The following is a 54,788-nucleotide window of genomic DNA, read 5'->3' as shown; positions in this document are numbered from 1 at the left end:
GGCCAACGTACCGCCGCGGGTGTGGCTCACCGGAACCCCGCGCCCCGAGCACAGCCACCTCGACGGCGAGCCGTTGTGCGCAGTCATGACCGAAGAGGGCTACCGCCCGGCCAAGCCGATCAACTGCCGCCCCAACCTCGACTAGCCGCTACGGCGAGGCGGGGTTCGGCCCCGCGACGAAGACGGCCCGCGCCCCAATACCCGGCACGGATTGCGACCCCAGACCGGGATGGGCGCGGGCCCCACACCACCACTGCGAGTAGCAAGGAGTGTGCTGTGAGCACCAGTATGCCTTACGCCGGGCCGCTCAACATCTGGCCCAGTGACGTCACCCCGATCATGCAGCGCGACGTTGGGCACCTCCTGGTCTGGACCGAGGCGACCGAGAAGGTCGAGGCGGTCGAACCCGGTCACGTCCCGGGCGCGGAGGCGATGATTCTCGCCGGGGCCGACGACCTCGAGCGGATGGCCGAGCAGGCCGCCGAGGAAGGCGAGGGCTTCACCGATACCTACGCCGCCGCGACCCTGCGTGACATGGCAGAGGGGCTGCTGGCCGAGTGGCCTGCCGTCAAGGCGCTGACGGCGTGTGTCCTGGACCTTCGCACCGACATGGCGCGGCGGTTCTTCTACCTGGCAGGTGCCCCGTCCTACCGGGAGCACCCGCGTGAGCACTACCTCACGGACGTCTACCGGTGCAGCGACCGGCCTGACGTGACCGTCTCCGTGACGACCAGCGCGTTCATGCACTCCACGCCCGCGCGAATTCACCTCTCGCGCACCGACACGGGCCGTGAGCTGGCCAGGTTCGACATCCGACTCTCCGGCTCCCGTCCCGGCCTGGCCGCCTACGCCATTGCCGGAGCCGTCGAAGCCGCGGTCGCGGCCCTGCCTCAGCGCTGACCCGCGCCTCCCCCTGGGTGCCGCCGAGGAGGCGGCACCCAGGGCGAGGCCACCCGCATACCTCATTTCAGGAGACACCTATGTCTGAATTCCCGGAGAGCTATCTGTCCCGTGCGGCCGATGCGCGTCTGAAGACGGTCCATGTCGCCGCAGCGCACTTCAACGGGCCCGGGGCCGTCATCGTCTACGACAGCCTCCAGCGTCGCTACCGCACCATCTGCTCCGGTGACCGGTACCACATCAGCGAACCCGAGCAGGTCGTCGTCGCCGGTCACGGCGACATCCAGCAGGCCCTGGCCGACTATCCCGACGACCACCTGGTCGAGGACCTCACCAGCGATCTGGCAGCGCAGGCTCTGCGCCACCTGACGGCATGGGCGCAGACCGAGCGCCTGGCCGGGCTGGCGCCGATCACGGCCCTGCGCCGTGCCATGGCCCACCACGGCTTCTGCACCGATCGGCGCAGCGACCTGGGCCGAACCGAGGAGGGGGCGCTCACCACCACCGACCGCTTCATCCACAGCGAGGCCCACCACCTCACGGTGGTCATCGACCACCTGGCCACGGCGGGTGCGACCAGCACCCGAGTCACCCAGGTGCGGCTGCTCGACGGCGCCACCGAGATCGCCGCCTGGAACGGCACCACCCGTCCCGAAACGGCCTGCGCACGGGCGTGTGAGATCAGCACCGCCGCCCACCGCTACCTCGGCCACTGACACGGCGCCCGTGCGGGGCGCGCACGCTCCGCGCCCCGCACGGGCCACCTCCCAACAGAAAGCTCCAATACGCAAGGAGTACAGCTATGTCCAACGGCGAGACCGCCGCGTTCTTGACCCGCGCCTGCCAGGCGACTGTGACGCGGAGCATCGTCCACCGGTGCCTTACCAGTGGGCCGGGCAGCACCATCGTCTACTCCCGGCACGGACGCCCTGACTGCTACTTCCACGACCCCGATGAGACCTACCACTGCCGTGAAGAGGATGGGGTGCTCGTCTGGGGCCACGCCGACATCACCAACGCCATCAGGGACTACCGCAGTCTGGGGCTGAGCATGCCCCACCTGCTCGCCGCCCTGACGAAGAACGCCCATGAGCACCTGGGCCACTGGTTCGAGGTAGGCCGCGCCGTGCCCGGCGTCGAGCACGTCCGCGAGTTTTTGTACGCCGCCCAGTTCCGCCATGACCGGCGCGGCGAGTTCGTGACCACCGGCGAGGGCAAGCGCGTGATCCGCGACCACCTCGTCTACCGGACCCAGCCCCATATCACCGTCACGGCTGCCCACACCGTGGTCGAGGGGGACCTACGCAGCACACGGGTCCAGGTCTACGACCTCGGCGCCGAGATCGCCGCGCTGTCGTTCCGCGACGCCCCCGCCGAGCACCTGCGGCCGCTGGTCACGAAGGTACGGCGCTACTGCTACCTGACCTGAGCCCCGCTTCGGGCAGGCACCCACCTGCCCTCGGACCAGACCGTCTTGCGTTGAAGGGATAGTCCATGACCAGCACCGCAGTGCGCGCTGACATCACCACCCACCTGCGCGCACTCACCGCCCCGGCCAGCGCCGCCGAGATCGCCGCCGCCCTGGGTAGGGCACGCTCCACCGTCACCGCTGCCCTGCGCGACCTCGAGCAGGCCGGGCAGGCCGTGCGCACACCGGGAGGATACGACCACGGGCGCCGCCAGCCCGACCTGTGGGAGGCCGCCCGGTCTGATGACCCCGTCGAGGCGTCGAAGGCAGTGCTCGCCGATGACGCACCCGCCCCGGACAACGGCGTGGGGGTGGCCCCGACGCACGCTTCTGCGGCAGGGTCCGAGACGGACGCTGCGCGGGGGGCCGCCGTTGAAACCCCGACCACTCCGGAGCCGGGAGTCGCTCCCCAGACGCCGGTGGCGCTGAACCCGGTCACCAAGACCGCGCGGCTGGAGCCGGGCGCGCTGCGCGAGATGGTGCGAGCCATACTCCACGCCTCTCCCGGGAAGGAGTTCTCGCCCATCGAGATCAGCCATCTCCTGCGTGGGCGCAGCGTTGGCGCCATCCAAAACGCCCTGGCCCGCCTCGTGCGCGACGGGCAAGCCGTACTGACGTGCGAGGCGCCGCGCCGCTACAGCGCCGCCTAGCGCCTCGCGCCACCTGCCACCGCCTCTTGCGGCTGCGGCCGCCCCAGCCCCGAAGGGCCACCGCCCTTCGGGGCTGGCGCCGTCGCCACCGCGGAAACCGTGCCGACCGCGTCCAACCCGACCCGGTGACCGGCTCTATTAGGGGACGTCAGGGCGAAGGCGGGGCGGGCGGGCGCACCACATGGCGCCACACCACGACGGCACCACCACGGCAGCAGGGCAACGACAGCGGCCTCCGCTGGCGGTATGGCCCTGCGCGCAACATTCCGGCACTCCGCCGCAGGAGGAACTCACCCAGCGGCTGATCACCGACCTCAGCGCGCCCGGCGACACGGTGGTGGCCCTGTGCCACGGTGAGGGCACGGCGCTGGCCCAGGCGGCGGCCATGGGGCGAAGCGTTCACGGCATCGAGGTGCAACCGGAGCGGGTCCGTGCCGCGCAGCGGCGCCTGCGCGAACGCCTCCCGGCTGAGCGCCGCCGTGAGGTGGTGCACTGGCAGGCCGACGCACGCACCGCCGAGGTCCTGCTCGCCCCCGTCCGCGGCCGTACCCGCCTTGTCCTCCTTCGCCTGCCCCGCGCTGGACGGCACACCGACGCGCCGGAGGCAACGGTGCGCGGCGACCACTTCGGGCGGCTTACCGGCGCCGCATACGCGCGGGCGGTCCAGTCCTTGATCGCCGCCGCCGCTGGGCTGCTGCGGGCCGGCGGACACCTCGCCCTCATCTGCTCCGGCCACGGCCAGGTCGGCAGGGAGGCCGATCTGGTGACGGTGTGCGCCCACGCCGCCCATGCCGCCGGGCTGGCCTATGTCCAGCACATCATCGCCCTGACCACGCCTGTGAGCGTTGACGCCACCAAGCAGGCAGAGGAATGCGGCGGTGTGCCTGGAGGAAAGGAGCTTGGCGCCGCCCATGCCAAAGCCGTCACCACATTGATCACCCCATGCCACGACGACGTGATGCTCCTGCATAAGCCCGCCGCTGGGCCCGCAGGAGAGGCGGGGCGATGAGCACGCTGCGCACGGTGGCCTCGGTACGGGCGACCGGGCAAGAGCAGGCCCTGGCACAGCTCGGACGGTGGTGCTCGGGGCTGCCACTGGAACGCTCGGCCAAGATCATGAACGCCGTCCGTCTCGGACGCAGTGACTTTACGAGCAGAGTGATGGCCGCAGCCCGAAGTGTCGGCCTGGAGCCGGAGGGTCGGTTGGCCGCCCGCTGTGCGCCGGGCGAAGGCCGGGTGGCGCCGCGCAGCTCCTTCTTCGCCAGCCTCGAAACGGCGCGGCTGTACTGCACGGGGATCGCCGCGCACACCATCCAGCACGAAGACGTGCTGATCTTTGGCAACCCGACCGGGGAGGCGCCATGACCGCCGCGACGGCCCGCGCCCAAGGCAGGCGGCCTCCAGTTCCGGCATCCATCGTTGGAGCACCGCCGCCGGTCATCGGATCGCTGTGCACTGGCATCGCGGGCCTCGACCTCGGGCTGGCCGCCGCCTTGGGCGGCGCGCACGTGGCCTTCACCGCTGACACCGACCCCGACGCGGCCCGCTTCCTGGCCCACCGCTTCCCCAGCACACCCAACCTCGGCGATGTGGCCGACATCGAGTGGAGCCGCCTTCAGCCCGTCGACATCATCACCGCCGGGTTTCCCTGCGAGGACGTCAGCATCTCCGGCCGAGGAGCCGGCATCGCCGAAGGGACACGCAGTGGCACCTGGGCACACGTCATGGAAGGTGTTCGCCGTCTACGACCCCGCCTGCTCATCGTGGAGAACGTCGCCGCGCTGCGGTGGCGGTGGAGAGGCGCGGGCCTGGACCGCGTCCTCTCCGACCTGGCCGCCGCGGGGTATGACGCGCAGTGGTGCAGCCTACGCGCCCGCGACATCGGCGCGCCGCACAACCGCGAGCGGCTGTTCCTTGCTGCCTACCCCGGCCGCCCGCGATGCCGGACGCGGCCCCTGCCAAGTCGCCGAGCGAAAACGCCGGGGCAAGCAGATCGGGCTGCCCGATGCGATCCGCCACCTCGCCGAGACCAACCCGGCGGCCGCCTCCTGCACCCGGAGCTGCTCACCGACGCCCTGTGCACCGCGCCGGCGCAGGCGCCCGAAGTAGCCGACTGCCCGCTGGACGCGACCGGATCCTGGGGCGCGCAGGAAACGGCGATCCGCCGCTGGGAGAAGGCCACCAGCCACCCGGCCCCTTGCCCGCTCGAACCCGGCCAGCGCGGCGGGCGACGCCTCAACGCGTGCTTCACCGAATGGCTCATGGGCTTTGCGCCCGGCTGGATCACTGATCCCGCGCTGCGCCTGTCCCGTGACGCCCACCTGCGCCTGCTCGGCCGCGCTGTCATCCCGCACCAGGCCCACGCCGCCCTGCGGCTGCTCGTGACCGGATCCGACCACCCCGAGGGCCACCCGTGGAGGAGCCACCTGTGAACCGCTTCGCCGACGACCTCACCCGCCGCGCCGTCGTCGCCCATATACGCGCCTTGGCCGACTTCCTGGAGGCGCGCCCCGACCTGCCTCTCAGCCCGCACACCCGAGTAGAGGTCGTCTACTTCCCCCGCGGAAGCGACCAGGAACAGGACAAGGAGATCGACCGCATCGCCGCCTTGCTGGGTACCGAAGGCCATCGGGAGGGTCAGCACTACGCCTGCGAGCGCTCCTTCGGCCGCGCCGCATACCGCGCCGTCGCGATTCCCGCCCACGTCCGCGCCCGCCACCGCGCCCTGTTCTCCTACGCCGACTCCATCCGTCCTGACTGACGAGGCGGCACAAGGGACATGCCATCGGCCTCGGGAAAGGGGATAGCCATCACTGCACCTCTGGCCCTTGCGGCTGCGCGGACCTGGCATGAGCACGCTGCGTGCGGCAGTGGCAAACCGGACCTGTGGTTCCCGAGTCAGGGAGGAAGCGTCCGGGCAGCCAAGAAGGTATGCCGGCGCTGCCCCGTGTGGGTGGAGTGCCTGGACTACGCGATGCGCGCGGGCGAGCGGTGGGGAGTGTGGGGAGGCGCCTCGGAAGAGGAGCGCCTGCGCTTCCGCACCGCCACCGGGCGCAAGCAGTTCCAGGTGACAACAGAAGAGGAGGGTGAGTGCAGTCCACTCCGCTGATGACGATCCCGCAGGCGGCGCGCCGCCTCAACGTCCCGGAGTCCTGGCTGCGCGACAAGGTGACGGCGCGCAAGATTCCGCATCGCCGACTTGGCAAGCACGTGCGATTCTGCGAGGAAGACCTTGATCAGATCGCAGAACAGGCCCGGCAGGAGCCTGCGGCCACTCAGCAAGGCCGAAGAGGGGGGTATGTGCGTCGGTGGGCGCCAGGGGCGGCTGGCCCGAGGTGACCATGCTGTCGTTTTTCCGTGCAAGGGAAGATTTCTCCCCGCCTGAATCCAGCCAAGGGCTTCGACGTGGCTTGCTCGTTAGGGCGGTACGTGCTCGCGGGAGGCATCACTTAGCAGAGGGAACACCTTGGAGCGCGTCGGACCACTCGAGAATGGTGGCTAATGAGGGGAACATGAGGGGAACATGAGGGGCACATGAGGGGCCCTATGTGGGCTAATGTGGGATAATGAAGGGTCCATGAGGGCAACATGTGGCCTCATGCGCTCCTCCAAGGGATAACATGTATGCGAAATAAGAGCCCCTGGGGTGGTCCTGGCGGTCCATGGTCCCCAAGGGCTCGGGTTGGGAGACCAGGGGTCTTGGCTGCTAGCCAAGGCCCCCGGTTCTATAGGCGTCGAGTATCAGACGTACAAATGCCTCCAGGATTCTCAGGGCCTCTGGCCTTCTCCACCATGGGCCGCAGTCTTCTTTCTTGGCCATAACTTTCCCTCGCTTTCGGCACGGGCGGCTGGCTGCCGTCCGGGGTCGACTGGCTGCCGTCGACACCATGGCTACGACGGACGCCGCGAGGGCTGATCGTCATCTAACCTAATGCGCGGCCGCCCGTCCGAAAACGGCGTCGAAGGACCCTTAGTCGAATCAATGCTCGCGCACCGAGCAGGGGATACAGTTCGCCAGCTTTCGAAATCGACCGCACGCGAATCAAAGGTGAATTGGTCAAAATACGAGCATTTGAGTTTCGTATACCCAAAATAGGCGCCGATTTGCATGTACACCACGGGGATCGGTGTCCGGTTCGAAACCGTGTCGGCCAGCGGAGGTGGGGTGCTGGCGCGGATTAGCCGACCAGTTTTGGATACCCAAAATAGGTCATGTTTTGGGTACCTGTAACAGGCGCCCCGGGTGCCTGAACCGGGTGTTGGCTCGCTTGCGCGCGACCGGGTGATCGGCGAACTGGTTCGGACCCGCGCTCAAGGGTCAGAATCTGCCGCCGCGTGTCCGGGCGAGGTTGAAGTTCAGCCTGGGCAAGGAACCGGCGCCATGCCTGAAGGGGTGTTGGCAACTGGGTCGAGGGGCCGGGCGAGTTACGCCCGGCCCTTCACTCGGCTGTGTGGCTGTCAGGACACCGCAGCCAATTGCTGGGTGGTGGCGTTGGCGGGAAGGGCGTCTGTGGCGGGCGGTACGGGTATGCCGTCGATGGCGCTGAGCAGGTCGTCATCGAGGTCGGTGACGAGGTGGCCGTAGCGGTCCATGGTGGTGGTGATGGACTTGTGGCCCAGGCGGCGCTGGATCTTGAAGGCGTGGACGTTCTCCTCGATGAGCCAGGAGACGTGGGTGTGGCGCAGGTCGTGGATGCGGGGCTTCTTGGTCAGGCCGAGTGCCTGGGCGCGTTGGACGGCCTTGACCCAGCGGCGGTTGTAGAAGGAGGAGTGGCGCCACCACGCGCCTCGCTCGGTGGTGAAGACGAACTCCTCCGGTCCTTTGCCCGAGATGCGCTGCTGGAGCAGGGCGATGGTGCGCGGGGTCAGGGTGATGCGGCGCCGTGACTGCTTGGTCTTGGGCGGGCCGAGTTTGAAGGTGTTGTCGGGCTGGCGCTTCCAGGCGCGGCGGACCTCTAGGACGCCGACCGCTGTGCGGCCGCCGGTGGTGGTGGGTGCGGTGCGGATGGTGATGTCGCGGACTTGCAGGGCGGTCAGTTCGCTGTAGCGCAGTCCGGTCAGCACGAAGACCTCCAGCATGTCGCGCACGTCGGGGTGGGCGGCGTCGCGCAGGAGGCGGAACTCATCGCGGGTGAGGAAGCACATGTCGTCGGCGCCTTCGCCGTCGTCCAGGCGAGGCAGGCGGGTGTTGGCGGCGGGATTGGAGGGCCGCAGGGGCGGGTCCTCCTGGGTGGCGGCCTGGCAGATGATGAACAGCAGGCCGTGCAGGTTCTGGATGGTCTTGGGCCGGAGCGGCGGACGCAGCCAGCCGATGCGGCCCCCGCGCTTGGCGCCCTTCTTGCCCGCCCCGGTCCGGGGGTTGACGGGTGTGCGCGGGTCGGGGATCCCGGCCTGGAGTGCGTTGACCCATTCGCGGACCCGCTTGGGTGTGAGGTCGGTGGTGTCGCGCAGGTCGGCGTCGCCGAAGGCGGGAATGAGGTGCAGGCGCAGGTCGCGGAGGTACTCGAAGCGGGTGCGTTCCTCGATGCCCGACAGGGAGTTGATCAGATCGGTGGCGTAGTCGGCGAAGCGCACCGGTTCGGGCGCCTCCTCCGAAGCGAGCCGGGTCCAGCCGACTCCCGGCACCCATCCCGGTGCCCACCCCTGGCGGGGGATCCAGTTGTCGGGCCATTCGTGGTGGGCGGCCTCGACGTGGAGCTTGAAGGTGTGGGCGGCGGCTTGGGTGTCGAAGGGCTCGGACTGGGGCGCGCCCGTGCGGGTGCCGCCGAGGCGCCATTTGACCCAATAGCGTGTGTTTCCGCTGCTCAGGCGGCGTTTTTCGATGGTTGCCATGGGTCGACCATCGCTCGGTGCGGCCCTGACGCGGAGGGAATCGGGGGGAGAACCTCGGAGGTTCTCGGGCCGGCGGCGGGCCGTGCACCCTGGTGCACCCTGTGGCCCAACGGGTTCGACGTGCTGCACACGCTGGGCGCTGATCCGGCCGAGCACCAGATCGGCCACCCGGTCACCCGCGTCGTCACTGACGCATGACAGGGCTGCCGTCGTCGCCGGTGACGACCTCGGGCAATTCCACCGTTGCGGCGGCTTCGGTCGAAGCGGCGGTCAGCCGCACCTCCTGGCCGGCGTCGTTGACCAGCACCCCGAACTAAGCGGTCATGCCCTCCTCGGCGGTGGCCGCCTTGATCCAGGCGTCGTCGACGCTGACGGCGTCGGCCTGCGCCGCCGGGGTGGCCTCGGCCGACTGCTCCGCACCGGAGGCGGCGGATCCGGCGCCGCCACAGGCGGTCAGCAGCGCGCCGGCGGCCAGGTAGGCCGCGGCGAGGAGGAGTGCGGAGCGGGGACGGGCCATGGTGAGGGTGCCTTTCACGGTGGGCGGGGGAGAGGAGGGGGAGGCGGCCGAGGGGCGGCTGCCGGTCACTTCGACCGCCGGCGCAGGCGGAGCAGCAGCGTGTAGCCGAACACGCCCACCAGCGCTCCGGCGACGGCGAGCCAGGCGACGCGCACGGTGGCCGAGGACGCGGGCACCTGCCCCGAGGCGGCCTGGCCGGGAGTCGGCGCGGTCGTGGAGTCCGCGTCGGCCGCGTCGGCCGGTGCGCCGGACTCCAGGTCGGGCGGGGGCGGACCGCCGTCGCCGACGGTGAAGGTGAACGCGCCGCTGATCGGGTGCCCGTCACCGGAGACGACCTTCCAGCGCACGGCGTGGCCGCCGCCGTCGAGTTCGCCGGTGAGCGGCAGCACGGCCTCGTCACCGTCGACGGCGACCGTTCCGGCGGGCACGGCGGCGCCGTCGGTCCGAGGACGATGACCACCGCACCCAGGTCCAGCATGTCGCCGCTGAAGGTCAGTTCGACGCGCTCGGGGGACCGCTGCAGGTGCTGCCCGTCCTCGGGTGAGGAGGCGATGAGCGTCTCGTGGGCGGCAACGGGTGTCGCGGAGAGCCCACCAGCACCGACGTGCCGGCCACCGCTCCGACGACCGCACCTGCGAACCGGCGCACCGCCACCCCTGCCACCTCTTCCGGGAACATGCGTCCGCCCCTCGCGTGTCCGCCCCGGTGGCGGCGCACGGTCCGACGTCGCCCCACAGGTCGGACCGGCACCCGGAAAAGTTCCCACCGGTTCGCGGCTGTTCTCCGGATCGCGCGGTGCCGCGCCGGTCGCCGCCTCCGGTGCCTGCGGTCAGCCGGGTTCGGCGTTGAGGGTCAGGCCGGCCGGGACGCGGGCGTGGCGCCAGGCGGGCAGGGCGGTCAGCGCCGCGACGGCCAGCACGGTGCCGAGTCCGGCCGCGCCCAGCCACCACTGCGGCGGGACGACCCAGATGTGGCTGAAGGCCCGGTACAGGGCGATCCCGGCCGGGAGGCCCAGCAGCAGCGCGGGCACCGCCGGCACGAGCTGCGCCGTGCACAACGCGGCGACGACCTGCCCGGGTGTGGCGCCGAGGGTGCGGCTTATTCCCAGGGCGCGCCGGGCCTGGACCGCGCTGCTCCAGCCCAGGACGACCGTGTTGAGCGCCGACAGCGCCACCACCGCGACCGTGACGCCCAGCAGCACCTCGGCGGTGCGGTTGTTCACCGCCTCCATGGTGGCGGCGAGGTCCACGGCCGCCCAGGCGCTGCGGAAGGTGAGCAGCGCGCCGACCATGACGCCGGTGGCCGCCGTACCGACGCCGCTCAGCACGGCGCGGCCGGGCCGGCGGGCCATCAGCCGGACGCCGAGCATGAGCGCGGTGGGCAGGTAGGCCGTCAGGGCGGTCAGCCGGGAGCGTGGCCGCAGCAGGCGCGCGGGTTCGACCAGCCCGGCCACGGTGCTGGTGCGCGCGGCGTGCAGGACGGGGTCGATCGTGCTCAGCACGGTGACGACCCCGGCGAGGACGACCACGGCCACCACGATGCTCACCGACGGCGGGCTGAGGACCTTGAGCAGCCCGGGGCTGGGATGGGCCAGGGCCGGTGCGGCCAGGGTGCCGACGCCCAGGCCGAGGACGGCGGCCACGGCCGTCAGCAGCAGGTACTGCGTCAGCAGTACGGCGGTGACGGTACCCGGGCTCGCACCGGCGGCCTTGAGGCGCCCGGCCCGCCGGTGGTCGCGGGCGGCGCGGATGGCGGTGAGCGCGGCGAGCGTGACGCAGGTGGCGACCATCAGCAGCGAGCCGCCGACGACAAGGGCGGGCTGGGCGTCCTTGATCATGACCAGATCGGTACGCAGGACGGTCTCCCAGTTGTGGGTGTTGACCCAGTCGTCGCCCCGCGTGCCGGGGGCGAACGCGGTCTCGCGCCATTCGATGACGGCGTCGGGGTCGGTCAGTTCCACGTGGATCAGGTGGACGACGGGCGTCTGGCCCGCCGCCGCGCGGGCGTCGTCCTCGGTCAGCCAGATCCGGCCGCCCCAGTCCGATGGCCCTGGGCCCTGCGCCCAGTCGCTCCACGGGTAGACCGGGGTCGCCGCGCTGATCGCGATGCCGACCACCGGGTAGTCGCGCCCGGCGATGGTGACGGGGTCGCCGACCTCCACCCCGAGCACGTCGGCGAAGCTGCGCTCGACCACCGCGCCGCCCGGACGCACCCAGGTGCCCGACGTCACCAGCGGCCGGTCCACCGGGGACGGCGCGCGCTCGCGGCCCTCCACCGAGGACTGCCGGGTCTCGCCGTGCGCCGCGACCTCGGTGGAGAACGCGAGGACCGGATCGGTCTGCGCGCCCACGCCCGGTGCCGCCGCGATGCGCCCGGCGACGTCGGAGGGGTTCTCGGCCGTCGTGATTGCGGTCATATCGGGGCCCCGGGTGGCCTCGCGGGTGTTCATGTAGGCGATGGCGACGGCGTTGTCGACCATCAGGCCCAGGGTGAGCGACGCGGTCGCGGCCGCGACGGCGACCACGAACACCACGGCCTCGCCGGGGCGGCGGCGCATGTCGCGCACGACCAGGCGCCACATCAGCAGCAGGCGTCCCACGGCTCAGCCCTCCCAGCCAAGGAGTGCGCCGAGTTCGCTGGAGGCGCCGCTGCGGCGCGGGCCGCCGCCGCTGCCGCCGCTGCCGACGCCGTCGTCCAGGCGGGTGTCGTCGGCCAGCATGCCGTCGCGCATGGAGACGACGCGGTCGGCCGTCGCGGCGACGCGCTCGTCGTGGGTCACCATGACCAGGGTCTGGCCGCCGGCGCGCAGTTCGTCGAACAGGCGCAGGACCTCGTGGGTCGCGGCGCTGTCGAGGTTGCCGGTGGGCTCGTCGGCGAGGACCACCAGCGGCTCGTTGACCAGGGCGCGGGCGATGGCGACCCGCTGGCGCTGCCCACCGGACAGCTTCGCGGGCAGGTGGCGCGCCCGGTCGGTGAGGCCGACCCGGTCGAGGAGGTCGGCGGCACGGCGGCGCGCGGCGCGCGGGGAGGCGCCGGCGAGCAGGGCGGGAAGTTCGACGTTCTCCGCCGCCGTCAACTCGTCCATCAGGTGGAACGCCTGGAAGACGAAACCGACGGCGCGCCGCCGCAGCCGGGCCAGCGCCTGCTCGCCGAGGTGGTCGATCCGCCGTCCGCCGAGCCACACCTCGCCGTCGGTGGGCCGGTCCAGTCCGCCGAACAGTTGGAGCAAGGTCGACTTCCCGCAGCCGCTGGGCCCGGTGACGGCGAGCGTCTGCCCGGCGGGGACGTCGAGGTCGAGTGCGTCGACGGCCCACACCGTGCTCTCGCCCCGGCCGTAGGTCCGCGACAGCCCGACCGCCCGCAGCACGGGGTCGGCCGCCCTCCCGGAGCGGGTTCGGGGATCGCCACGGCGCACGGCCGGTTCCGTCCCCGCGCCGGGAGGCGCGCCTCTTCGCCGCGCCGGGCCGCTGCCGCCGCTGCCGACGCCGTCGTCGTCGGGACGAGTGTCGTCGTGCCTCATGCGTCTCCTCCGCCGTTTCCACGCGAGGCGCGTGCGGACCAGGTCCGGGCGCACGCCTCCAGCCAGCGCAGGTCGGCCTGCAACCGGAGGGCGATCCCCTCCAGGAGCAATCCGGCCTCCGAGTTCGCGTCGTGAGCGAGGGCGGCGCGCTGGGCCTCGGCGAGGCTGCGCATCAGCTCCTGGCGGCGCCTGCGCACGAGCGCCAGCGGATCGGCCAACCCGGATTCGGCGGCGGCCACCAGCTTCAGGTGGAACTCCGACACGTCGGCCCGGGGACCGACCCCCTCGGCCATCCACGCGGCCACCCGCTCCTGCCCGGCCGCGGTCAGCCCGTACACCTTCCGCCGCGGCCCGCGCACCGGCGCGTCCTCGCGCTCCTGCACGACCAGCCCGGCCTTCTCCAGCCGAGTGAGCGTGACATAGACCTGCCCCGCGTTCAGCGGCTCCCCCAACGGCCCGAGCGCCGCCGCAAGGCGTCTGCGCAAGTCGTAGCCGTGCGAGGGCTCCTTTGCCAGCAGCGCCAGCACCACGTCCTGCACCGACCGTCCTCCTCTTCGACGCCTCAATAGATAGCGGTTAACTATTCAGGCGTCAAACGTGCCCGAGGTGCCCGGCGCCGCCCCCAACGTCCGCGCGTGCGGCGGCAGACCTGCCGAAAGGCGCTCCGGCGCGGCTTTGCGCGCTCGTTCCGCGAGGCGGGACAGGGCGGGGCGCGGGAGGGTGGGCGGGTGCGCGCGAGTCAGGGCTGGGCGGAGGCCAGCCAGTGCCACCAGCGGGTGAAGTGGGGTGGGGCGTCGGGGCGGGTGGCGAAGTTGTGGAGGCTCTGGCGGATGGCGGGGTCCGCCGGCCAGTGCTGCCAGTTGGCGGTCGCGACTGTCGCGACCATCAGGGACGGGTCGTCGATCGCCGCGGCGGTGGTCCGGCGGGTCTGCGGCAGGTGCGGCCATTCGCTCGTCAGGCCGTCCAGCGCTGTCTCGCGCGTCGCGAGTGGCCGCGCGCAGGACCTCCACCGTGGCGGGGTGGTCGCGCCACGTGTAGGCCAGGCCCTCCAGTGCGATGCGGCGGACCAGCGGGTTCGGGTCCGGGGCCGCGCGGCGCAGGGCCGCCCCGGTGTGGTGCGTCGTCGGTGTAGTGGTTGGCCAGCTCGGCCACTGCCGCCCGCCCGGACCATCCACCATCACCCTCCACCCCCATCAGCGATCCAGCTCTCCTGGCTCGCGCTCCGCAGTGTTTCGACATTTGAACCATCTCGCTAGACTGCTCGGCATGGGGTCCTGGCGGGGGTCGGCGCAGCGGCGGGCGTGGCGGCCCTACATCGAGGCGAGCCTGCTGCTGGAGACCCGGCTGGACGAGGACCTGCGCTCATCCGCCGGAATGAGCCTGATGGACTATCATCTACTGCTGGTCCTGGCCGAGGCCCCCGGGCGCCGACTGCGGATGGGCGAGCTGGCCGGGCGCATGGTGTTCTCCCCGAGTCGGCTGACCTACCAGGTCAAAGCGCTGGAACGGCGCGGCTGGGTGGTGCGCCACCCCTCCGCCGAGGACCGACGGGTCGCGTTCGCCGTGCTGACCGCCGCCGGGTTGGAGGCGCTGCGCGACGCCGACCGCACCCACATCGCCACGGTGCGGCGGCTGTTCACCGACGACCTCGACGACCACGAACTCGACGTGCTCTCCCGTGTGTTCACCCGGACACGGGCCCGCCTTCAAGGCGCATCCGGCGGGGCGTCCGGCGGCGGGGCGTCCGGTGACGGTGTGACCGGTGACGGTGTGACCGGTGACCAGGGTGAGGGCTGCTGAGCCGCCGCGCCCCGTACCTCCACCCGCTTTGCGCCCGCCCCGCGCCCGCAGGCCACGCCCGCCCCGCCCTCCCCACGCTCGCAGTCGCGGTTCGCGCCCGCCCCGCCTTCACGCCCGGAATAGCAGTACCCTCCGCACCGTTCCACTGGTAGTTAAAATTTGAACGAGTGGAGTTCGAGATGCAGTTCGGGGTTTTCACCGTCGGCGACGTGACACCCGACCCCACGACCGGCCGCACCCCCACCGAGGGCGAGCGGATCCAGGCGATGGTCGCCATCGCACGCAAGACCGAGGAGGTCGGCCTCGACGTCTTCGCCACCGGCGAGCACCACAACCCGCCGTTCGTGCCGTCCTCGCCCACGACCATGCTCGGCTTCGTCGCGGCGCAGACCGAGCGGCTGGTCCTGTCCACCTCCACCACGCTGATCACCACCAACGACCCGGTGAAGATCGCCGAAGACTTCGCGATGCTCCAGCACCTGGCCGGCGGCCGGGTCGACCTGATGATGGGGCGCGGCAACCAGGGCCCGGTCTACCCGTGGTTCGGCCAGGACATCCGCCAGGGCATCCCGCTGGCCGTGGAGAACTACCACCTGCTGCACCGGCTGTGGCGCGAGGACGTCGTGGACTGGGAGGGCCGCTTCCGCACTCCGCTCCAGGGGTTCACCTCCACCCCACGCCCGCTGGACGGGGTGCCGCCCTTCGTGTGGCACGGCTCCATCCGCAGCCCGGAAATCGCCGAGCAGGCCGCCTTCTACGGCGACGGCTTCTTCCACAACCACATCTTCTGGCCGCCCGAGCACACCAAGCGGATGGTCGAGCTGTACCGGCGCCGGTTCGAGCACTACGGGCACGGCTCCGCCGACCAGGCCATCGTCGGGCTGGGCGGCCAGGTGTTCATGCGCCGCAACTCCCAGGACGCCGTAGCCGAGTTCCGCCCCTACTTCGATGACGCCCCCGTCTACGGCGGCGGACCCTCGCTGGAGCGGTTCATGGCCGAGACCCCGCTGACGGTCGGCAGCCCGCAGCAGGTCATCGACCGCACCCTCGGCTTCCGCGAATACGTCGGCGACTACCAGCGCCAACTCTTCCTCATCGACCACGCCGGTCTGCCGCTGAAGACGGTGCTGGAGCAGCTCGACCTGCTCGGCGAGGAGGTCGTCCCGGTGCTGCGCAAGGAGTTCGCCGCTCGCCGGCCCGCCCACGTGCCCGCCGCGCCCACCCACGCCTCGCTGCTGCGCGCCCAGCAGGACGCCGCCCAGCAGGAGACCGCGCAGCACAGCACCGCGCAGCAGAACACCGAAGGGAGCACCGTATGACCCGCGTCCTCACCGTCTCGGCCGGCTTGTCTCAGCCGTCCAGCACCCGCCTGCTGGCCGACCGGCTCGCCGCGGCCACGCGCGACGCGCTGGGCGCGGGGGCGGAGATGGAACTGGTGGAACTGCGCGACCACGCGCACGACATCGCCGACCACCTGCTCACCGGGTTCGCCAACGAGAACCTGCGGCCCGTCCTGGACCGGCTCTCCGCCGCCGACGGCCTCATCCTGGTCACGCCCACGTTCACCGCCTCCTACAGCGGGCTGTTCAAGTCCTTCGTCGACGTCCTCGACCGCGACGCGGTGCGCGGCAAACCGGTGCTGATCGGCGCGACCGGCGGCACCGAGCGGCACTCGCTGATGCTCGACCACGCGCTGCGGCCGCTGCTGGCCTACCTGCGCGCGGCCGTCGTCCCTATCGGCGTCTACGCCGCGAGCGGCGACTGGGGCGCCGACACCGACCTCGGCCGGCGCATCACCCGCGCCGGGGGCGAGCTGGCCGCCGCCGTACTCGCGCGCCCCGATCCCGAACCGGCCGACCCGTTCACCGACCCGGTGCCCTTCGAGCAGTTGCTGCGGGAGAGCACCGGGGGGTGAGGGGGCCCGCCGCGCTTCGGCGGAGCGGCGGGCCGGGGCGGCCCCGACCCCGGAAGTTCTGCGCGGCTGCGCCGCACGGGCATCGCCGCGCACATCATCCAGCACGAAGATGTGCTGATCCTGCGCAACCCCGCCGGGGAGATGACGTGACCGTCACCGCGACCCACCACACCACAAGCAGCCGACCAACCGCTAAGAAGGGGACGCCGACCACGCCAGCGCCTGTTATCGGATCGCTGTGCACCGGCATCGCCGGCCTCGACCTCGGCGTGGCCGCCGCCGTGGGCGGCGCCCGGCTCGCCTGGGTGGCCGACACCGACCCCGTTCGATGGTTGCCATGGGTCGACCATCGCTCGGTGCGGCCCGGGTGCGGAGGGAATCGGGTGGAGAACCTCGAAGGTTCTCGGGTCGGCGGCGGGCCGTGCACCCTGGTGCACCCTCGATCGGGGGCCGGATGACGGGATGTGATCCCGTCCGGGGGGACGTGCCGGAGGGGCCGTGCACCCGCTGGTGCACCCTGGGCATGGAAACGGCCCTGCCTGTTCGAATCGAATTCGCAGGTCAGGGCCGTTTTTCGTACAGAGCGGATGACGGGAATCGAACCCGCGTTATCAGCTTGGGAAGCAAAGTCGAGAGTTGGTGGCTGACGTGCACCTTTGCTGACCTGCGCGGACATCGGCGTTTGTCCGCTGATTCCCCGTGAGTCCCCATGATCATCCGCTGCGTCTGGCAAGAATCTGGCACGGCGAGTGTGGCTCTGGCTCGTTGTAACGCGTAACCACCAGTGCAGCAACCCCACGGAGACAGCAACCACGGTTCCGGTCCGAGGTGCTTGGTCGCGCCGGTGTCGGCCACCCGAGACAGTGAGGGTCGCGCGACCAAGTGCCTCGGGACCGAGGGCGCCAGGACCATAGCCGGTTCGCTCGCCGACGTGGCGGCGCTTCGCTTTGCCCTGCTGCGGCGACGGCGCGACCCACGGTAGCCGGGCGGCCTCCAGGCGGCGGATGCTCCGCGACCCCGGCGGCCGGCCGCGCGCTCGGGACCGGGCGGCAGCCCGCAGCCCGAGCGGCGGCCGGCACGCCGGAGCGACGGCGCGAAGCGCCGTCGCCTTGATCCCATACAGCCCAATTCGGCAACCTCATTAGAGGTTCACACTGAAGTCAAGGGGGGATTTAGAGGGAAGTTCCTCTTTCAAAGATTTCAACAGCAACTCGCGAGCCGCGTTTCTTAGTTTGTAAACTTCTTGCCATTGAAATGTCATGGCTTCGTTCTCTGTAAATAGAGAGACATAATATGGATTGGACCGCCCTTCTATTCCATGCATTCGGCCAGTATGCACTGTTTTCGACCTTTTTCCATAGGATTGAGATAGCAATTTAAGATCCTCGCCATCGACTACCAGGCCAAGAGTTGCCCTGTACATTTTGGCGATATGCGAATGATTTTTACAATATTGACAACACTCCGGACATGTTCCATCCTTGAAGACGATCAGGGAGATCGCCTCAATCGCGGCGACGAAGGAAACCAAAGCGAGACTTGGATGGCTGTACTCTAGGCGAAGTCCTTCGCTGAAAGCATCCAATGCTCGGCCGACCCGCCTCCACTTTTCCTTGCGCCTGAGGCGATGATAGGCACCTTCCAACCATTCGGGAACCGTCACTAATTTTTCATGAGAGTCATCAAACGTCTCGCCTTCCGTAAGTTCTTCATACGGATTCTTAGACCAAGGCGGATATCTCGGTAACTCAATTACTCCGTTGACAATCGGCTGCGGCGTCGCCCGCACAATAATCGGTATATCCCAAGCAACCGAAAGTAGCGCGCATACCCGCTGCAGGTCGTCAGATGATTCGGGAATAGAATTCTCCCAAGATCGACCTTCGCTGTATCCCACCACACTGATCGGCACAGAGCGGAAAAATCCCATGCTATACAGACTAGGAACTTGAGGGGGTACGACTTCGACTAATGGGCGTTCATATGAGGCTACCTCACATCCACCAATTACGGCAGGCGCACTTAGTTTTATCCCAGTTGCAGATATCGTATTCGGCTTCGGCCCTATAACGGCAGCCCATCTAAAACGCTGCTTATCCGATCGCAGACTGTGATAGGCGTCATTGAATACCTCTACCCAGAATGAGATCTTCTCTTCGGAATCTATTTCATCGTAGTTCCTTCCCGCAACGCCGATAACCATTTTGTGGGGACTATCGCGCAATCGTGCGCAGATGGCTACCGCGTTCCAAGCTTCTCCTGCGTCTATCACTCGTATTTCGGTAAAAGGATGAGTACTCTGATCCCTGAACACTCCAGTGCCAAGCGATTTGCCGCGAACGCCAATGCATCGCTTTACTAGTTCCACCCATTCATCCATTTCCTGCGTGGAATTGAATTCTAGCTCTCCTAGCAAGTACTCCCACTTGTAATCCCTGTTCATGCCAATCAATCTCGCAATGGGGTCTCATGTTGATAAAACAAGCCTACGTCGTTGCTATGAATAGCAATTGGTGATGCATTTTCTGGGACGACACCTTTGCAATTAGGTGTCATCTGGCACCACACGGCACCCACCTACTGTGACACACGACACTGATATTGGCATGGGTAGATATGCAGCAGGCGGAGCGGACCGCATGGACGCTCAGTCGTAGGCTGGCGGACATGATCCGCGCTGTGGTGTTCGATGTCGGTGAGTGCCTGGTGGACGAGTCAACGGAGTACGGGACGTGGGCTGACTGGCTCGGGGTTCCCCGGCACACGTTCTCGGCGATGTTCGGGGCCGTGATCGCCCGGGGCCTGGACTACCGCGAGACGTTCCAGGTGTTCCGGCCCGGGTTCGACCTGGCCGAAGAGCGACAGCGGCGGGCCGATGCCGGTCAGCCCGAGACCTTCGGCGAAGAGGACCTGTACCCCGACGCGCGTCCGTCGCTGGCGAAGCTGCGCGAGCAAGGACTGTGGGTCGGGATCGCGGGCAACCAGACCGTGCGGGCCGGTGGCATCCTGCGGTCGCTGGACCTGCCCAGCGACATGATCGCCACGTCCGACGACTGGGGCGTGGCCAAGCCCGATCCCGCCTTCTTCCGGTGGGTGGTCGAGGCGGCTGCGTGCGAGGCGGGCGAGATCCTGTACGTGGGCGACCGGCTCGACAACGACATCCGGCCTGCCGCGCACGTCGGTCTGCGTACGGCGCTCATCCGGCGGGGGCCGTGGGGCATCGTCCAGCAAGCCGACCCGGAAGCCGATCGCCTTCCGACGATGCGGATCGATTCGTTGGCGGAGCTTCCGGGCCGGATCGCCAACATCAACGCCGCAGAGTGCTGAGGGTCGTCTCCCAGCCGTAAAGCCGGTCATCCAAGCGCCGGACGCACTCCGTGTCGGCCCACGGTTGAAGGGAGCGGCGGACCTCGGTGATACGGTCCATGCCCGTGGCGTACCAGGCGGTCGAGAGCTGGTCCAACGCCTGGTCGGCGTAGGCACAGGCTTCCTCGGGGTTCTTCTGAGCGACGGCCACGGCGGCCAGGTCGCCGAGGATGACCGACCGCTGCTTGGTGCTCTCCGCGCCGATGGTCTCAAGCACAGCCCTCAACGTGGCCTTGGCCTGCGCGGGCTGTCCAGCCTTGAGCTGGGTGTTGCCCTTGAACGCGGCCAGTCGCGTCGGAGAGAACCAGTTGAACCACTCGGGCGACGGCTGGCCGCTGTTCTCGGACAATACGGTTTCGGCGTGGTTGATGAGGCGGAGCGCCTCCTTCGCGTGGCCGCACATCGTCTCGCACTCGGCCTCGACAGCGTCCAGCCACGCCAGGAACTCTCCCGAGGGCTGGCCACGGCGCATGTAGGTCCGGGCCGCACGCATCCGCTCGGCCGCCTTCTCTCGGTCGCCACCCCAGCCGGGGATGAAGGCCGCGTGCGCCAGGATCGCCGACCCCATCAACGGGTCGTCCGCCTCACCGGCCGCCTGGAGCGCTCGCACATAGGTCGCATCGGCCTCCTCGGGCTGCTGGAGGTCGAAGAACTCGATGCGTCCGGCGAGGAGCAAGGACTCGGCCAACGCGGCGGCCAGAATGCGCCGAGGTACCCCCGTGGTTTCGGCGAGAAGCTGTGTCCCCAAGCGGGTGTGCTCGACTACCGCCGGATGAAGCTGGGCGGGTTGCACGGTGAAGTACAGGCGGCGGTACGCGGCGTTGATCGTGGCGAAGTCGGTGCCGGCCGTGGGGGGCTGGACCGCCGTGCTGCCGCGAGGCAGGGGCATGGCCGGTCCCTGCGAGCTGGACGCCGTGTAGGGCGCGGGTGGGGAAGAGGAAGCCGCCTCGTGCGAGTCGCTCTTGCTCCAAGGAGAACTGAAGCCCAGCTCCTCAACGGGGAGTTGCAGGAGGTGCACCAACAGCCGTTGGTGGTCACCGCGCGGCCATGGAGGGTTGGCCGACTCCCAGCGTCTCACTTGCCGCGCGCTCACCTGCATGTTGCGGATACCCAGCAGGGGAGCCGCTGCCGTCATGGCATCGGCGAGCGCTTGTTGGGAAGCGTAACCGGCGTGCTGGCGAGCTGCCTTGAGACGAGTGTTGCCGACAGGGCGGGGCATGTCCTCGTACCTCCGATTCACCTCGGGCCGTGCATCGAATCTAACGCCCAATAGGGCATCCAAGGGACTCTTTGCCAACCAGAATCTATGTTACGTCCTCATAGAGTCCTCAATAAGACCTGAATAAGACCTTCGGAAGTCCCTATGCGCTCGCGATGCTGGGAGCCATGGGAGACGCGCACGCAACCGAGAAATGCCGGTCCTGCCGTGGGCGCGGTCGCAAGACCGTACGTCCGCGCAAGCTCGTGGTCGTCGGGTCCGCCACCTCCGGAAGCCGACTTCGAGTGGTGGTTTGCTCCGCGTGCCGGGGCACCGGCCTGGCTGCCGCCGCGTGACCTCCCGTCCGAACCACGTGGCCGCCCGGACGGCCCGCGCTGAGCACTCGGTTTGCCCGGTCCTCTGCGAATGAGAAGACCCCCGCGACGGTGGCCGCCGTCCGGGGGCATGGCCCCAACCTGATCGAGACAGGTGGAACGATGAAGATGCTAACCCCCTCCTGGCACGGCTCCTATCCGCCTCGGCGCGCCCGCGCCTCCTATGTGCGCCCCTACCTGATCGCCCATGAGCGGCGGGTCCGCGAACGCCAGGCTGCCGAAGCCGCCCTACGCGACGAGCGCCTCCGTGCACTGCGGGCCTCCCTGGCCGGTGCCGGGGCAGTGCGGTGAACCCCGGCGCTGACCCGCTGCTTGCGCTGCTCCGGGAGCGCTATGGCAAGCGGTGGGCGATCCGCCGCACCGAGAACCTGTGGATCGCCACGGCCCAGGACCCCGACACCCCCCACGCGCCGACGCTGATCGAACACGACATCGAGCGGTTCGTCCGCCAGTTGGAGGACCCGCCGGCGGGTGCCGGGCGCCGATCGATGCTGTCGGTGCCCTGGGTCAACGATCGCCTCTTCGAGGTGGGCGAGGGCGTGTACTGGGACGACACCCCGCCCGCCAACTGACACACCCACGAGCTTGCGCGGCCGGGAACCCCGGTAACGGACTTCCCACCGGCCGTGTGAGAGGGCGGCTCCGGCCCGTTGACCTGGCCGCGCCGGAGCCGCCCGCTATTCCCATCATGGGTGACGTGCGGGGTCTGCCTGCGTATGCTGCTTGACCAGACGAGTACTAGAGTGACCGGACGGTTATGATGTCGAACCTTGAGTTCGCCCCGCCCAAATACGCACAGATTGTGCAGGCCATCCAGACCCGCATCGAGGACGGTACCTATCCCGTGGGGACCATGCTCCCCTCAGAAGCCCGGCTCGTGCGGGAGTTCGGCTCGGGACGCAGCACGGTCGTGCGGGCCTTGCAGATCCTGAGCATGCAGGGGTGGATTGAGCGGGAGCATGGTCGGGGTTCCTTCGTTAAAGGCGTGCCCGCCCACGGCGCTGAGCGATCCCACGCCGGGGCCAGTGCCTTCGACGCTCCCGAGAACGCCGGGGACACCACCGTCACCGCCGCCGGGCGCGCTGCGGCGCCGGCCGTGGTCGCTGAGGCGCTGAACGTGCCGGAGAACTCGCCGCTGATTCGCCGCCAGCGCGTCATCCTGGACGAGGGCTCGCCGAGCGAGCTGGTCACGCTGTGGTTCCCCCTGGACATCGCCTCCGGCACCGACCTGGGTGACACCGGAGTGATCGCGATCGGTGCCCGTGAGCACCTCCAGGCGCTCAAGCAGGTGCGGCCCGCCCGCATCACCGAGCGGCTGTCCGCGCGCCTGGCCACGGTTGAGGAACGCCGTCTGCTGGCCACCGAGGAGGGTGCCCCGGTACTGGCGATCCTGGCCACCGTCCTGAACGCCGAGAACGCCCCCATCGCGGTCGCCGACATCGTTCTTCCCGGTGACCTGCACGAACTCGAAGACAGTTACCCGGCCACCTAAGACGACACGCCCACAGGCACCTTATTCACTTGTGCGGTCAAGTTGCTTCCATTACAGTGCAGACACTCACTTGATCGGACGAGTGGTCGTCCGGAGGAACTGTTGAGGAGAACACTATGGCCATTCAGGGTGCGCTGCCGATCGACTTCGGGACGGTGTTCCCCTACGGCGCGTTCGCGCTGGGAGTGGAGCCGGTGACCGATTTCGAGACCAAGCGCCCGCAGCTCGACAAGGCGACGGGGCTGCCGCTGTGGGCGGTGGACGTGATCGACGCCGACCCCGAAGCGCGGGGCAAGGCCAAGTCGGTGAAGGTCAAGGTCGCCGCCGAGCACTGCCCCGTGCTGCCCGACGAGGTGCCGGGCCTGCCGTTCCGGCCGATCGAGTTCGAGGCCATGTCGGTCATGCCCTACGTCGATGACTCCGGGCGGCGCCCTCGGGTGGCCTACTCGCTGCGGGCTCGGGGCGTGAAGACCCCCAGTAGCGCGGGCGCCCGCAAGACCCCCGCCGCTGCCGCCGCCAAGGACGCGAGCTAGCCGCTGAACCCAAGCGGGGCGGCCGTTGGTGTTGGCGCACCCGGCCGCCCCTTCAACCCCTCTGATCCGCGACTTCCCAATCACGTGATGGCAGAAGAGGTGTCTTCAGTATGTCCGACCGAACCGCGCGGGTGAGTCCGCGTGAGATCGCCGACTTCCTGGCCGCGCTGCGGTCCCGCTCGACCGGTGACGGCGTGTCGCTGCTGGCCTGGAAGTCCTCCCTCCTTGACCGCATCGCCCAGTCCACGGCCGATCCGGAGACCCACGCGGTTGCTGAGGCGGCGCGCGCCGAACTGGCCGCCGCCTGCTCCACCGATGAGGACGAGGCGGGTGGTCTCTGATGCTGGGCCGCAAGAGCAACGGGGCCGCACAGGTGCAGCCGACCGCGCCGGTCCCGGCGCAGAGCTTCCGCTTCGCCACCCCGGTCGTCCAGACGCCGGGGGTGTTCATCCTGGCCGGGTGGATGTGGCGCCTGGTGCCCTTCCTTCTCGTCCTACCGTTCCGGTTCCCGGTGGCCGTGATGTCTGTGGCCGTCTCGGTGGCCCTGTGGCACTACACCGGCTGGCTCGGGCTCGCCGTCGCCTGGTCGATCGCTGACGCGGTGCTGCTGGTGTGGTGGCGGCGGTGGCCGCGCTCGTTTCGCGACCGGGTGGCGCTGCGGGTGCTGGCCGCGTGGCGGTGGGCCTGGACCTATCAGCGGCACTGGCAACCGGTGCTGGTGGTCTCCGGTCTGGCCGAGTCCTACCTTGAGCGCCAGTACCTTCCCCGCATCCGGGGAGTGACGTGCTCGGCGTGGGCCGACCGGGTGCGGGTGCGGATCGTGGCCGGCACGTCCCCGGCCGACTTCCAGAAACGCGTGACCGAGCTGGCCCACGGGTTCGGCGCCCCCTCCTGCCGGGTCGAAGTGCGCGGACCCAGGGATGTGGTGCTGGAGTTCCCGCGCTATGACACCCTCGCCGACCCCATCGACGCACTCCCGATCCCCGAGGAACCGGACCTGGCGGCCCTGCCCGTGGGGATCTGTGAGGACGGCGAACCCTGGTTCCTGCGGCTGCACGGCACCCACGTCCTCACGGTCGGAGTGACCGGGGCCGGTAAGGGCTCGGTGCTGTGGTCGGCCATCCGCGCGATGTCCTCAGCGATCGAGGTCGGTATCGCCGAGGTGTGGGCGATCGACCCCAAGCGCATGGAACTGTCTTACGGGCTCGCCCTGTTCGCGCACTACGCGGCCGACGCCGAATCCGCCGTGGCCCTCCTCGAAGCGGCGGTGGCCGCGATGCAGGAGCGGGCCGAACGCTACGCCGGACGCCAACGCGTCCACACCCCCACCACGCGCGACCCATTCACCGTGATCGTCCTGGACGAGGTGGCGTTCCTGACCGCCTACCACCCCGACCGCGATATCCGCCGCCGCGCCGAGAACGCCATCGCGACGTTGACCAGTCAGGGGCGCTCGGTGGGGTTCTGCGTCCTGGCCGCGCTCCAGGACCCCCGCAAGGAGGTGCTGAACCTGCGCAACCTGTTCCCCGACAAGATCGCGCTTCGCCTGGATGAGGCAAGCCAGGTGGACATGGTGCTCGGGGAGGGCGCCCGCGACCGGGGCGCCAACGCCCACCTCATCGACCCCGAGCTACCCGGGGTGGGGTTTGTGAAGCTGGAGGGCTCCCCGGTCCCCGTCCGTGTACGGGCCGCGTTCGTCTCCGATACCCACATCGACGCCATGGCCGACGCTGTGGCGGGGGCGGAGGGCTGATGCCCACCCCGACCGGCAAGAGCACGCGGGCCGAGCGCCTCGCCCAACCCCTGGCGCGGGAGGTGACCGAGACCATCGCGGCCGAGAAGGGGGTGTGCATCCGTCCGGTGGCGCTGCGCCGCACCGACATCACCACCGGCCGCACCGAGATCATCGACGTGCCGTGCAACTCCACGCTGGAGTCGCGTTGCCCGGCGTGTGCCCGGCGCAAGCGCTCGATCCGCCGCACCCAGTGCGAGGAGGGCTGGCACCTCGACCAGGACCCGGTCGTCGTCCCCGATCCCGCGAGCGAGGTGCAACGCGCCTGGGTCGAACGCCGCGCGATGGTCACCGCCGAGCGTGACCGCCTGGTGGAAGCTGGCCGCGCCACTCCGGATGAGGTGGCGGCGCTGGATGCGGCCATCGCCGATCTGGACGCCGAGATCACCGCCTCCGGCCTGCGCGGCTCGGTCTCGCGGAACACCTCGGCCTCGGGGCGGTCGCGGCGGGTGCGCTCCACCAGGCGCCGCCAGGACGCCCCCGAGCTGCCCAAGCGGCAGAAGGTGCCCACCACCGTGGGCCGGGCGTTCGAGGACCCGGAGACGGGGCGGGTGTTCCGGCCCTCGCTGTTCATCACCCTGACCTGCGACACCTACGGCCGCGTGCGCTCGGACGGGACACCTGTGGATCCCTCGACCTATGACTACCGGCGGGCCGCGCGCGACGCCCTGCACTTCTCCAAGCTCATCGACCGCTTCGTGCAGAACCTCCGCCGCGTCGCGGGCTTTGATGTGCAGTACTTCGCCACGGTGGAACCGCAACGGCGTCTCGCGCCGCACCTGCACATGGCCACACGGGGCACCATCCCACGCGCGGAGCTGCGCCAGATCGCCGCCGCCACCTACCACCAGGTCTGGTGGCCGCCCGCCGATGAGGTGGTCTACGACGGCGCCAACCTGCCCCTCTGGGACGAAGCGGTAGGGACCTACGTCGATCCCCGCACGGGGGAGGTGCTGCCCACCTGGGATGAGGCGCTGGACGCCCTCGACGCCGACCCCAACGCCCAACCCATGCACGTGGTCCGCTTCGGCCCGCAGGTCGACGCCAAAGGCGTCCTGGCCGGGTCGCCGGATGCCGACCGGTGCGTTCGCTACCTCGCGAAGTACCTGACCAAGGACATCGCCGAATGCCACCAGGTGGAGACCGACGCCCAAGCCCGCCACGTCGAACGCCTCGTCGAGGCCCTGCGGTTCGAGCCCTGCTCGCCCCGCTGCGCCAACTGGCTGCGCTACGGCGTCCAACCCGACGGCGCCAAGCCGGGGATGGTGCCGGGGTTCTGCCGGTCCAAGGCGCATCGCCGCGAACACCTCGGCTACGCCGGACGCCGCGTCCTGGTCTCGCGCAAGTGGTCGGGCAAGACCATGGCCGACCACAAAGCCGACCGCCTCACCTGGGTCCTCAAGACCCTCGGCGTCCGTCCCGGCGATGAGGGCCAGGACCACGACGCCCAACCGCCGGCGCTCGCGCCGGTGGCCTCCGGCAACCACGCCTGGGAGCTGGCACGGCCCACCGACCCCGACGTCCCGCCCCGCGAACACCGCCTGCTGCGCGCGGTCGGCGAAGCCCTCAAACGCCGCGCCCAACTCGACGCCGCGCGACAACCCAACCCCCACGACTTTTCGGCAATGAAGGGTGCTGCCTGATGTCCAAGCAAGAGACCTGGACGACGGACCGCCTTTTGACCGTGGCTGAGGCGGCCGATCGGCTGAACACGAGTGAGCGCTACCCCCGGCGGCTGATCGAGGAGCGACGCATTGCGTTCGTGCGCATCGGAAGGCACGTCCGCATCCCCGCGTCGGCGCTCGAAGAGTTCATCGCCTCCGGCCTTGTCCAGCCGGTGACCCTGCGCATGAGGAGGGCCGCATAGATGGGCGGAAACAACAAGGGTCACCGGCGGCAGTTCGGCTCCGTTCGGCAGATCGCCTCGGGGCGCTGGCAAGCCCGCTACCTCGGCCCGGACGGCGTGTTCCGGCCCGCCGATCGGACCTTCGACAGCCGTAAGTCGGCTGAGCGTTGGCTGAGTCTCAAGGAAGCCGAGATCGCTCGGCAAGAGTGGATCGACCCTGACGCCGGATCGGTGCTCTTCCGCGTCTATGCGGGGGACTGGCTCGAAGACCGCGACCTGGCGCCCAAGACCGCACAGCTTTACGAAGGTCTTCTCCGCATCCACCTCAACCCGTTCTTCGGCGACATGTCGCTGAACGACATCAAAGAGGCGCACGTGCGCAAGTGGCGCACCGCCCGGCGCAAGTCCAAGGTCGGCAAGACGACCGTCGCCAAGGCGTACCGGCTCATTCGGGCGATCATGAACACCGCCGTGCGGGATGAGCTGATCCGGAAGAACCCGTGCCAGATCGAGGGCGCGGGTCAAGAGCACAGTGAGGAGCGGCCGGTGCTGTCGGTCGCCGAGGTATTCAAGCTGGCCGACGCCATCAACCCCCGATACCGGGCGCTGGTACTGCTCGCGACGTTCGGCAGCCTGCGGTGGGGGGAGTTGGCCGGTCTGCGGCGGCGTTACCTCGACCTCGACGCGCAGACGGTGACCATTCGGGAGACGGTCTACGACCTCGCCGAGCTGGTGCCCGGCAAGCCCAAGTCCAAGGCGGGCTTCCGCACGGTCGAGCTGCCCGAACTCATCATCGGGGACCTGCAACGGCACCTGCGCGACTACGCCGCCCCCGGCCCCAACGGGTTCGTCTTCGTCGGTGTGAAGGGCAACCAGCTCCGACGCGCGAACTTCTCCAAGTACTGGGCCGACGCCTGCGCGGCGGTCGGCCTGGAAGGCGTGCACCTGCACGACCTGCGGCACACGGGCAACACCTACGCCGCTGAGGCCGGGGCCTCGCTGCGCGAACTCATGGATCGGATGGGGCACTCCAGCACGCGGGCCGCGCTCATCTACATGCACGCGCGCAGTGACCGCGCCCGGGACATCGCCGACGCGCTCGGCAAGCGGGCGGCGGAGGAGCTGAAGCGCTCCCAGGATGGTTCCGGCGGCGCCACCGACCGTGACGACGGGGATGAGGACGGCCGGGGCGAACCGCCGGTGGTCGGCGCCCCCGGCTGAGCATCTGGCAAGGAACTGGCACGCGGGCCGCTCGGACGTGCTGGAAAAGGCGAGAGCCAGGTCACCGGAAACCCGGTTTGACCTGGCTCTTTGCTGTCTGGAGCGGATGACGGGAATCGAACCCGCGTTATCAGCTTGGGAAGCTGAAGTTCTACCATTGAACTACATCCGCGTGAGCGCCCAAGGTGGGTGGGCTACGGCGTTAGCTTACCGGAAGTTGGCGGGGTGCGGGTAACCGGATCCTCGGTGGGTCGGAGCAGGTAGGTTCTGGAGCGTGCTGCTCTCTGATCGTGACATCAGGTCTGAAATCGAGTCCGGGCGGGTCAAGATCGATCCGTATGAACCCGGGCTGGTTCAGCCTTCCAGTATCGACGTGCGGCTGGACCGGTACTTCCGGGTGTTTGAGAACCACAAGTACCCGCACATCGACCCCGCCGTCGAGCAGCCGCATCTGACGCGGCTGGTCGAGCCCGACGGGGACGAGCCGTTCATCCTGCATCCGGGGGAGTTCGTGCTCGCCTCCACCTACGAGGTCGTGGGGCTGCCCGACGACATCGCCAGTCGGCTCGAAGGCAAGAGTTCGCTGGGGCGGCTCGGGCTGCTGACGCACTCCACCGCCGGGTTCATCGACCCCGGGTTCTCCGGGCATGTCACGTTGGAGCTGTCGAACGTCGCCACGCTGCCGATGAAGCTCTACCCCGGCATGCGCATCGGGCAGCTGTGCATGTTCCGGCTGACCTCGCCGGCGGAGTTCCCCTACGGGTCCGCGCAGTACGGGTCGCGCTACCAGGACCAGCGCGGGCCCACGCCCTCGCGGTCCTACCTGAACTTTCGGTGGGGGATGGACGGCGCTGACCGGTGAAAACGCGGTGACGGCGCTGCACGTCCTCCGGGCCGGCGCTCAGCGGCGCTCCGGCCAGCCTGAAGGGCCGTAGCCGGGCGCGGGGGTGGGGCGCGGGCGGCGGCGGGGGAGGGCGTAGGCCGAGAACAGGCCGCCGATGAACCCGAACAGGTGGCCCTGCCAGGAGATGCCCTCCTGCTGCGGCAGCACGCCCCAGATGAGGGTGCCGTAAAAGATGACCACGCAGATCATGATCACGATGTCGACGGTGCGGCGCTCGACGATCCCGCGGAGCACGGTGTAGCCGAAGTAGCCGAACACCAGCCCGCTCGCCCCCACCGTCAGGGCGCCCTCCGGGGTGAACAGCCAGACGCCGATCCCGCTGACCACCATCACGATCAGCGTGGTCCACACGAACCGGCCCAGACCGCTGAACGCCACCAGCGAGCCCAGCACCAGGAACGGCACGGAGTTGCCGATCAGGTGGTTGAAGTCGGCGTGCATGAACGGGTAGGTCAGCACACTCCAGGCGTTGGCCACGACCCAGGAGTGCAGGCCGAAGACGGCGTCGAGGGCGCCGCCCAGGACGGTGTCCACGATCTCGAGGACCCACATGGCGACGAGCATCGCCGCGACGGTGAGGAAGCCGACTATCCGGGAGTGCGTCACCTCTACGACTGTATGCGACGCGATCCGGCGCGGGTAGGGCGTTCGCGGCCCCCGCGCCCCCCTCGTGACCAGCCGCCGGCCCCCGCGCGGCACCCGGCGGCCGGGGTGCGGGAGCACCGTCCCTGTTCACCGTGGGTGATGGCCGGCGCCGCCCCCGAGGGCGCCCGGGCGGGCGTCCGCGCGGGCGCGCGCGGCGGCCGGATGCGGCCGACCGGGCCGCCAGGTCGGTGCGCGCGCCGCCGGTTCGCCCGCTCCGGGCGGGATCACCCTCCTCACACGCGGCCGACCCCTGCGTAACCGTTTTGAGCTGCTGCGACGTGAAGGAAGTGACGGTCTTCACGGCTTTCCCGCATGTGTCGCAAATCACAATCGCGCGGTCCGGCTTACCCCAAGTGCGGTGCGCACGTCCGCTTTCGGCTTCCTCGGCAAACGTAAACGTGTTATCTCTCCGTGACGAGCGAACGGGACGGCGTCAGCTTTGGTCTGTATGGTTCGTACGGCCATAAACAGGACTTAAGGAATGGTGAGGACACCGCCGGTGCGCAGGGCTTCTCGACCCGGTGCGGCAGCCGCCGCCCCGGATCGAGAGCCCCTGGAGCCGGCGACGACGGCGTAGCGCGTACGCCGCCAACGGCGAAAACGGTCACGTTGGGTAACCGTTGGCGCGGCTGCCGCGCGGTGCGCCCCCGAGGAAGACGAGACCGCCCCCGCCCGCCGCGCCCCCGGCCGCCCCCCGGCCGGCCGCGCGGCGGCCGTACAGCCGCAAAGAGGAGACCGTGCCAGCAGTACGCGCAGACAAGCTCTACAAGATCTTCGGCAGACGCCCGGGCAAGGCGGTCGACCTGCTGGCGGACGGCCGGCACCGCGACGAGATCAAGCACCTCAACGTCACGGCGGCGGTCATCGACGTCTCCTTCGAGGTCCAGCCCGGCGAGATCTTCGTGGTGATGGGCCTCTCCGGCTCGGGCAAGTCCACCCTCATCCGGATGCTCAACGGCCTGCTGCCCCCCACCGCCGGCACGGTCGAGGTCGACGGCACCGACATCACCGCGCTGCCCAAGGCGGGGCTGCGCAAACTCCGCAGCGAGAAGATCAGCATGGTCTTCCAGCACTTCGCGCTGTTCCCGCACCGCACGGTCCTGGACAACGCCGCCTACGGCCTGGAGGTCCGCGGCGTCGCCAAGGACGAGCGCCACGCCAAGGCGCGCGAGGCGCTGGCCCTGGTCGGCCTGGAGGGCTGGGAGGCGAAGGTTCCCGGCCAGCTCTCCGGCGGCATGCAGCAGCGCGTCGGCCTGGCCCGCGCGCTGGCCGCCGACACCGACATCATCCTCATGGACGAGGCGTTCAGCGCGCTGGACCCGCTGATCCGCCGCGACATGCAGTCCCAGTTGCTGGAGCTCCAGGCGCGGCTGGGCAAGACGATCATCTTCATCACCCACGACCTCAACGAGGCCATGCGCCTGGGCGACCGCATCTGCGTGCTGCGCGACGGCCGCGTCGCCCAGATCGGCACCGCCGAGGAGATCCTGAACGACCCCGCCAACGACTACGTGGCGCAGTTCGTCGAGGACGTCGACCGCACCCGCGTCCTCACCGCCTCCTCGGTGATGGAGGCCCCGATCCCGGTCATCGACCCCGACAAGGGCCCGCGCGCCGCGCTGCGGACCATGCGCGACAACCAGACCGTGTCGGCGTTCGTCGTGCGCCGCAACCGCCAGCTCGTCGGCGCGGTGCGCGAGGACGTCATCGGCGCGGCGGTCCGCGACAACGTCAAGGAGCTGGACTCCCTCATCGACACCGACCTCGCGCGCGTGCACCCCGACACCCCGGTGGCCGACCTGTTCGGCCAGGCCGCCGAGAGCCCCTACCCGCTGGCCGTGGTGGACGACGCCGACCGCTTCGTCGGCGTGATCCCCCGGGTGACGCTGCTGGCCGCGCTGGCGCCCACCACCGGATCCGACACCGGCGCCGACAGCGGCACCGGCGCCGAGCCCGCCGCCGACGGCGGCACCGCCCCCGCCGGCGCGCCGCCCGCCGCGCCGCCGCCCGACGGCCCGCCCGCGCCCGAGGCCGCCGCCGACACCGCCACCGACACCGCCGCGGAGGGGAGCCGCTGATGTCCGCGACCACCCTGACCGTCACCGTCCCGCGCGTGCCCGTCGGCGACACCTTCGACGCCGCCATCAACTGGCTGCGCGCCAACTTCGAGCCGGTCTTCGACTTCGTCGGCATGGTCATCGACCTCTGCGTCGAGACCCTGTTCCACCTGTTCGCCATGACCTCGGCGACCCAGTTCACCCTGATCGCGGCCGCCGTTGTCGGCGGCGCCCTGCTGGTGCGCCGCCACCGCGTGCCCACCCTGGTGGCCGTCGCCGTGTGGGCCGGGTTCTACGTCGCCGAGCTGGCCGGCGGCCTGGTGGCCACCGCCATCAGCTCGCTGCCCGCCCCGCTGTTCCTGTGGGCGATGAACCTGTTCGGTTCCAGCTACGTCTACCCCCCGCTGGTGCTGGCCCTGCTGCTGCTGGCCGCGCTGGTGGCCATCGCGTTTGCGGTCGGCCGCGACCGGAGGCTGTGGATCATCGCGGCCGTGTCCCCCGTGGTGCTGCTGGCGGTGCTGGCGCTGCACTTCATCGCCGGCGTGCAACTGTCCCTGCTGGTCGCCCCGCTGCTGGTGCTGCTCGCGCTGTTCGTCGCCGGCTGGCGGGTCGCCCTCTTCAGCGCCCTCGGGTTCCTGCTGATCATCAGCATGGAGAAGTGGGACAACGCCATGAGCAGCCTCGCGCTGATCCTCGTGGCCACCGTGGTGGCCGTGGCGGTCTCCCTGCCGATCGGCATCCTGGCCGCGCAGAACGACCGCGTCAGCGCGGTGGTCAAGCCGGTCCTGGACTTCATGCAGACCCTTCCGGCGTTCGTCTACCTGCTGCCGGCGATCGCGTTCTTCAGCATCGGCACCGTCCCCGGTGTCATCGCCACCGTCATCTTCGCCATGCCGCCCGGCGTGCGGCTCACCGAGCTGGGCATCCGCCAGGTCGACAAGGAGCTGGTCGAGGCCGGCGAGGCGTTCGGCGCGCCCGACTCCCAGATCCTGCGGCGCATCCAACTGCCGCTGGCGCTGGCCACGATCATGGCGGGCGTCAACCAGATCATCATGCTCAGCCTCTCGATGGTCGTCATCGCCGGCATGGTCGGCGCCGGCGGCCTGGGCAACGACGTCTACACCGGCATCGCCCAGGGCAACGTGCCCGTCGGCTTCGAGGGCGGTATCGCCGTGGTGGTCCTGGCGATCTTCCTGGACCGGCTGACCGGCGCCGTGACCCGCTTCTCCCCCGCCGCCCGCGCGCAGCGCGCCGCGGCCTGATCCCCCCATCCCCCCTGCCGGGTCCCGCGCCGACAGGGCTCCCTGATACCACCCGCACACACACTGGAGGAATCGTGAGCGACCGCAAGCGAAGGATGATCGGCGTCGGCGCCGCCGCCGCGTCGGTGGTGCTCCTGGCGAGTGCCTGCGGCGGGGGCGGCGAAGGCGTCTCCACCGGCCCCGAGGAGGGCGAGGGCGGCGGCCAGGACATCACCATCGGCCTGATCCCGTGGGAGGAGGACATCGCCGTCACCCACCTGTGGAAGGTCATCCTGGAGGAGAAGGGCTACAACGTCACGATCGAGAACGTCGACGTGGCGCCCGTCTTCGAGGGCACCGCCAACGGCGACATCGACCTGTTCCTGGACACCTGGCTGCCCAACACCCACGGCGACTACTGGGACCAGTACGGCGACAGCCTGGAGGACCTGGGCGCCTGGAACGAGGGCGCCAGCCTGGAGCTGACCGTGCCCACCTACATGGAGGACATCAACTCCATCGAGGACCTCAAGGGCGAGGCCGACACCTTCAACGGCGAGATCATCGGCATCGAGTCGGGCTCGGGCCTGGTGCAGACCACCGAGGAGGAGGCGATGCCCGCCTACGGCCTCGACGGCGAGTACGAGCTGGTGAAGTCCTCCACCCCGGCGATGCTGGAGGCCCTCAACACCGCCATCGAGGACGAGGAGCCGATCGTCGTCACCCTGTGGCGCCCGCACATCGTCTACGCCCAGCAGGACCTCAAGGACCTGGAGGACCCCGAGGGCGCGATGGGCGAGCCGGAGTCGCTGCACTCCATCGGCCGCGAGGGCTTCGGCGAGGACTTCCCCGAGGTCGCCGAGTGGCTGGGCGCCTTCAAGCTCGACGACGAGCAGATCAACTCGCTGGAGACCTCGATCATCCTCGACCACGAGGGCGCCGAGGACGAGGGTGCGCGCGCCTGGCTGGCCGACAACCCCGAGTTCCTGGAGGAGACCCTGGGCGCCGACGCCGAGGGCCTGGACTTCGGCTCCTAGGCGGACCGGGGCGGCACCTTCCAAGAAGCGCCCCCGCCCGACCCGTCGACGCGGGCCGTGCCCTGGCGGCACGGCCCGCGCGCCGCTTTTCAGCGGCGGCGGCCCGGGGTCAGCGAGCGGTCGCGCGGGGGGATCCCCACCGCGGCCATGAACGCGTCGACGCGAGCCGAGGAGGTCAGTCCGGTCAGCGGCAGGTAGGGCCGGCTGGCGCGGCGCCCCTCGACCGAGGGGAACTGGCGCGGCCGGCCGGCGGGGTCGCACAGCCCCAGCGAGCGCGTGGCGCCCGGCAGCACGTAGTAGGACCCGATGTCGGCGAAGGGGATGCGCACGATGTAGCGGCCCCGGACGTAGCGGAACTCGCCGTCCTCCACCTCCAGCACCGGCACCTGGATGCGGTAGCCGTCCCAGATTAGCCAGGCGCCCACCACCGCCACCAGCGGTCCGATGAGGATCCCGGCCCAGTGCAGCCACACCACCGACAGGACGGTCCCGGCGACCCCCAGCAGGGCCAGCGCCGCGCCCCCCCACAGTTCGCTCCGCTTGCGGCCGCGGGGGCAGATCAACCGAACCGTATCGGACACGGACATGCCTCTTTCGCTGCGCACGAAACGGGGAGATGGCGGTATCGCCGTCCGCACCATATCGGTTCCGTGGCCGCGCGGATGGGCGTTCGGCACCTTTCGCCCGTCCCGAACGCCCCGTTGTGAAGTTGTTATGGGGATTCGCGTTTGACGTTCGCGCGGCGCGCACGGAGGGGCACCGCGCGCATGCCGATGGCGGCCGCCGGCCGCGACCGCCATCGTGGTGCGCTCCTCGGCCCGCCGGGGCGCCCGCCGGTCCGTCGGCGGCCGGCGCCCCGGGCGCGCGTCAGGAGGAGTGCGGGCAGGTGTCCCGGTAGTCGGAGATGTCCAGGTCGGGGCCGGGGGCCGGGCAGAGGAACTGCTCGTAGCGCATGTCGTTGTCGATGAAGCGCTTCAGCCACGCGATGCTGTACTTGGCGATGGTGGTGTTGTTGGTGTTGGGCGCGAAGTGGCTCGCGTTGTTCAGCTCCAGGTACGCCTTGTCCAGCGACCCGGGCAGGCTGTTGTAGAACGGGATGGAGTGCGTGGTCACCGAGGCGATGGTGTCGTTCTCGGCGCCGATGACCATGGTCGGCACGTCCACGTCGCCCCAGGTCTTGTCCAGGTTCCACGGGGTCAGCGGGATCGCCGCCTGGAGTTCGGGCCGGTCCGCGGCGATCTCCAGCGTGCCGCCGCCGCCCATGGAGTGGCCCATCGCGCCCAGCCGGTCGCCGTCGATGATGTCGGCGACGTCGCTGTCCTCGACCAGGTAGTCGAGCGCCGCGCCGATCTGCTCGCCGCGGTCGGCCGGCTGGTCGTAGCGGGTGTTGGTGTCGATGGTGAAGATGACGAACCCCTGCGAGGCCAGGCGGGGGCCGAGCCAGGCCATGGTGGAGGAGCTGGCGGTGTAGCCGGGGGCGACCACGACGGCGCCGAAGGTGCCCTCGCTGTCGTCGGTGGGGTAGTAGATCGTGCCGCCGCCGAACCCGGACACCAGCGAGGACACGTCCTCCTCATCGGTGGCGAACGGGCCGCGCAGCGCCTCGATGCTGCGCTCCGTGGGGTCGGGGCCGCGCTCGTAGGGGTTCTCCTGCGCCTGGGCGGGGGCGGCGGCGACGCTGATGCCGCCCAGCGCCAGGGCCAGGACGGCGGCGACCCGGCCGGCGGCCTGGACGGCGGTGGGGCGGGGGGTCGACTCCGGCGCCGCGTGGTCGGGCGTGGTGGTGGGTGCGAACACGGGGGTATGTCCTTTGCGTCGTGGCGGAGCGCGCGGCGGCCCGGGTAAGGGGGTCCGCCGGCGCCGGGGGTCCGCCGGGTACCACAGGGGGATCAGACGATGATCGGGAGCCGGTCGGCCGCGCGGTGTCGAGGGCGGGGGATGGGGTCCGTGCGGGGCGGCTCGCGATGCGCGAGGGCTGTGCCCGGGGCGCCGATGCGGTGCGCGGGCACGTGGTAACTATCCGAGATCGTCACAGCGCTGGGTATCCGTTGAATCACCAGTGTGTTGTCAGCGCAGGTCCAGGCGGTGGCGAACGGGTGACGGGTCAGATGCGGAACGCGCCGAAGGAGGTCGAGGCGCCGCGCTCCAGGGTGGCGCGCACCTCCAGCAGCGCGCCGATCGCGGTGTCGGCGACCTCGGGGGTGTGGCGCGCGGCCGGCAGCGAGCAGCTGATCGCGTCCACCGCCGGGCGGTCGTAGCGCAGGGCCACGCCGATGCAGCGCAGCCCCACCACGTTCTCGCCGTCGTCGGTGGAGTAGCCGCGTTCGCGGATGCGGGCGAGTTCGGCGAACAGGGCGGGGCGGTCGGTGATGGTGCCGGCGGTGACGGCGGGCAGTTCGGCGGGCAGCAGGGCGTCGACCTCGGCGTCGGTGCGCTCGGCCAGCAGCGCCTTGCCCAGCGAGGTGCTGTGGGCGGGCAGGCGGCGGCCGACCCGGCTGAAGGGCCGCAGGTAGTGCCGGGATTCCCGGGTGGCGAGGTAGACGACGTCGGGGCCGTCGAGGCGGGCGAAGTGCACGGTTTCGCCCAGGCGCTCGCTGAGGGCGTCCAGGTGGGGGCCGACCATGGCGGTGCGGGGGTCGGCGTCGATGTAGCCGGTGCCGGCGAGCAGCGCGCGGATGCCGATGGCATACAGCGAGCCGGTGGGGTCGGTGCGCACCCAGCCGCGCCCGACCAGGGTCTGGAGCAGCGCGTAGAGGCTGGAGCGCGGCACGCCCATCCGCTCGGCGAGGGTGCGCAGGGTGGCGGGGGAGTCGAGCTGGCTGAGCACTTCGAGGAGTTCGACCGTGCGGGCGGCGGACTTCACCTCACGCACGCCGTTGGCGTCGTCGTCGGCCACCGGTGACCTCCTGTGCGCGGGCGGGGCGGGCGGGGCGGCGGCCGCGCCGCCGTCCATGTGGGCGGATTCTATCCATAACCGTGGACGGCCGAACGCCCTGGCAGCGGCGGTGCGGGGGCGGCGGGGCGGGCGGGCGCGCCCGGCGCCGGACCCGCCGCCAAAGGCCCCGCGCGGCGGGGGCTACCTGGCGCTATGGCGCTCGGTCACGGGGCGGGCGTGTATTGACGGCATGTGTCTCCCAGATTAACCTCCTTCTGCATACGAAAACGCTGTCTACATATGGAGACAAGGTGAACGCAGTGGGAGAGCCCCGCACCCTGGCGGACCGCCCCGACGACGTCCGGCGGACCGCCGAAACCCTCGCCGCGGGGATGGACCGCGCCGTGCTCGCGTTCCCGCTGACCCCCTTCGACGCCGACGGCGACCTCGCCCTCGACGCCCTGCGCGCCTACCTCGACCACCAGCTCGCCGCCGAGCCGGGCGCCGTGTTCGCCGCCTGCGGCACCGGCGAGTTCTTCAGCCTGGCGCCGGCCGACTACGAGGCCGTGGTCCGCGCCACCGTCGAGCACGTCGCCGGGCGCGCCCCGGTGGTCGCCGGCGCGGGCTACGGCACCCGCCTGGCCGCCGAGTACGCCCGCACCGCCGAGCGCGCCGGCGCCGACGCGGTGCTGCTGCTGCCGCCCTACCTGGTGCGCGGCCCCCAGGACGGCCTGGTCGCCCACACCGCCGCCGTCGCCGCCGCCACCCGGCTGCCCGTCATCGCCTACCAGCGCGACCAGGTGGCCTTCACCCCCGAGGGGCTGCGCGCGCTGGCCGCCGTGCCCAACGTCATCGGCCTCAAGGACGGCCACGGCGACCTCGACCGCATGCAGCGCCTGGTGCGCGCCGTGCCCGAGGACTTCCTGTTCTTCAACGGCGTGCCCACCGCCGAACTCCAGGCCCGCGCCTACGCCGCAACCGGGATCCCCGCCTACTCCTCGGCGGTGCACGCCTTCGCCCCCGAGATCGCCACCGCGTTCTTCCGCGCCCACTCCGCCGGCGACACCGCCGCCGTGGACCGCCTCCTCGACGGCTTCTACATCCCCTGGGTGCGGCTGCGCGACCAGGGCACCGGGTACGCGGTGTCGCTGGTCAAGGCCGCCGCCCGGATGCGCGCCGAGGCGATCGGCGCCGACGTCGGCCCGGTCCGCTCGCCCCTGGCCGAGCCCGCGCCCGCCCACCTCGCCGAGGCAAAGCGCCTGCTGGCCGCCGGCCTGGACCTCGCCGCCCGATTGGCCCCCGCCGCCCCCGCCGCGCACTGACCCGCGGCCCCGCGCCGACGACCGCCCGCCCCCCGCCGGGCACCGCGAAGGACCGACACCGCAGCGCTAAGGACTCACACATGGCCTACACCACCGACCGCTTCGTCCGCGAGGTCCGCGTCACCCCGATCCTGATCACCGACCCGCCCCTGCTCAACCTGTCGGGGGTGCACCAGCCGCTGACCCCGCGCACCGTCGTTGAGGTCGAGACCGAGGGCGGCCACGTCGGCCTCGGCGAGACCTACGGCGACACCGAGTACCTCACCGCCATCGAGCGGGTCGCCGCGCGCCTGGCCGGCACCGACGTCTCCCGGCCCACCGCGCTGCGCGCGCTCATCGACGACGTGCTGGGCCACGACGACGCCGCCGCCACCGCCGCCGACGTCCCCGCCTCCGGCCTGCGCGGCAAGCGCGACCTCGCCAAGCTCAAGGCCAGCGTGTTCTCGGTGTTCGAGGTCGCCTACCTCGACGCCTGGGGCCGCCTGCTGGGCGTCCCCGTGCACGCCCTGCTCGGCGGCAAGGTGCGCGACCGGGTCGACTACAGCGCCTACCTGTTCTACAAGTGGGCCGGCCACCCCGGTGCCGAGCCCGACGCCTGGGGCGCCGCGCTGGACCCCCAGGGCGTGGTGGAGCAGGCCCGGCTGTTCATCGACCGCTACGGGTTCGGCTCCATCAAGCTCAAGGGCGGCGCGTTCGAGCCCGACCAGGAGATCGCGGCCATGCACGCCCTGCGCGCCGCCTTCCCCCACATGCCGCTGCGCCTGGACCCCAACGGCGCGTGGTCGGTGGAGACCGGCCTGCGCGTGGCCCGCGAGCTGACCGGGGTCCTGGAGTACCTGGAGGACCCCTCGGCCGGCACCGACGCCATGTCGCGCATCCACGCCGAGACGGACATGCCGCTGGCCACCAACATGTGCGTCACCGGGTTCGACGAGGTCCCCGACGCGTTCGCCAAGAACGCGGTGCAGGTGGTGCTGTCCGACCACCACTACTGGGGCGGGCTGCGCGCCACCCTCGACCTCGCCGCGCTGTGCCGCACCCACGGGGTGTCGGTGTCCATGCACTCCAACACCCACCTGGGCATCAGCCTCGCCGCCATGACGCACGTGGCCGCCGCCGTGCCCAACCTGGAGCACGCCTGCGACACCCACCGGCCCTGGCAGGACGAGGACGTGATCACCCGCCCGCACACCTTCACCGGCGGCGCGGTGGAGGTCTCCGACGACCCCGGCCTGGGGATCGAACTGGACACCGACGCGCTCGCCGACCTGCACCGCCGCTGGAAGGACAGCGACGTGCGCGACCGCGACGACGTCGCCGCCATGCGCGCGGCCGACCCCGACTGGACCGCGCCCCGCCTGCCGCGCTGGTAGCGCGCCGCCGCTCCCGGGCGCACGCCCCCCGGCCCGGGAGCGGCCGGCCCGCACCCCTCCCGCACCCGCGCGCCGCGCGGCCCGGCCGCCCCTCCGGCCCGGCCCGCCGCCCGCTCCCCACCGTCCGAAGGCTCCCCGCATGCGACCCCTCACCACCGCCGACCCGGCGGCGCGGCCCCTGGCCGCCGACGCACCCGAACTCGCCTGGACGCTGCCCGACTGGGCGCTGATCCTGGCCGTGGCCCTGGGCGTGGGCCTGCTCCTGCTGCTCATCATCCGCGCCAACCTGCACGCGTTCGTCGCGCTGCTGCTGGTCAGCGCGGGGGTGGGGTTCGCCGCCGGGCTGCCCCTCGCCGAGATCCCCGCCGTCCTGGAGCAGGGGATGGGCAACACGCTGGGCGGGATCGCGATCATCGTGGCGCTGGGCGCCATGCTCGGCCGGATGATGGAGGAGACCGGCGCGGCGCGGCTGCTGTCGCAGCGGCTGCTGGCGATGTTCGGGGAGAAGCGCGCGCCCCTGGCCATGGGCGTCACCGCGCTGGTCTTCGGCATCCCGGTGTTCTTCGACGTCGGCTTCATCATCCTGGTGCCGCTGATCTACGCCGTGGCGCAGCGCTCGCGGCACTCCCTGCTGGCCGTGGCCCTGCCCGTGGCCGGGGGCCTGGCGATGATGCACGCGGTGCTGCCGCCCCACCCCGGCCCGGTGGCCGCCGCCGAGCTGCTGGACGCCGACCTCGGCTGGATCACTTTGATGGGCCTCGTGTGCGGTCTGCCCGCCTGGTACCTGGGCGCCTACGTGTTCGGCACCCGGCTGGGCCGGCGCACCTTCGTCCCGGTGCCCGCCGCCCTCTACGACGAGGCGCGCGCCGAGGAGGCCGCGGGCGCCGGCCGGGCGCCCTCGCTGGGGCTGACGCTGACGATCGTCGTGCTGCCGGTGGCGCTGATCCTGCTCAACACCTTCGCCGGGCTGCTGTTCCCCGCCGGGCCGGTGCGCGAGGCCATGACGTTCGTCGGCCACCCCATCACCGCGCTGACCGTCGCGGTCCTGCTGTCGTTCTGGCTGCTTGGCCTGCGCGGCGGGTTCACCCGCGACCGGATCGAGAAGGCGGCGAGCGCGTCGCTGGGGCCGGTGGCGCTGGTGCTGCTGGTGACAGGCGCCGGCGGGGTGTTCGGCGAGGTGCTGGAGGCCACCCGCGCCGGCGAGGCGGTGGCCGACCTGCTGGGGCGCACCGCGCTGCCGGTCATCGCGCTGGCGTTCCTCATCGCCACGGCGCTGCGGGTGGCGCTGGGCTCCAAGACCGTCGCGATCGTCACCACGGCGCCGATCGTTGCGCCGCTGGCCGACCAGGCGGGGCTGTCCCAGCCCGAGGTCGCGCTGGTGGTGGTGGCCATCGCCGCCGGCGGCACCGTGCTGTCCCACGTCAACGACTCCGGGTTCTGGCTGATGAACCGCTACCTGGACCTGGACATCAAGACCACGCTCAAGAGTTGGACGATGATGGAGACGCTCATGGGCGTGATCATGTTCGCGATCGCCTGCGCCATCAGCGCCGGCATCGCGCTGGCCGGTTGAGCGCCGGCCGCCGACCGACCACGAGACGAACCCGACCGAGGGGAATGGCATGACCGAGATCGCCAGTATCGACCCGCGCACCGGCACGCCGGTGGAGGTGGTCGCCGAGGAGACCGGTGCCGAGGAGCTGGACGCGCTGTGCCGCGCCGCCGGCGAGGCGGCCGCGCCGTTCGCCGCGGCGGGGCGCCGGTGGCGCGCCGGGCTGCTGCGGCGCATCGCCGCCGAACTGGAGGCCGACCGCGAGGCCGTCGTGGAGCTGGCCGACCGCGAGACCGCGCTGGGCGCCACCCGCCTCAACGGCGAGCTGACCCGCACCTGCTACCAGTTCGAGCTGTTCGCCGAGGCGGTGGAGGAGGGCTCCTACACCGAGGCGGTGATCGACCACGCCGGCGACACCCCGATGGGGCCGCGGCCCGACCTGCGCCGCATGCTGCTCCCGCTGGGGCCGGTGGCGGTGTTCGGCGCGAGCAACTTCCCGCTGGCGTTCTCCGTGCCCGGCGGCGACACCGCGGCGGCGCTGGCGGCGGGCTGCCCCGTCGTCGTCAAGGCCCACCCGGCGCACCCGGCCACCTCGGTGCGCACCTTCGCGGCGCTGCGGCGCGCGGCGCAGGCCGAGGGCGCGCCCGAAGGCGTGCTCGCCCTCGTGCACGGGGTGCGGGCGGGCGCCGAGCTGGTGGCGCACCCGGCCATCCGCGCGGTCGGGTTCACCGGGTCGCTGCGCGGCGGGCGGGCGCTGTTCGACATCGCGTCGCAGCGGCCCGACCCCATCCCCTTCTACGGCGAACTGGGCAGCGTGAACCCGCTGGTCGTGGCGCCGGCGGCGGCCGGGGCGCGCGGCGGCGAGATCGCGCAGGGCATCACGGGCTCCTTCACGCTGGGCGCGGGGCAGTTCTGCACCAAGCCCGGCCTGGTGTTCCTGCCCGAGGACGAGGCCGGCACCTCGGTGGCCGACGCCATGGCCCAGGCCGTGGGCGGACTGGCGCCGGGCGTGCTGCTCAGCGAGTCGGTGCGCGGCGGCTACGAGGAGGGCGCGCGGCGGCTGGCCGGGTCGGCGGCGGTGCGCAGCCTGGCCGAGGGCACCGCGCCCGAGGGCACGGGCTGGGGCGCGGCGGTGCGGCTGCTGGCCACCTCGGCGGCCGACCTCACGCCCGAGACCGCCGAGGAGTGCTTCGGTCCGGCGACGCTCATCGTCACCTACCGCGACCGCGAGGAGCTGACGGCGGCGCTGGAGCGGGTGCCGGGGTCGCTGACGGCGACGGTGATCGCCGACGACGCCGACGCGGAGTTCACCGCCGCGCTGGAGCCGGTGCTGCGGGACCGGGCCGGGCGCATCGTCTACAACGGCTACCCCACGGGGGTCGCGGTGGCGTGGGGCCAGCACCACGGCGGGCCGTGGCCGGCGACCACCAGCGCGCTGCACACGTCGGTGGGCATCACCTCGATCCGCCGGTTCCTGCGGCCGATGACCTGGCAGAACGCACCGCAGGAGCTGCTGCCCGACGAGCTGCGCGACACCCCCGAGCACCCGCTGCCGCGCCGGGTGGACGGCACGCTGCGGGTGTGAGGTGGGGCGGCGGCGCTGTGCTTGCCGAACTGCCCGCCGCCGCCTGCCGCCGCCCGTTCGCACCGCTTGCGCCGCCCCGCGCCGCCGACCCCGGAGGCGCGGGGCGGCGTGCGCGGGAGGCCGCGGGGTGCCGCGGGGTGCCGTGGTGCCCGGCCGCCCCTCTCGCCCTGAGCGCGGCGGCATAGACTCGTCGGCGGAGGTCGGCATGCTGATCGGTGAACTTTCGCGGCGCACGGCGGTGAGTACCCGGCTGCTGCGCTACTACGAGGAACAGGGGCTCATCACGTCGCGGCGGCTGCCCAACGGCTACCGCGACTTCCCCGAGGACGCCCCCGAGACCGTCGCGCGGATCCGCGGGCTGCTCTCGGCCGGGCTGTCCACCGAGGTCATCCGCGATCTGCTGCCGTGCGCGGAGGGCACCGCGCCCAACCTGGAGGCGTGCCCCAGCGTGATCGGCGCCCTACGCGCCGAGGCGGAGGGCATGCAGCGCCGCATCGAGGCCCTGTCGCGCAGCCGAGAGGCGGTCCTGCGCTACATCGCCGAGGCCCGCCCCGCCGCCGAGGACCCCGCCCCGGCGCCCGGGCGGCCGGAGGCGGCGTCGGCCGGGAGGGCGTAGGGCGCGGCGGGGGCGGGGCAGCCGGGTCGCGGGGTTCGGGTCCGGGGGGCGTCCGTCGCCCGTCGCTAGCGTCGGCCCGCCGGTTCGGCTGGTTCGGCCGGTCCCGTCGCTTCCGCCGGGGCGGCCATGGCCGCCACCATCGACTCGATCCCGGTGTCGCCGCCCTCGGCGTCGACCGCGCGGCGGGCCGCCGCCAGCGCCGCCCGCATGAGGCCGGTGTCCAGACCGCGCGCCTGGGCCGCGTGCACGACGTGGGCCATGCCCTCCGCCGCCGAGGCGAGGGCCGCCTCGTCGCCGGAGGTGGTCCCGGCGTCGAGGTTGGCCGCGATCTCGGGGATGCTGCTGCCCAGGAGCGCGGAGATGCCCGTGGCAAAGGGCGCGAGTTCGCCCGCTGACACCCCCTCGGCGCGGGCGAGGGCGAAGGCGTGGGCGGCACCGCTCATGGCGGTCCAGAACAGGTCCAGCAGGGCGATGTCGAAGGATGCCGCGCGCCCGGGGTCCTCGCCCAGGTGGGTGGCGGTGCCCCCGAGGGCGGCGAGCGTCGAGCGGTGCTCGGCGTAGCGGTCGGCCGGGCCGCTGTAGAGGAGGACCGCCGAGGGGCCGCCGATGGTGTCGGTGGGGGTCATGATGGCGCCGTCGAGGTAGTCGATGCCGTTGGCGCGCGCCCAGTCGGCCATCGCGCGGGCGCGGGCGGGGGTGTCGGCGGTCAGGTGGACGACCGTGCGGCCCTTCAGGGCGTCGGCGGCGGGGGTGAGGATGCTCTCGGCGGCGTCGTAGTCGATCACGCAGACCACGACGAGCGGGCTCGCGGCGGCGGCCTCGGCGACGGAGTCGGCGCGGACGGCGCCTTCGGCGACCAGCGGGTCGGCCTTGGCGGCGGTCCGGTTCCACACGGTGGTGGGGTGCCCGGCGCGCAGGAAGGCGCGGGCGAGGGCGCTGCCCATCGGCCCGAGGCCGAGCACGGTGACCGGGGAGGAGGCGGCGTCGGCGGGGCGGGAAGCGGTCTGGTTCTCGGTGTCAGGGGTGGTGTGCGGGGCGCTGTGCTGACCTGTCATGCCGATTACGCTAAAGCTTCAGGTCAGCCTGAAGGTCAAGTCCTGTGCGGGAGGTCACATGCGGATCGGCGAACTCTCGCGGCGCACCGGGGTCAGCGGCCCGGCGCTGCGCTACTACGAGGAACAGGGCCTCCTGCGCCCGCGTCGGCTCCCCAGCGGGTACCGCGAGTACACCGAGGACGACGTGGCGCGGGTGCGCAACATCCGGACCCTGCTGGCGGCGGGGCTGGGCACGGCACTGATCGCCGAGATCCTGCCGTGCATGGTGGTCGACGGCCAGTACCTCGCCCCGGCCTGCCCGGAGATCACCGACGCGTTGGAGGCGGAACGGACGCGGATCACCACCGCGTTAGCCGAACTGGAACGGGCGCGGACGGCGTTGACCGGAATCATCACCGCTCCCGTTCCGGCGGGCGCAGTGGCGGAGGCATGCGAGGAGGATTACGCGGTCCCCGCAGAGGCCGCAGCGGCAAGGTAGTCCCCCGGGGGCGGCTTGCCGGAGGCGGCTTTTAGGCTATGGACGTGGTGCCAATGTCTACTTCTGATAACGCCCTACATCAGCCCAGTTCGTAAAGGGTGTTCCCCGCATACGCGGGGATGGTCCCGTACCAACACGGCCCGCTGCGCGGCGGGCCGTGTGTTCCCCGCATACGCGGGGATGGTCCTGTGGCGACCAATTCGCCGACATTCATAGGCACGTGTTCCCCGCATACGCGGGGATGGTCCCTCGTTCGGGTTGCCGCTGGTTCCGATCTCCTTGTGTTCCCCGCATACGCGGGGATGGTCCCACCAGCGGCCAGGCGTCGGCGCGGTCCTCGGCGTGTTCCCCGCATACGCGGGGATGGTCCCTGGTAGAGCAGAAAGACGAGGATTACCGAGCCGTGTTCCCCGCATACGCGGGGATGGTCCCGGGCTCGGCCTGGCGGTCCTCGACACCGGCGGGTGTTCCCCGCATACGCGGGGATGGTCCCAGCGGCCGCGCGAGGTTCGGCTACGTGCGGCGGTGTTCCCCGCATATGCGGGGATGGTCCCTTTCAATACAAAGATTCGGATTGACGCATTACGTGTTCCCCGCATGTGCGGGGATGGTTCGTTAGCAGCGCTCCGCCCGTACGGGCGGAGCGCTGCTAACGTTGCGGGACCGCCTCTCACATGCGGGATCGCGTGGCGCCCAGGGCGCCGACTCCCGGGTGGGGCCACCAAGGGCCGCCGTCAGGGGTGTGCAGCCACAAGCACTGCCGACCCTCGGTGTCGACGGTCAGGCCGTAGCCGGTGACCGGCGGGCAGCCGTGGGCCGTCCACCACCGGAACGCCGCCTCGGCCTCGTTCCACAGCCGCCTCGGTCCGCCCTGCTCGATCCGGCCGTCGTCGTGCAGCCGCGCCCAGGACGGGCTGTCGGTGGCCGACATCCACGCCCAGGGCTCCCCGGCGGGGTCGGCCAGGCGCAGACCAAGCCGCCACGGACCGGCCATCATGACCAGTTGCAGGCAGGCGTCCCCCAGGACGAGGTCGCGCGGGTCCCCCTCCCACCGGGAGACGGACTCGGCCTCGGCGTCCAGGTCGTGCGGGGCGCCCCCGGCCCACCGCTGGGACCGCAGCCGCATGAAGCTGGAGGTGCCGCAGAACCGTCCGCCCGCCCGGTCGCCGCCGACGACCAGGCGCGCCAGCAGCCCGCTGGGCAGGTCCGGCGCCGGAGCCCACGGGGTCACCACGATCCCGCCGGTGCGCACCTGGGCGATCCACGCGGGCGGCACCGCCACCACGCTGCACGTGGCGATCACCGCGTCGAACTCCCCGAAATCGGCCCACGCCGCCGCCGACCCGTCGCCGACGACCACCGTGGGCGCGTACCCCAGGGCGTCCAGGCGGCGGCGCGCCTGCGCGGCCACCGTGGGGTCGACCTCGACGGTGACCACGTTCTCCTGGCCGACGAGTTCGCACAGCAGCGCGGCGTTGTAGCCGGTGCCGGTGCCGATCTCCAGGACCCGCGACCTGGGCCGCAGGTCGGCGGCCTCGATCATGCGGGCCATCATGGTCGGCATCGAGGAGGAGGACGACGGGAGCCCGATGTCGGCGCGGCCGTCGGCGACCTGGGTGACGACGGCCTCGTCGGCGTACACCAGGTCGGCCCAGCGATCGGGCTCGGAGCCGCGATCCAGGGGCGGACCCAGGGCCACCGGCCACACGCGGTCGGGGATGAACGCGTGCCGGGGCACCCGCTCGAACGCCGCCCTGATCTCGGGGGTGGTGTCCAGGGACGCGGCCATCGCCGCGCGGGCTCGCGCCCAGTCGACGGTCATACCCTTCCCGTTCCCTTGCAGTTGGGGCACTGGACCGGCCGGGTGGACTTCCACGGGTTCTTCCCGTCGCCGTCCGTCGTGGTGAACACGACGCCCGTCCCCTCGCACATCGCGCACTGCGCCATCGCGCTTCCTCTCCGCCCGGGGAGTCCTCCCCGGCGTCGCCGCCTCTAGTACCGGTGTTCCTCAAGCCTGTCCGCGCCGCAGGGGCAGTCGTAGACCACCCGCCGGACCCGCTCGATGTCGTCCTCGCCGTAGGCCACCGCAGTCCAGGTGTGGCGCCCGTCCTCGTTGGCGGTGCACCCTTCGCCCTTCACCAGTTCCTCCTCCTCGCTACTCGCCGGGCGCATTCCACCGCGCCCACTCCTCGTCGATGGTCCGGGCCGCCGTCGTCGCCAGCTCGCCCGCGATGCGGTCGGCCTCGCGGCGGCCGGGGTGGACCGCGCAGGTCGTCCCGTTCGCGCACACGCAGCCGGGGTGGACCCACGGCAGTTGCCACTCCCAGGGGTAGAGGGACACGACTCCTCCAGAGGTTCGTGGGTCGGATGCGCCCCCGCCCCTGGCAGGGCAGGGGCGCGGCCCGGCGCGCTTCACAGCGCCGGGCGGGGACCGCCGTGGTCATAACCGGGCCTCAGCTCCCGGCGTCCCTCACGGCGGAGGACTGCGCCCCGGGGCGCGCCGCCCGCGCCTTGGGATACCGCCCCGGGGCGTGCCGCGCGGCACATCACCGCGCGGCGCCCCCCCCGGGTGGGAGGGGAGAGGGGTGCCCCGGGCGCGCTCGACGGGGGGTGAGGCGCCCGGGGCGGCCGTCCGCAGGGGAGGGGGGCCTCATCCCTAAACGGCGGTCAGGGTCACCGGCCGGGGGCCGGTTCCTCGCCCACGTCGGCCGGGGCCGCGTGGACGTTGTGCATGTCGACCACCAGCGGCACCAGATCGGCGGCCGTCTGCACGCTGAGGCCGTGGCAGGCCGGAATCACCATCGGCGCGGGCGCCCGGCAGTGCCCGACCACCGTGCCCGGCTGCGGCAGGTGTTCGGAGGTCACCCGCGTGCCGAGCGGCCACGCCGCCACCATCTCCCGGTAGCGCAGGATGGTCGCCACGCGGGTGAGGCGCTGCAACAGGTCGTAGATCTGCGCACTGGTAAGTTCCCGCCCGTCGGCCGTGACCGCCAGCACGGAACCCTTGTCGTGCACCTTGTAGGCGGTCACCGCTCCCCCTCCGCCTGTTCCAGCGCGGCGTCGCCGCGCAGCGCGCGCTGTACGTAAAGCCGAATTTCGAGTTGTTGGACGGTGTCCGCCTCCACCTCGGTGACGATGCGCGCCCGCTCCCGGCGTTCGTCCGGCTGCTCGGTGCGGTGCTTCGCCTTGTAAGCGCCGGAGGTGCCGGTGATCTCCCACTGGGGGTACCGATCCCGCACCTCGGCCAGGAGCAGTCTCTCGGCTTCGGGAGACATGGTCGGAGGGTGTCCAGCCATATCGGCGCGTTCGTCCGCGCGGTCGATCGCCATCGTCATCACCTCTGAATGGGCTGTGGAAGATGACGCTATGCACTTTCGACCTGCACAAACAGAAAGGGGCGTGGCTGTTTGGCCACGCCCCGAACTTGAACGGTCGCGTTCGCGACCTGCATTCAGGCGGAAATTCCAAGGTGGGACGCGAGCGCGACCATCTCCTCGGTCGGCCGTCGCGGGCGGGATTCGAGAATGGCTGTCACCGTGTCATACGCGCTCCGCTGGCGGCGCAGCCATTCCGGGGCGCGGTCCTTGATTCCGGTGAGCACGTGCGTGGATTGCTCGGGGTCCCGGGTGAGGACCAACGCTCGCGCCACGTCCAACCGGTGCCGCTCCCAGTTGATCGGGGTGACCTGGCCGACCTGTGCCACGTCGGGCAGCCGCTCGGACATGCGAAGGGTGTGGTCCGGCTTCCCTTTCAAGAGCGAAAACTCGATCCGCTTGTGAGCCACCGTAAGTGGACCAAAGGTGGCCCAGCACGGTGTCTCCTTGCCCAACGCGGCCGCTGCGGAATCGGCCACTCGCATCAGCTCATCGGCCCGATCATGGCCGTTGTTCCTGACGGCAGCCGCAGCCCCGCGGAAGAGCAAGTGTCCCCACGCCGCGAGTTCAGCCGGTGAAGCCTTGCGGATCGACTGCGGTTCCAGTTCGTCTGCGGTCAGGGTGCACAACCGTTCGGCTTCGTCGAGCCGCCCCTGACGGGTCAGCGCCCACCCCTGGCCGGAGATCGCGCACGCTGCCGCAAAGCGGTCGCCAGCGGTGGCCGCGTCCTGGATGCTGGCGCGCAGCGCGGTCAGAGCGTCGCTGATCTGGCGCACCTGGGTCAGGTACCGGCCAGCCATCTGCATGGCGTAACTGCGAGTGCGGTACGCCTCGTCACTGTCCAGTTCGGCCACGGCCCGGTGTGCCTGATGGATCAGCGGCGGCAGGTCCAGTGCCACGTCGTCGTAGCGATTGGCCCCGTACATCGCCTGCACCCGGTCGATACCTCGCCGGATCGCGGGCAGATCAATCTCGCCGTCGTCGGCCGCCTCAATGATCGGCGTGCCGTCGATCTTCAGCGGAGGGGCGATGGCCGAGCGCATTCGCGCCATCGCTTGGTAGTCGGGCTCGGCCTCCAGGTGTGGCCGGGGCGCCCGGTCGACGTAGAGGGCGACGGTGTCGACACCCAGCGCGGTCGCGATGGCGTGCAGCGTGCCGGTGGTGACCTCGCCGCGCGGCGGGTCGGCTTCGGCCTTCTTGATGGTGGTGACGCTGAGCCCGGCAGCCTCGGCCAGTTCCTCCTGGCTCCAGCCACGCCCGGTGCGCAATTTGCGTATGCGAGTGGGCATCGGTGTAGTTTCGCTCATTAATCCGTCCCGTCCTTCGCTAACGCTTCCACTGCCAGCGTAGGACGGGACCCTTGTTAATGTCAGGGCTATTGCACGGCCGCGATCTCCGGTGGACGTACGTATCGGCTTCGGGAGCCTCCGGGATCCCGACCTCGCCGAGTGGCTGCCGCAGGACTGAATCCTGCTGGTCGGGGCGTCAGATCACGCCCATTCGCCACGCGATGCCGCGCAGCACGGGGTCTTTCACGGACGTCATGTGCCGGACCGTTTCCCGCACCAGGGGCGAGTAGCGCACCTGTGCAGGGGAAAGCCGTTCAGCTTTCTGAAGTTCGCGCGCTGCCGCGCGGTGGCGGCCGAGCATGTGCAGCGCCCGGAACCGGTCCATGTGGAGGGACGCTCGGCGGTTCTTCGACGCGAGCGCACCGGTCTGCACGGTGTCGCTTATGCGCATGGCCTCCCCGGGGTCGCCCGCCTCCACCGCGAGCATCGTGCGCCACACGCCCACGTTGGACACCCCGAACAGCTCCCACGCCTGGGGGTCGTCGGGAGTCTCGGCCCGGCTCGCGATGTCGGCGGCCTCCCGCGCGTGCCGCTGCGCCTCCGCGTGGTCCCCCGACACCTGGGAGGCCAGGGCCGCCGACAGCCGCAGCATGCCGTACACCTGGTGGGCCATCGGGTCGTCACCGATGTGCGGCTCCAGTTCGTCGGCGACCCGAGGGCTGGACAGCAGCGCACGGGAGAGGGACGCCGAGGGGCGGGCGTGAGCCCGATGGTAGGCGGCCGCCGCCGACCACACCGGATCACCCAGGGCCAGGGCCGCCTGGCGGGACCGGTCCCCGCTGATCCACGCCAGGTCTGACTGCCCGAAGTGCCGCATCACGATCACGCTCAACCCGCACACCGTGATGAGCTGGCGCAGCGCCTCGGACCGCTGCGGCTCGGGCAGGTGCGCTCCCGCGTGCAGTTCCGCCATCACCCCGGGCAGGGTGCGCATCATGGCGTCGTAGTCGGTGCGTCGGAGTTGGTCGTCCAGCATGGCGAGGTCGCGCGCGGTCTGGTCCAGGGAACGCACGGGCACGTCCGGGGGCTCGTCAACGGCGTACTCGTGCAGCACCTCGCGGAGCTGGACAAGGCTGATGGTGGGCAGGCGCGCCGAGACGTCGTCGGCCGGTTCGCCGAGCAGGCTGTCCGCTGAGACCTCCAGGACCTCGGCGATGGCGGCGATGTCTGACCGCTTGTCCAGGGGGAGGTGTCCGTTCTCGACCATCGACATCCACCCGGTGGACCTGCCGATGAGCCCGGCGAGGGCGCCGAGGGCCAGACCTTTGGCGCGGCGGGCGGCTCGCACCCGCTCACCGATGGGCGGCGTGGGGGCAGGATCGCTCATGGCTCCGCTCCTGGCTGTCGGATCGCACTATCAGCCTAGGGCGGAGCTGCCCGGCTGTCAGGGCTATTGCACGGCCGCGATTGGTGCGCGCTACAGCTCGACGGCCAGGAACTTTGCCAACTCCCGCTGCTCGGATGCCAGCGAGTGCTTGCGAGTCCGCACCACATTGGCGAACGCCGTCGCCGCCAGTCGCTAGTGCCGCATCCACTCCGGGGCCTGCCAGCGCATCTCCACCAGTAGCCGCGTCGCCTCATCTCCATGCCGCAACTGGGCATGCGCCGCCGCCACATCCAGCCGGTGCCTGTTCCAGTTGTCCGAGGTCGCCCGGCCCACCCCCTGCGGCAGTCGGTCCGACATCGCCAGCACCCGGTCGGGGCGGTCCGCCACCATCTCGTTCTCGATGGCCTTCAGATCAACGGTGAGCGGACCGAAGGTGCCCCATCCCCGCAGGTGCTCGGTGACCTCCTCGCCCAGAGCCGTACCGGCCGCGCGCGCCGCCGCCACCAGCTCCCGCGCTTCGCTCGGCCTGTTGTTGCGGGCCGCCGCCGCTGAGGCGCGCAGCAGCAGCCACCCCCACGCCGCCAGCTCCTCGCGCGACGCCTGAGGCAGGCGCGGCTCGACCTCATCGGCGGTACGGCTCGCCAGGTCTTCAGCCTCGTCCAGGCGGCCCTGCCGCAGCAGTACCCACGCCTGCCCGATGATGCCCGAGGCCGCGTTCAGGCGGTCCCCGATGGACACCGCGTCGCGTACCGCGTCCCGCAGCGCCATGTGCGCCAGGTCGTAGGCGCGGACCTGGGTGAGGTACCGGCCTGCCATTTGCAGTACCTCCGACCGCACCGTCAGTGCCTGCTCACGCTCGACGCCGGTGTCGTAGTGCTCGACGGCGCCGTGTGCCGACCGGATCAGGTGGGGCAGCAGTTCGGCGGTGCGGGGGTAGTGGTCGCGGTGGTAGGCCAGGGCCACGGCCCGCGCGGACTCCCTCAGGTGGTCGAGGTTCGGCTCGCCATCAGCGGGGCCGAGGTCGGGTTTCCCGCTGAGCGTGACCGGCGGGCTGATGGCCTGCCGCATCGGCAGGAGGTCGATCTTGTCCTCGTCGGCGTGGACGTTCTGTTGCGGCCCGGCGGGCTCGAACAGGCGTGAGGTGCGTACGCCGAGGGCACGGGCGAGTTTGTGGTAGGTCTCGATGCGGGCCGCACCCCCGGCCTCGATCTTCTTGACGACGCCGAGGCTCACGTCGGCGCGCTCGGCGAGACCTTCCTGGGTGAGGCCGCGAAAGCGGCGGAGGTCTGCCAGCCGGGCGTCGGTCGGGCCGTCATCCACGTGAGGTCCCCGTCCTGTGCTGAGCTTGCCGGTCTCTTGCCAGCGTAGGACGGGACCCTTGTTCATGTCAGGGCTATTGCACGGCCGCGATTTCGGCTGAGGTACCCGATGTCTGTGTTGGTGCGCGGCCGGTGGCGGGCAGAGAGGGCGGGGAAGGCCCTATCGGGCGACACGGGATGCGGGAGCGGGGTGTGGGGTGACCGGCGGGGAACTGCTGACCTTTGGGCACAGCACCGCAGGGCGTGACCGGTTGGCCGAGCTGCTGCACGGGGCCGGGGTGGAATCCGTGGTGGACGTGCGCATCGGCCCGGGGAGCCGCCGGGATCCCGACCTTCTCCGGGACCGCCTCGCCGAGTGGCTGCCGCAGACCGGCATCGCCTACCGCTGGGAACAGGCCCTGGGCGGCTTCCGCAAGGCACCGGCGGACTCCCCCGACGTCGTCTGGCGCAACGCCTCCTTCCGGGGGTACGCCGCCCACACGCGTGCCCCGGAGTTCGTGGCGGCCATGGACGAACTGCTGCGGGAGGCCTCCTCCGCGCGCACCGCCGTGATGTGCAGTGAGGCGGTGTGGTGGCGCTGCCACCGGCGGCTGATCGCCGACTTCGCGGCCGTCGCCAGGGGCACCCCGGTGCGCCACCTCATGCACGACGCCCGGCTGGTCCCGCACCCGCCGACCCCCGGCGTGCGGCTGCGCGCCGACGGCCTGCTCGTCTACGACGACACCGCCGCCGCCCTGCGGCCGTCCGCCCCCGTGCGCGGCAGCAAGTCACGAAAGCACGGCTGAACCTCCGTCCCCGCCCGCGCCGCGCTCCGCGCGGTCAGCCGGACTCGGGGAGCGCCACCCGGCTCCAGCGGTCGGCCGCCTCCTCGGGGGAGAGTTCGGCTTCCACCTCCACGCGCGCCTTGATCCGGGCGTGGGAGTGGCTGCCGGGCTCCCACACGTCCGGCCTCTGCGGGGCCGCGCCCAGCACGATGACGCGTTCGCCGCCGTCGGTGAGGAAGTCGCCGGGGCTGTCGGCGAGGTCCACCGCGTCGCCCTTGTGGTCCAGCAGCGTCCACACCTGGCGCACGTCCTCGTAGTCGTGCATGCCCGACCGGTCGCGGCCCGCCTCGATCGCGACGCAGCCTCGGCACGGGCGGTCGCCTTCGAGGCCGCGCCCCTCGGCGCCGAGCAGGGCGTCGGCGAGCAGGGTGTGCAGTTGGTGGTTGCTCCACACGCCGTCGAACGCCACCCGGAACCCGCGCCCGGAGCGGCGGTCCAGGACCACGGCGGCCACGGCACCGGCCATCGCGACCAGCCGCTCGACCTCCTCGAACTCGCTGACGTTGAACTTCAGCCGCCCGGCGGCGACCTCGATCTCGAACAGCAGGCGCTCGTCCGCGCGCACGGCCGCGCGGACGTCGGCGTCGGTCAGCATGGTCTTGGCGGCCAGCCCCAGGCGGCGGGCCACGCTGTGCCGCCCGCCGGGCTCGCGCACGGTGTCGACGGCCGCCGCCCAGGAGCGCAGCAGCCGGATCGCCTGGACACCGGCCGGTCCGGCGCGCAGACCGCCCTCCACGAGCGCGCCCGCCAGCACGGCGAGGTCGGCGACGTGGTCGAGGCCGGCGTCGTCCTCGGTGTCGAGCATCGGGGCGAGCCGGTCCAGCAGTGCGACGCGCTCCTCAACAGGCGTGGTCCGCGCCAACCGGAACACCCGTTGCAGTGCGGACCGGAACGGGCCGGTCTCCCCGGCTGCCAGGGCTTGGAACATGTCGGCGGAAGCGTCGGCGAACGGTGAAGTCACCGCGGAAGTATGCCAGAGGGGGTCCGTCCGAGGCGGCGGAGCCCGCGCCGCCGGAGCCCGCGCCGCCCGCGCGGGCGGGGCGGCCCGTCGTTCTCCGCCCTCACGGGGTGGCGCGCAGGGACGTGTCCAAGGCGCTCATGAGCTGCGCGACGCGGCTCTTGGCGCTGGGCGCGGGAGGGTAGCGGCGGAGGACGTCGACCAGCAACGGGGCGGCGCGGTCGCGGGCCTTCTCGATCATCATGTCGCCCACGGCGGGGTCGTCCCCCGCGCGCAACTCGGCGATGCGGGCGGCGCTCGCGGCGGCGCGCAGGATGTGGCCGACCTGGGTGGCCTTCGCGATCGGGTGGAGGTAGGCGGCCGACGCGGCGTCCCCGGCCGAGCGGGCGGCCAGGCGGGCGGCCTCGGTGCCGGCCTCCTTCGCGGCCCGGTGGGCGTCCAGTGAGGTCGTG

At 71.2% G+C, this 54,788-nt stretch carries 60 protein-coding genes, 1 tRNA gene, 1 pseudogene and 1 CRISPR repeat array (2 of these 63 only partly in view); of the genes and pseudogenes, 35 read left to right on the top strand and 27 right to left on the bottom strand.

Annotated elements, in window-relative coordinates:
- The 11 genes from LG943_RS10990 to LG943_RS10940 form a co-directional block, all read left to right on the top strand.
- Positions 1-145: the 3' portion of a hypothetical protein gene (locus LG943_RS10990; RefSeq protein ID WP_270072127.1), read on the top strand. It extends 47 nt beyond the left edge of the window; only the last 145 of its 192 coding nucleotides appear in the window; its start codon lies off the left edge, out of view; the stop codon is at positions 143-145.
- A 131-nt stretch (positions 146-276) separates the two neighbouring features.
- Positions 277-900: a hypothetical protein gene (locus tag LG943_RS10985; RefSeq protein WP_270072126.1), complete on the top strand. Its 624-nt coding sequence runs from the start codon at positions 277-279 to the stop codon at positions 898-900.
- Between the two features lie 80 nt (positions 901-980).
- The gene (locus LG943_RS10980) at positions 981-1,616 is read left to right on the top strand and encodes a hypothetical protein (RefSeq protein ID WP_270072125.1); all 636 of its coding nucleotides are present in this window, start codon (positions 981-983) and stop codon (positions 1,614-1,616) included.
- Positions 1,617-1,702: 86 nt separating this feature from the next.
- Positions 1,703-2,329 (top strand): DNA ligase-like domain-containing protein, encoded by a 627-nt coding sequence (locus LG943_RS10975; protein WP_270072124.1) that lies wholly within the window; start codon positions 1,703-1,705, stop codon positions 2,327-2,329.
- A gap of 65 nt (positions 2,330-2,394) precedes the next feature.
- A complete protein-coding gene (locus LG943_RS10970) occupies positions 2,395-3,018 on the top strand; it encodes a transcriptional regulator (protein WP_270072123.1) in 624 nt (207 codons plus the stop codon).
- A gap of 181 nt (positions 3,019-3,199) precedes the next feature.
- Positions 3,200-4,027 carry a hypothetical protein gene (locus tag LG943_RS10965; protein ID WP_270072122.1) on the top strand — a complete coding sequence of 276 codons (828 nt, stop codon included), beginning with the start codon at positions 3,200-3,202 and terminating at the stop codon, positions 4,025-4,027.
- Positions 4,024-4,383 carry a hypothetical protein gene (locus tag LG943_RS10960; RefSeq protein ID WP_270072121.1) on the top strand — a complete coding sequence of 120 codons (360 nt, stop codon included), beginning with the start codon at positions 4,024-4,026 and terminating at the stop codon, positions 4,381-4,383. The genes LG943_RS10965 and LG943_RS10960 overlap by 4 nt, the downstream gene beginning before the upstream one ends.
- On the top strand, positions 4,380-5,450 hold the full coding sequence (locus LG943_RS10955; protein ID WP_270072120.1) for a DNA cytosine methyltransferase: 1,071 nt from the start codon (positions 4,380-4,382) through the stop codon (positions 5,448-5,450). Before LG943_RS10960 ends, LG943_RS10955 begins: the two co-directional genes overlap by 4 nt.
- Positions 5,447-5,779: a hypothetical protein gene (locus LG943_RS10950; RefSeq protein ID WP_270072119.1), complete on the top strand. Its 333-nt coding sequence runs from the start codon at positions 5,447-5,449 to the stop codon at positions 5,777-5,779. Before LG943_RS10955 ends, LG943_RS10950 begins: the two co-directional genes overlap by 4 nt.
- A gap of 18 nt (positions 5,780-5,797) precedes the next feature.
- A complete protein-coding gene (locus LG943_RS10945) occupies positions 5,798-6,127 on the top strand; it encodes a WhiB family transcriptional regulator (RefSeq protein ID WP_270072118.1) in 330 nt (109 codons plus the stop codon).
- Positions 6,127-6,357: a helix-turn-helix domain-containing protein gene (locus LG943_RS10940; protein ID WP_270072117.1), complete on the top strand. Its 231-nt coding sequence runs from the start codon at positions 6,127-6,129 to the stop codon at positions 6,355-6,357. The genes LG943_RS10945 and LG943_RS10940 overlap by 1 nt, the downstream gene beginning before the upstream one ends.
- Before the next feature lie 1,119 nt (positions 6,358-7,476).
- Here the strand turns inward: LG943_RS10940 and LG943_RS10935 are convergent.
- From LG943_RS10935 to LG943_RS10900, 9 genes and pseudogenes are all read right to left on the bottom strand, one after another.
- Positions 7,477-8,850: a tyrosine-type recombinase/integrase gene (locus LG943_RS10935; RefSeq protein WP_270072116.1), complete on the bottom strand. Its 1,374-nt coding sequence runs from the start codon at positions 8,848-8,850 to the stop codon at positions 7,477-7,479.
- Positions 8,851-9,034: 184 nt separating this feature from the next.
- On the bottom strand, positions 9,035-9,157 hold the full coding sequence (locus tag LG943_RS10930; protein WP_270072115.1) for a hypothetical protein: 123 nt from the start codon (positions 9,155-9,157) through the stop codon (positions 9,035-9,037).
- 6 nt (positions 9,158-9,163) lie between these two features.
- Positions 9,164-9,367, bottom strand: a complete 204-nt coding sequence (locus LG943_RS10925; RefSeq protein WP_270072114.1) for a hypothetical protein — start codon at positions 9,365-9,367, stop codon at positions 9,164-9,166.
- A gap of 65 nt (positions 9,368-9,432) precedes the next feature.
- Positions 9,433-9,795, bottom strand: coding sequence for a copper resistance CopC family protein (locus tag LG943_RS10920; protein ID WP_270072113.1), 363 nt, complete (start codon positions 9,793-9,795; stop codon positions 9,433-9,435).
- Between the two features lie 59 nt (positions 9,796-9,854).
- Positions 9,855-10,133 (bottom strand): annotated as a pseudogene (locus tag LG943_RS27755) (hypothetical protein); the annotation flags it as partial.
- Between the two features lie 63 nt (positions 10,134-10,196).
- Positions 10,197-11,966, bottom strand: a complete 1,770-nt coding sequence (locus LG943_RS10915) for an ABC transporter permease (RefSeq protein ID WP_270072112.1) — start codon at positions 11,964-11,966, stop codon at positions 10,197-10,199.
- A 3-nt stretch (positions 11,967-11,969) separates the two neighbouring features.
- Entirely contained in the window at positions 11,970-12,887 is a 918-nt protein-coding gene (locus LG943_RS10910; protein ID WP_333486355.1) for an ABC transporter ATP-binding protein, read from the bottom strand.
- A complete protein-coding gene (locus LG943_RS10905; protein WP_270072111.1) occupies positions 12,884-13,426 on the bottom strand; it encodes a PadR family transcriptional regulator in 543 nt (180 codons plus the stop codon). Before LG943_RS10905 ends, LG943_RS10910 begins: the two co-directional genes overlap by 4 nt.
- A 200-nt stretch (positions 13,427-13,626) precedes the next feature.
- Complete coding sequence (locus LG943_RS10900; RefSeq protein WP_270072110.1) at positions 13,627-13,773, bottom strand: hypothetical protein; 147 nt, start codon at positions 13,771-13,773, stop codon at positions 13,627-13,629.
- Positions 13,774-14,153: 380 nt separating this feature from the next.
- Between LG943_RS10900 and LG943_RS10895 the strand changes: the two genes are divergently transcribed.
- The 3 genes from LG943_RS10895 to LG943_RS10885 all read left to right on the top strand — a co-directional run bounded on the left by LG943_RS10895 (position 14,154) and on the right by LG943_RS10885 (position 16,602).
- A complete protein-coding gene (locus LG943_RS10895; RefSeq protein WP_270072109.1) occupies positions 14,154-14,687 on the top strand; it encodes a MarR family winged helix-turn-helix transcriptional regulator in 534 nt (177 codons plus the stop codon).
- A 179-nt stretch (positions 14,688-14,866) separates the two neighbouring features.
- The gene (locus tag LG943_RS10890) at positions 14,867-16,006 is read left to right on the top strand and encodes an LLM class flavin-dependent oxidoreductase (protein WP_270072168.1); all 1,140 of its coding nucleotides are present in this window, start codon (positions 14,867-14,869) and stop codon (positions 16,004-16,006) included.
- Entirely contained in the window at positions 16,003-16,602 is a 600-nt protein-coding gene (locus LG943_RS10885; RefSeq protein ID WP_270072108.1) for an FMN reductase, read from the top strand. The genes LG943_RS10890 and LG943_RS10885 overlap by 4 nt, the downstream gene beginning before the upstream one ends.
- Before the next feature lie 1,141 nt (positions 16,603-17,743).
- Here LG943_RS10885 and LG943_RS10880 read toward each other — a convergent pair.
- The gene (locus LG943_RS10880; RefSeq protein ID WP_270072107.1) at positions 17,744-19,045 is read right to left on the bottom strand and encodes a hypothetical protein; all 1,302 of its coding nucleotides are present in this window, start codon (positions 19,043-19,045) and stop codon (positions 17,744-17,746) included.
- A 224-nt stretch (positions 19,046-19,269) separates the two neighbouring features.
- Here LG943_RS10880 and LG943_RS10875 point away from each other — a divergent pair, with 224 nt between their 5' ends.
- Positions 19,270-19,929, top strand: coding sequence for an HAD family hydrolase (locus LG943_RS10875; RefSeq protein ID WP_270072106.1), 660 nt, complete (start codon positions 19,270-19,272; stop codon positions 19,927-19,929).
- Here the strand turns inward: LG943_RS10875 and LG943_RS10870 are convergent.
- Positions 19,910-21,187 carry a transcriptional regulator gene (locus tag LG943_RS10870; RefSeq protein ID WP_270072105.1) on the bottom strand — a complete coding sequence of 426 codons (1,278 nt, stop codon included), beginning with the start codon at positions 21,185-21,187 and terminating at the stop codon, positions 19,910-19,912. The two genes, LG943_RS10875 and LG943_RS10870, sit on opposite strands and share 20 nt — an antisense overlap.
- A 476-nt stretch (positions 21,188-21,663) precedes the next feature.
- Here LG943_RS10870 and LG943_RS10865 point away from each other — a divergent pair, with 476 nt between their 5' ends.
- From LG943_RS10865 to LG943_RS10825, 9 genes are all read left to right on the top strand, one after another.
- The gene (locus LG943_RS10865) at positions 21,664-21,852 is read left to right on the top strand and encodes a hypothetical protein (protein ID WP_270072104.1); all 189 of its coding nucleotides are present in this window, start codon (positions 21,664-21,666) and stop codon (positions 21,850-21,852) included.
- Positions 21,849-22,133 (top strand): hypothetical protein, encoded by a 285-nt coding sequence (locus LG943_RS10860; protein WP_270072103.1) that lies wholly within the window; start codon positions 21,849-21,851, stop codon positions 22,131-22,133. The genes LG943_RS10865 and LG943_RS10860 overlap by 4 nt, the downstream gene beginning before the upstream one ends.
- 188 nt (positions 22,134-22,321) lie before the next feature.
- On the top strand, positions 22,322-23,053 hold the full coding sequence (locus tag LG943_RS10855) for a GntR family transcriptional regulator (protein ID WP_270072167.1): 732 nt from the start codon (positions 22,322-22,324) through the stop codon (positions 23,051-23,053).
- 116 nt (positions 23,054-23,169) lie between these two features.
- A complete protein-coding gene (locus LG943_RS10850) occupies positions 23,170-23,586 on the top strand; it encodes a plasmid replication, integration and excision activator (RefSeq protein WP_270072102.1) in 417 nt (138 codons plus the stop codon).
- 110 nt (positions 23,587-23,696) lie between these two features.
- Entirely contained in the window at positions 23,697-23,927 is a 231-nt protein-coding gene (locus tag LG943_RS10845) for a hypothetical protein (RefSeq protein WP_270072101.1), read from the top strand.
- A complete protein-coding gene (locus tag LG943_RS10840; RefSeq protein ID WP_270072100.1) occupies positions 23,927-25,339 on the top strand; it encodes an FtsK/SpoIIIE domain-containing protein in 1,413 nt (470 codons plus the stop codon). The genes LG943_RS10845 and LG943_RS10840 overlap by 1 nt, the downstream gene beginning before the upstream one ends.
- Positions 25,339-27,021, top strand: coding sequence for a replication initiator (locus LG943_RS10835; RefSeq protein WP_270072099.1), 1,683 nt, complete (start codon positions 25,339-25,341; stop codon positions 27,019-27,021). Before LG943_RS10840 ends, LG943_RS10835 begins: the two co-directional genes overlap by 1 nt.
- Positions 27,021-27,245, top strand: coding sequence for a helix-turn-helix domain-containing protein (locus LG943_RS10830; protein ID WP_217781301.1), 225 nt, complete (start codon positions 27,021-27,023; stop codon positions 27,243-27,245). The genes LG943_RS10835 and LG943_RS10830 overlap by 1 nt, the downstream gene beginning before the upstream one ends.
- Positions 27,246-28,445 carry a tyrosine-type recombinase/integrase gene (locus tag LG943_RS10825; protein ID WP_270072098.1) on the top strand — a complete coding sequence of 400 codons (1,200 nt, stop codon included), beginning with the start codon at positions 27,246-27,248 and terminating at the stop codon, positions 28,443-28,445. It begins immediately after the preceding gene.
- Between the two features lie 98 nt (positions 28,446-28,543).
- Here LG943_RS10825 and LG943_RS10820 read toward each other — a convergent pair.
- Positions 28,544-28,617: transfer RNA gene (locus LG943_RS10820), tRNA-Gly, on the bottom strand.
- Between the two features lie 102 nt (positions 28,618-28,719).
- On the opposite strand from LG943_RS10820, the gene dcd reads away from it, so the two are divergent.
- On the top strand, positions 28,720-29,307 hold the full coding sequence (dcd, locus tag LG943_RS10815) for a dCTP deaminase (RefSeq protein ID WP_270072097.1): 588 nt from the start codon (positions 28,720-28,722) through the stop codon (positions 29,305-29,307).
- A gap of 39 nt (positions 29,308-29,346) precedes the next feature.
- Here dcd and LG943_RS10810 read toward each other — a convergent pair whose 3' ends face one another.
- Positions 29,347-29,955, bottom strand: coding sequence for a rhomboid family intramembrane serine protease (locus LG943_RS10810; RefSeq protein ID WP_270072096.1), 609 nt, complete (start codon positions 29,953-29,955; stop codon positions 29,347-29,349).
- 809 nt (positions 29,956-30,764) lie between these two features.
- On the opposite strand from LG943_RS10810, the gene LG943_RS10805 reads away from it, so the two are divergent.
- The 3 genes from LG943_RS10805 (at position 30,765) to LG943_RS10795 (ending at position 34,329) form a co-directional block, all read left to right on the top strand.
- Positions 30,765-32,072, top strand: coding sequence for a quaternary amine ABC transporter ATP-binding protein (locus tag LG943_RS10805; RefSeq protein WP_408648582.1), 1,308 nt, complete (start codon positions 30,765-30,767; stop codon positions 32,070-32,072).
- A complete protein-coding gene (locus tag LG943_RS10800) occupies positions 32,072-33,313 on the top strand; it encodes an ABC transporter permease (RefSeq protein WP_270072094.1) in 1,242 nt (413 codons plus the stop codon). The genes LG943_RS10805 and LG943_RS10800 overlap by 1 nt, the downstream gene beginning before the upstream one ends.
- Positions 33,314-33,408: 95 nt before the next feature.
- Positions 33,409-34,329: a glycine betaine ABC transporter substrate-binding protein gene (locus LG943_RS10795; protein WP_270072166.1), complete on the top strand. Its 921-nt coding sequence runs from the start codon at positions 33,409-33,411 to the stop codon at positions 34,327-34,329.
- Between the two features lie 89 nt (positions 34,330-34,418).
- Here the strand turns inward: LG943_RS10795 and LG943_RS10790 are convergent, their stop codons facing one another.
- From LG943_RS10790 to LG943_RS10780, 3 genes are all read right to left on the bottom strand, one after another.
- On the bottom strand, positions 34,419-34,916 hold the full coding sequence (locus LG943_RS10790; RefSeq protein WP_270072093.1) for a hypothetical protein: 498 nt from the start codon (positions 34,914-34,916) through the stop codon (positions 34,419-34,421).
- A gap of 280 nt (positions 34,917-35,196) precedes the next feature.
- Positions 35,197-36,126, bottom strand: coding sequence for an alpha/beta hydrolase family protein (locus LG943_RS10785; RefSeq protein ID WP_408648580.1), 930 nt, complete (start codon positions 36,124-36,126; stop codon positions 35,197-35,199).
- Between the two features lie 307 nt (positions 36,127-36,433).
- Positions 36,434-37,282: an IclR family transcriptional regulator gene (locus LG943_RS10780; RefSeq protein ID WP_270072092.1), complete on the bottom strand. Its 849-nt coding sequence runs from the start codon at positions 37,280-37,282 to the stop codon at positions 36,434-36,436.
- A 242-nt stretch (positions 37,283-37,524) separates the two neighbouring features.
- On the opposite strand from LG943_RS10780, the gene LG943_RS10775 reads away from it, so the two are divergent.
- From LG943_RS10775 to LG943_RS10755, 5 genes are all read left to right on the top strand, one after another.
- A complete protein-coding gene (locus tag LG943_RS10775; RefSeq protein ID WP_270072164.1) occupies positions 37,525-38,526 on the top strand; it encodes a 5-dehydro-4-deoxyglucarate dehydratase in 1,002 nt (333 codons plus the stop codon).
- An 80-nt stretch (positions 38,527-38,606) separates the two neighbouring features.
- Positions 38,607-39,899 carry an enolase C-terminal domain-like protein gene (locus LG943_RS10770; protein WP_270072091.1) on the top strand — a complete coding sequence of 431 codons (1,293 nt, stop codon included), beginning with the start codon at positions 38,607-38,609 and terminating at the stop codon, positions 39,897-39,899.
- 139 nt (positions 39,900-40,038) lie between these two features.
- Complete coding sequence (locus LG943_RS10765; protein WP_270072090.1) at positions 40,039-41,472, top strand: GntP family permease; 1,434 nt, start codon at positions 40,039-40,041, stop codon at positions 41,470-41,472.
- A gap of 49 nt (positions 41,473-41,521) precedes the next feature.
- Entirely contained in the window at positions 41,522-43,036 is a 1,515-nt protein-coding gene (locus LG943_RS10760) for an aldehyde dehydrogenase (NADP(+)) (protein ID WP_270072089.1), read from the top strand.
- 205 nt (positions 43,037-43,241) lie between these two features.
- Entirely contained in the window at positions 43,242-43,652 is a 411-nt protein-coding gene (locus LG943_RS10755) for a MerR family transcriptional regulator (protein ID WP_270072088.1), read from the top strand.
- Between the two features lie 65 nt (positions 43,653-43,717).
- On the opposite strand, the gene LG943_RS10750 is transcribed toward LG943_RS10755, so the two are convergent.
- Entirely contained in the window at positions 43,718-44,707 is a 990-nt protein-coding gene (locus LG943_RS10750; protein WP_270072087.1) for an NAD(P)-dependent oxidoreductase, read from the bottom strand.
- Between LG943_RS10750 and LG943_RS10745 the strand changes: the two genes are divergently transcribed.
- The gene (locus LG943_RS10745; RefSeq protein ID WP_333486354.1) at positions 44,706-45,185 is read left to right on the top strand and encodes a MerR family transcriptional regulator; all 480 of its coding nucleotides are present in this window, start codon (positions 44,706-44,708) and stop codon (positions 45,183-45,185) included. The genes LG943_RS10750 and LG943_RS10745 overlap by 2 nt on opposite strands.
- Positions 45,186-45,283: 98 nt before the next feature.
- Positions 45,284-45,800: direct repeats of the CRISPR family, unit length 29 nt; unit sequence GTGTTCCCCGCATACGCGGGGATGGTCCC.
- Between the two features lie 55 nt (positions 45,801-45,855).
- Here the strand turns inward: LG943_RS10745 and LG943_RS10740 are convergent.
- The 8 genes from LG943_RS10740 to LG943_RS10705 form a co-directional block, all read right to left on the bottom strand.
- Entirely contained in the window at positions 45,856-47,007 is a 1,152-nt protein-coding gene (locus LG943_RS10740; protein ID WP_270072086.1) for a methyltransferase domain-containing protein, read from the bottom strand.
- A gap of 170 nt (positions 47,008-47,177) precedes the next feature.
- Positions 47,178-47,324 (bottom strand): hypothetical protein, encoded by a 147-nt coding sequence (locus LG943_RS10735; RefSeq protein ID WP_270072085.1) that lies wholly within the window; start codon positions 47,322-47,324, stop codon positions 47,178-47,180.
- 16 nt (positions 47,325-47,340) lie between these two features.
- A complete protein-coding gene (locus LG943_RS10730; protein WP_270072084.1) occupies positions 47,341-47,526 on the bottom strand; it encodes a hypothetical protein in 186 nt (61 codons plus the stop codon).
- A 332-nt stretch (positions 47,527-47,858) separates the two neighbouring features.
- Positions 47,859-48,215: a hypothetical protein gene (locus LG943_RS10725; protein ID WP_270072083.1), complete on the bottom strand. Its 357-nt coding sequence runs from the start codon at positions 48,213-48,215 to the stop codon at positions 47,859-47,861.
- Complete coding sequence (locus LG943_RS10720) at positions 48,212-48,514, bottom strand: hypothetical protein (RefSeq protein WP_270072082.1); 303 nt, start codon at positions 48,512-48,514, stop codon at positions 48,212-48,214. The genes LG943_RS10725 and LG943_RS10720 overlap by 4 nt, the downstream gene beginning before the upstream one ends.
- 122 nt (positions 48,515-48,636) lie before the next feature.
- Positions 48,637-49,848, bottom strand: coding sequence for a helix-turn-helix domain-containing protein (locus LG943_RS10715; RefSeq protein WP_270072081.1), 1,212 nt, complete (start codon positions 49,846-49,848; stop codon positions 48,637-48,639).
- Positions 49,849-50,044: 196 nt separating this feature from the next.
- Entirely contained in the window at positions 50,045-51,235 is a 1,191-nt protein-coding gene (locus LG943_RS10710; RefSeq protein ID WP_270072080.1) for a helix-turn-helix domain-containing protein, read from the bottom strand.
- Between the two features lie 192 nt (positions 51,236-51,427).
- Positions 51,428-52,555, bottom strand: a complete 1,128-nt coding sequence (locus tag LG943_RS10705; protein WP_270072079.1) for a helix-turn-helix domain-containing protein — start codon at positions 52,553-52,555, stop codon at positions 51,428-51,430.
- Positions 52,556-52,751: 196 nt separating this feature from the next.
- Here LG943_RS10705 and LG943_RS10700 point away from each other — a divergent pair, with 196 nt between their 5' ends.
- Positions 52,752-53,339, top strand: coding sequence for a DUF488 domain-containing protein (locus LG943_RS10700; protein WP_270072078.1), 588 nt, complete (start codon positions 52,752-52,754; stop codon positions 53,337-53,339).
- 34 nt (positions 53,340-53,373) lie between these two features.
- Here the strand turns inward: LG943_RS10700 and LG943_RS10695 are convergent, their stop codons facing one another.
- Positions 53,374-54,339, bottom strand: coding sequence for a hypothetical protein (locus LG943_RS10695; RefSeq protein ID WP_270072077.1), 966 nt, complete (start codon positions 54,337-54,339; stop codon positions 53,374-53,376).
- Positions 54,340-54,439: 100 nt separating this feature from the next.
- Positions 54,440-54,788, bottom strand: the 3' portion of a protein-coding gene (locus LG943_RS10690) for a putative immunity protein (RefSeq protein WP_270072076.1). Its footprint extends 191 nt past the window's final position; the window shows 349 of its 540 coding nt (coding positions 192-540); the start codon falls outside the window, past its right edge; its stop codon occupies positions 54,440-54,442.

Origin of the sequence: Streptomonospora mangrovi (assembly GCF_027604915.1) — a bacterium.
GTDB lineage: Bacteria > Actinomycetota > Actinomycetes > Streptosporangiales > Streptosporangiaceae > Streptomonospora > Streptomonospora mangrovi.
Note: the sequence above shows the minus strand (reverse complement) of the source record. Positions and strands in the feature narration are given on the sequence as shown.

Excerpts from the sequence above, each read along its gene's own strand:
- LG943_RS10750 (WP_270072087.1), bottom strand. The coding sequence starts at position 44,707 with ATGACAGGTCAGCACAGCGCCCCGCACACCACCCCTGACACCGAGAAC.
- LG943_RS10770 (WP_270072091.1), top strand. The coding sequence starts at position 38,607 with ATGGCCTACACCACCGACCGCTTCGTCCGCGAGGTCCGCGTCACCCCG.
- LG943_RS10740 (WP_270072086.1), bottom strand. The coding sequence starts at position 47,007 with ATGACCGTCGACTGGGCGCGAGCCCGCGCGGCGATGGCCGCGTCCCTG.
- LG943_RS10830 (WP_217781301.1), top strand. The coding sequence starts at position 27,021 with ATGTCCAAGCAAGAGACCTGGACGACGGACCGCCTTTTGACCGTGGCT.
- LG943_RS10760 (WP_270072089.1), top strand. The coding sequence starts at position 41,522 with ATGACCGAGATCGCCAGTATCGACCCGCGCACCGGCACGCCGGTGGAG.
- LG943_RS10715 (WP_270072081.1), bottom strand. The coding sequence starts at position 49,848 with ATGCCCACTCGCATACGCAAATTGCGCACCGGGCGTGGCTGGAGCCAG.
- LG943_RS10965 (WP_270072122.1), top strand. The coding sequence starts at position 3,200 with ATGGCGCCACACCACGACGGCACCACCACGGCAGCAGGGCAACGACAG.
- LG943_RS10895 (WP_270072109.1), top strand. The coding sequence starts at position 14,154 with ATGGGGTCCTGGCGGGGGTCGGCGCAGCGGCGGGCGTGGCGGCCCTAC.
- LG943_RS10850 (WP_270072102.1), top strand. The coding sequence starts at position 23,170 with ATGGCCATTCAGGGTGCGCTGCCGATCGACTTCGGGACGGTGTTCCCC.
- LG943_RS10900 (WP_270072110.1), bottom strand. The coding sequence starts at position 13,773 with ATGGTCGCGACAGTCGCGACCGCCAACTGGCAGCACTGGCCGGCGGAC.
- LG943_RS10710 (WP_270072080.1), bottom strand. The coding sequence starts at position 51,235 with ATGAGCGATCCTGCCCCCACGCCGCCCATCGGTGAGCGGGTGCGAGCC.
- LG943_RS10890 (WP_270072168.1), top strand. The coding sequence starts at position 14,867 with ATGCAGTTCGGGGTTTTCACCGTCGGCGACGTGACACCCGACCCCACG.
- LG943_RS10800 (WP_270072094.1), top strand. The coding sequence starts at position 32,072 with ATGTCCGCGACCACCCTGACCGTCACCGTCCCGCGCGTGCCCGTCGGC.
- LG943_RS10790 (WP_270072093.1), bottom strand. The coding sequence starts at position 34,916 with ATGTCCGTGTCCGATACGGTTCGGTTGATCTGCCCCCGCGGCCGCAAG.
- LG943_RS10865 (WP_270072104.1), top strand. The coding sequence starts at position 21,664 with ATGAAGATGCTAACCCCCTCCTGGCACGGCTCCTATCCGCCTCGGCGC.
- LG943_RS10875 (WP_270072106.1), top strand. The coding sequence starts at position 19,270 with ATGATCCGCGCTGTGGTGTTCGATGTCGGTGAGTGCCTGGTGGACGAG.
- LG943_RS10825 (WP_270072098.1), top strand. The coding sequence starts at position 27,246 with ATGGGCGGAAACAACAAGGGTCACCGGCGGCAGTTCGGCTCCGTTCGG.
- LG943_RS10870 (WP_270072105.1), bottom strand. The coding sequence starts at position 21,187 with ATGCCCCGCCCTGTCGGCAACACTCGTCTCAAGGCAGCTCGCCAGCAC.
- LG943_RS10780 (WP_270072092.1), bottom strand. The coding sequence starts at position 37,282 with ATGGACGGCGGCGCGGCCGCCGCCCCGCCCGCCCCGCCCGCGCACAGG.
- LG943_RS10765 (WP_270072090.1), top strand. The coding sequence starts at position 40,039 with ATGCGACCCCTCACCACCGCCGACCCGGCGGCGCGGCCCCTGGCCGCC.
- LG943_RS10960 (WP_270072121.1), top strand. The coding sequence starts at position 4,024 with ATGAGCACGCTGCGCACGGTGGCCTCGGTACGGGCGACCGGGCAAGAG.
- LG943_RS10970 (WP_270072123.1), top strand. The coding sequence starts at position 2,395 with ATGACCAGCACCGCAGTGCGCGCTGACATCACCACCCACCTGCGCGCA.
- LG943_RS10835 (WP_270072099.1), top strand. The coding sequence starts at position 25,339 with ATGCCCACCCCGACCGGCAAGAGCACGCGGGCCGAGCGCCTCGCCCAA.
- LG943_RS10745 (WP_333486354.1), top strand. The coding sequence starts at position 44,706 with ATGCCGATTACGCTAAAGCTTCAGGTCAGCCTGAAGGTCAAGTCCTGT.
- LG943_RS10910 (WP_333486355.1), bottom strand. The coding sequence starts at position 12,887 with ATGAGGCACGACGACACTCGTCCCGACGACGACGGCGTCGGCAGCGGC.
- LG943_RS10945 (WP_270072118.1), top strand. The coding sequence starts at position 5,798 with ATGCCATCGGCCTCGGGAAAGGGGATAGCCATCACTGCACCTCTGGCC.
- LG943_RS10880 (WP_270072107.1), bottom strand. The coding sequence starts at position 19,045 with ATGAACAGGGATTACAAGTGGGAGTACTTGCTAGGAGAGCTAGAATTC.
- LG943_RS10935 (WP_270072116.1), bottom strand. The coding sequence starts at position 8,850 with ATGGCAACCATCGAAAAACGCCGCCTGAGCAGCGGAAACACACGCTAT.
- LG943_RS10980 (WP_270072125.1), top strand. The coding sequence starts at position 981 with ATGTCTGAATTCCCGGAGAGCTATCTGTCCCGTGCGGCCGATGCGCGT.
- LG943_RS10855 (WP_270072167.1), top strand. The coding sequence starts at position 22,322 with ATGTCGAACCTTGAGTTCGCCCCGCCCAAATACGCACAGATTGTGCAG.
- LG943_RS10720 (WP_270072082.1), bottom strand. The coding sequence starts at position 48,514 with ATGGCGATCGACCGCGCGGACGAACGCGCCGATATGGCTGGACACCCT.
- LG943_RS10755 (WP_270072088.1), top strand. The coding sequence starts at position 43,242 with ATGCTGATCGGTGAACTTTCGCGGCGCACGGCGGTGAGTACCCGGCTG.
- LG943_RS10795 (WP_270072166.1), top strand. The coding sequence starts at position 33,409 with ATGATCGGCGTCGGCGCCGCCGCCGCGTCGGTGGTGCTCCTGGCGAGT.
- LG943_RS10845 (WP_270072101.1), top strand. The coding sequence starts at position 23,697 with ATGTCCGACCGAACCGCGCGGGTGAGTCCGCGTGAGATCGCCGACTTC.
- LG943_RS10840 (WP_270072100.1), top strand. The coding sequence starts at position 23,927 with ATGCTGGGCCGCAAGAGCAACGGGGCCGCACAGGTGCAGCCGACCGCG.
- LG943_RS10885 (WP_270072108.1), top strand. The coding sequence starts at position 16,003 with ATGACCCGCGTCCTCACCGTCTCGGCCGGCTTGTCTCAGCCGTCCAGC.
- LG943_RS10955 (WP_270072120.1), top strand. The coding sequence starts at position 4,380 with ATGACCGCCGCGACGGCCCGCGCCCAAGGCAGGCGGCCTCCAGTTCCG.
- LG943_RS10975 (WP_270072124.1), top strand. The coding sequence starts at position 1,703 with ATGTCCAACGGCGAGACCGCCGCGTTCTTGACCCGCGCCTGCCAGGCG.
- LG943_RS10940 (WP_270072117.1), top strand. The coding sequence starts at position 6,127 with ATGACGATCCCGCAGGCGGCGCGCCGCCTCAACGTCCCGGAGTCCTGG.
- LG943_RS10925 (WP_270072114.1), bottom strand. The coding sequence starts at position 9,367 with ATGGCCCGTCCCCGCTCCGCACTCCTCCTCGCCGCGGCCTACCTGGCC.